The sequence below is a fragment of the Microcoleus sp. Pol11C3 genome, from assembly GCF_036701485.1.
In the GTDB taxonomy this organism is placed as follows: Bacteria; Cyanobacteriota; Cyanobacteriia; order Cyanobacteriales; family Microcoleaceae; genus Microcoleus.
Genome location: NZ_JAUBQW010000030.1, coordinates 1 through 52,425 on the forward strand (window position 1 = coordinate 1; position 52,425 = coordinate 52,425).

Annotated in this window: 43 protein-coding genes; 20 read left to right on the forward strand and 23 right to left on the reverse strand. The window is 46.7% G+C overall.

All coding sequences use genetic code 11. The annotated features are described in order from the left end of the window. Positions 1-42: 42 nt before the first annotated feature. The 3 genes from QUA40_RS09730 to QUA40_RS09740 form a co-directional block, all read right to left on the reverse strand. Positions 43-408, reverse strand: a complete 366-nt coding sequence (locus QUA40_RS09730; RefSeq protein ID WP_333124589.1) for a hypothetical protein — start codon at positions 406-408, stop codon at positions 43-45. 2 nt (positions 409-410) lie between these two features. Then, the gene (locus tag QUA40_RS09735) at positions 411-806 is read right to left on the reverse strand and encodes a TAXI family TRAP transporter solute-binding subunit (protein ID WP_333124676.1); all 396 of its coding nucleotides are present in this window, start codon (positions 804-806) and stop codon (positions 411-413) included. A gap of 120 nt (positions 807-926) precedes the next feature. Then, positions 927-1,211, reverse strand: a complete 285-nt coding sequence (locus tag QUA40_RS09740; RefSeq protein ID WP_333124678.1) for a TAXI family TRAP transporter solute-binding subunit — start codon at positions 1,209-1,211, stop codon at positions 927-929. A 226-nt stretch (positions 1,212-1,437) separates the two neighbouring features. Here QUA40_RS09740 and recN point away from each other — a divergent pair, with 226 nt between their 5' ends. The 6 genes from recN to QUA40_RS09770 all read left to right on the forward strand — a co-directional run bounded on the left by recN (position 1,438) and on the right by QUA40_RS09770 (position 11,068). Then, complete coding sequence (gene recN, locus QUA40_RS09745; RefSeq protein ID WP_333124681.1) at positions 1,438-3,192, forward strand: DNA repair protein RecN; 1,755 nt, start codon at positions 1,438-1,440, stop codon at positions 3,190-3,192. Between the two features lie 104 nt (positions 3,193-3,296). After that, positions 3,297-3,497, forward strand: coding sequence for a hypothetical protein (locus tag QUA40_RS09750; RefSeq protein WP_333124591.1), 201 nt, complete (start codon positions 3,297-3,299; stop codon positions 3,495-3,497). Positions 3,498-3,997: 500 nt separating this feature from the next. After that, complete coding sequence (locus tag QUA40_RS09755; RefSeq protein ID WP_333124592.1) at positions 3,998-7,171, forward strand: GAF domain-containing protein; 3,174 nt, start codon at positions 3,998-4,000, stop codon at positions 7,169-7,171. Positions 7,172-7,624: 453 nt separating this feature from the next. Further along, positions 7,625-8,173 (forward strand): inorganic pyrophosphatase, encoded by a 549-nt coding sequence (locus QUA40_RS09760; RefSeq protein ID WP_333124594.1) that lies wholly within the window; start codon positions 7,625-7,627, stop codon positions 8,171-8,173. Between the two features lie 160 nt (positions 8,174-8,333). Then, positions 8,334-9,683: a serine/threonine-protein kinase gene (locus QUA40_RS09765; protein WP_333124597.1), complete on the forward strand. Its 1,350-nt coding sequence runs from the start codon at positions 8,334-8,336 to the stop codon at positions 9,681-9,683. A 20-nt stretch (positions 9,684-9,703) separates the two neighbouring features. Next, positions 9,704-11,068 (forward strand): serine/threonine-protein kinase, encoded by a 1,365-nt coding sequence (locus QUA40_RS09770; protein ID WP_333124600.1) that lies wholly within the window; start codon positions 9,704-9,706, stop codon positions 11,066-11,068. 35 nt (positions 11,069-11,103) lie between these two features. Here QUA40_RS09770 and QUA40_RS09775 read toward each other — a convergent pair whose 3' ends face one another. Next, positions 11,104-11,286: a hypothetical protein gene (locus tag QUA40_RS09775; protein WP_333124602.1), complete on the reverse strand. Its 183-nt coding sequence runs from the start codon at positions 11,284-11,286 to the stop codon at positions 11,104-11,106. A 31-nt stretch (positions 11,287-11,317) separates the two neighbouring features. Between QUA40_RS09775 and QUA40_RS09780 the strand changes: the two genes are divergently transcribed. The 3 genes from QUA40_RS09780 to QUA40_RS09790 all read left to right on the forward strand — a co-directional run bounded on the left by QUA40_RS09780 (position 11,318) and on the right by QUA40_RS09790 (position 13,848). Beyond that, positions 11,318-11,830, forward strand: a complete 513-nt coding sequence (locus QUA40_RS09780) for an inorganic diphosphatase (protein ID WP_006634582.1) — start codon at positions 11,318-11,320, stop codon at positions 11,828-11,830. A 522-nt stretch (positions 11,831-12,352) separates the two neighbouring features. Further along, positions 12,353-13,261 carry an MBL fold metallo-hydrolase gene (locus QUA40_RS09785; RefSeq protein ID WP_333124605.1) on the forward strand — a complete coding sequence of 303 codons (909 nt, stop codon included), beginning with the start codon at positions 12,353-12,355 and terminating at the stop codon, positions 13,259-13,261. A 20-nt stretch (positions 13,262-13,281) separates the two neighbouring features. Continuing rightward, positions 13,282-13,848, forward strand: coding sequence for a diheme cytochrome C (locus QUA40_RS09790; RefSeq protein WP_333124607.1), 567 nt, complete (start codon positions 13,282-13,284; stop codon positions 13,846-13,848). 112 nt (positions 13,849-13,960) lie between these two features. On the opposite strand, the gene QUA40_RS09795 is transcribed toward QUA40_RS09790, so the two are convergent. Together QUA40_RS09795 and QUA40_RS09800 are read right to left on the reverse strand one after the other, a co-directional pair. Further along, on the reverse strand, positions 13,961-15,274 hold the full coding sequence (locus tag QUA40_RS09795; protein WP_333124609.1) for a hypothetical protein: 1,314 nt from the start codon (positions 15,272-15,274) through the stop codon (positions 13,961-13,963). Positions 15,275-15,332: 58 nt separating this feature from the next. Further along, positions 15,333-15,485 carry a hypothetical protein gene (locus QUA40_RS09800; RefSeq protein WP_333124612.1) on the reverse strand — a complete coding sequence of 51 codons (153 nt, stop codon included), beginning with the start codon at positions 15,483-15,485 and terminating at the stop codon, positions 15,333-15,335. A 709-nt stretch (positions 15,486-16,194) separates the two neighbouring features. Between QUA40_RS09800 and QUA40_RS09805 the strand changes: the two genes are divergently transcribed. Next, positions 16,195-16,752: an HPP family protein gene (locus tag QUA40_RS09805; protein WP_445301139.1), complete on the forward strand. Its 558-nt coding sequence runs from the start codon at positions 16,195-16,197 to the stop codon at positions 16,750-16,752. Between the two features lie 145 nt (positions 16,753-16,897). On the opposite strand, the gene QUA40_RS09810 is transcribed toward QUA40_RS09805, so the two are convergent. The 3 genes from QUA40_RS09810 to QUA40_RS09820 all read right to left on the reverse strand — a co-directional run bounded on the left by QUA40_RS09810 (position 16,898) and on the right by QUA40_RS09820 (position 21,964). Then, positions 16,898-18,034, reverse strand: a complete 1,137-nt coding sequence (locus tag QUA40_RS09810; protein WP_333124618.1) for a phosphodiester glycosidase family protein — start codon at positions 18,032-18,034, stop codon at positions 16,898-16,900. A 132-nt stretch (positions 18,035-18,166) separates the two neighbouring features. Further along, complete coding sequence (ppc, locus tag QUA40_RS09815; protein WP_333124620.1) at positions 18,167-21,292, reverse strand: phosphoenolpyruvate carboxylase; 3,126 nt, start codon at positions 21,290-21,292, stop codon at positions 18,167-18,169. Between the two features lie 447 nt (positions 21,293-21,739). Beyond that, on the reverse strand, positions 21,740-21,964 hold the full coding sequence (locus tag QUA40_RS09820) for a hypothetical protein (protein ID WP_333124622.1): 225 nt from the start codon (positions 21,962-21,964) through the stop codon (positions 21,740-21,742). A 638-nt stretch (positions 21,965-22,602) separates the two neighbouring features. Between QUA40_RS09820 and QUA40_RS09825 the strand changes: the two genes are divergently transcribed. Together QUA40_RS09825 and QUA40_RS09830 are read left to right on the forward strand one after the other, a co-directional pair. After that, a complete protein-coding gene (locus tag QUA40_RS09825; RefSeq protein ID WP_333124624.1) occupies positions 22,603-26,121 on the forward strand; it encodes a hypothetical protein in 3,519 nt (1,172 codons plus the stop codon). A gap of 106 nt (positions 26,122-26,227) precedes the next feature. Continuing rightward, entirely contained in the window at positions 26,228-29,101 is a 2,874-nt protein-coding gene (locus QUA40_RS09830; protein WP_333124626.1) for a zinc-dependent metalloprotease, read from the forward strand. A 173-nt stretch (positions 29,102-29,274) separates the two neighbouring features. Here the strand turns inward: QUA40_RS09830 and QUA40_RS09835 are convergent, their stop codons facing one another. The 4 genes from QUA40_RS09835 to QUA40_RS09850 form a co-directional block, all read right to left on the reverse strand. Continuing rightward, positions 29,275-29,436 (reverse strand): hypothetical protein, encoded by a 162-nt coding sequence (locus tag QUA40_RS09835; protein ID WP_333124629.1) that lies wholly within the window; start codon positions 29,434-29,436, stop codon positions 29,275-29,277. Between the two features lie 138 nt (positions 29,437-29,574). After that, on the reverse strand, positions 29,575-31,920 hold the full coding sequence (locus tag QUA40_RS09840; RefSeq protein ID WP_333124632.1) for an NACHT domain-containing NTPase: 2,346 nt from the start codon (positions 31,918-31,920) through the stop codon (positions 29,575-29,577). Positions 31,921-32,145: 225 nt separating this feature from the next. Then, positions 32,146-32,451 (reverse strand): hypothetical protein, encoded by a 306-nt coding sequence (locus QUA40_RS09845; protein ID WP_333124635.1) that lies wholly within the window; start codon positions 32,449-32,451, stop codon positions 32,146-32,148. Positions 32,452-32,771: 320 nt separating this feature from the next. Further along, positions 32,772-32,993, reverse strand: a complete 222-nt coding sequence (locus QUA40_RS09850; protein WP_333124637.1) for a hypothetical protein — start codon at positions 32,991-32,993, stop codon at positions 32,772-32,774. 125 nt (positions 32,994-33,118) lie between these two features. Between QUA40_RS09850 and QUA40_RS09855 the strand changes: the two genes are divergently transcribed. After that, a complete protein-coding gene (locus QUA40_RS09855; protein ID WP_333124640.1) occupies positions 33,119-33,958 on the forward strand; it encodes an ATP-grasp domain-containing protein in 840 nt (279 codons plus the stop codon). Between the two features lie 123 nt (positions 33,959-34,081). Here the strand turns inward: QUA40_RS09855 and QUA40_RS09860 are convergent, their stop codons facing one another. From QUA40_RS09860 to QUA40_RS09870, 3 genes are all read right to left on the reverse strand, one after another. After that, positions 34,082-34,321, reverse strand: a complete 240-nt coding sequence (locus QUA40_RS09860; protein ID WP_333124643.1) for a DUF4926 domain-containing protein — start codon at positions 34,319-34,321, stop codon at positions 34,082-34,084. Between the two features lie 162 nt (positions 34,322-34,483). Then, positions 34,484-35,461, reverse strand: coding sequence for a heme o synthase (locus QUA40_RS09865; protein WP_333124684.1), 978 nt, complete (start codon positions 35,459-35,461; stop codon positions 34,484-34,486). 133 nt (positions 35,462-35,594) lie between these two features. Beyond that, the gene (locus QUA40_RS09870) at positions 35,595-36,509 is read right to left on the reverse strand and encodes a heme A synthase (RefSeq protein ID WP_333124646.1); all 915 of its coding nucleotides are present in this window, start codon (positions 36,507-36,509) and stop codon (positions 35,595-35,597) included. A 529-nt stretch (positions 36,510-37,038) separates the two neighbouring features. Between QUA40_RS09870 and QUA40_RS09875 the strand changes: the two genes are divergently transcribed. Continuing rightward, positions 37,039-37,548 (forward strand): hypothetical protein, encoded by a 510-nt coding sequence (locus QUA40_RS09875; RefSeq protein WP_333124648.1) that lies wholly within the window; start codon positions 37,039-37,041, stop codon positions 37,546-37,548. A gap of 221 nt (positions 37,549-37,769) precedes the next feature. Further along, positions 37,770-39,197, forward strand: a complete 1,428-nt coding sequence (locus tag QUA40_RS09880; protein WP_333124651.1) for an ABC transporter substrate-binding protein — start codon at positions 37,770-37,772, stop codon at positions 39,195-39,197. Between the two features lie 124 nt (positions 39,198-39,321). Here the strand turns inward: QUA40_RS09880 and QUA40_RS09885 are convergent, their stop codons facing one another. From QUA40_RS09885 to grxC, 6 genes are all read right to left on the reverse strand, one after another. Next, positions 39,322-41,823: a glycosyltransferase family 2 protein gene (locus tag QUA40_RS09885; protein ID WP_333124654.1), complete on the reverse strand. Its 2,502-nt coding sequence runs from the start codon at positions 41,821-41,823 to the stop codon at positions 39,322-39,324. Positions 41,824-42,431: 608 nt separating this feature from the next. Then, entirely contained in the window at positions 42,432-43,013 is a 582-nt protein-coding gene (locus QUA40_RS09890) for a hypothetical protein (RefSeq protein ID WP_333124655.1), read from the reverse strand. Between the two features lie 162 nt (positions 43,014-43,175). Next, a complete protein-coding gene (locus tag QUA40_RS09895; RefSeq protein ID WP_333124657.1) occupies positions 43,176-45,011 on the reverse strand; it encodes a CHAT domain-containing protein in 1,836 nt (611 codons plus the stop codon). A gap of 108 nt (positions 45,012-45,119) precedes the next feature. After that, positions 45,120-46,259 (reverse strand): Gfo/Idh/MocA family oxidoreductase, encoded by a 1,140-nt coding sequence (locus QUA40_RS09900; RefSeq protein ID WP_333124659.1) that lies wholly within the window; start codon positions 46,257-46,259, stop codon positions 45,120-45,122. Between the two features lie 191 nt (positions 46,260-46,450). Further along, positions 46,451-47,437 carry a glutathione synthase gene (gene gshB, locus QUA40_RS09905; protein WP_333124662.1) on the reverse strand — a complete coding sequence of 329 codons (987 nt, stop codon included), beginning with the start codon at positions 47,435-47,437 and terminating at the stop codon, positions 46,451-46,453. A gap of 67 nt (positions 47,438-47,504) precedes the next feature. Continuing rightward, complete coding sequence (gene grxC / locus QUA40_RS09910; RefSeq protein ID WP_333124664.1) at positions 47,505-47,768, reverse strand: glutaredoxin 3; 264 nt, start codon at positions 47,766-47,768, stop codon at positions 47,505-47,507. 482 nt (positions 47,769-48,250) lie between these two features. Between grxC and QUA40_RS09915 the strand changes: the two genes are divergently transcribed. Then, positions 48,251-48,457: a hypothetical protein gene (locus QUA40_RS09915; protein WP_333124666.1), complete on the forward strand. Its 207-nt coding sequence runs from the start codon at positions 48,251-48,253 to the stop codon at positions 48,455-48,457. A 583-nt stretch (positions 48,458-49,040) separates the two neighbouring features. Here QUA40_RS09915 and hflX read toward each other — a convergent pair. Beyond that, positions 49,041-50,645, reverse strand: coding sequence for a GTPase HflX (gene hflX / locus QUA40_RS09920; protein WP_333124669.1), 1,605 nt, complete (start codon positions 50,643-50,645; stop codon positions 49,041-49,043). A gap of 43 nt (positions 50,646-50,688) precedes the next feature. Between hflX and QUA40_RS09925 the strand changes: the two genes are divergently transcribed. From QUA40_RS09925 to QUA40_RS09940, 4 genes are all read left to right on the forward strand, one after another. Further along, the gene (locus tag QUA40_RS09925) at positions 50,689-50,814 is read left to right on the forward strand and encodes a hypothetical protein (RefSeq protein ID WP_263053573.1); all 126 of its coding nucleotides are present in this window, start codon (positions 50,689-50,691) and stop codon (positions 50,812-50,814) included. A 144-nt stretch (positions 50,815-50,958) separates the two neighbouring features. Beyond that, positions 50,959-51,144: a hypothetical protein gene (locus QUA40_RS09930; RefSeq protein ID WP_333124670.1), complete on the forward strand. Its 186-nt coding sequence runs from the start codon at positions 50,959-50,961 to the stop codon at positions 51,142-51,144. 75 nt (positions 51,145-51,219) lie between these two features. Further along, a complete protein-coding gene (locus QUA40_RS09935; RefSeq protein WP_333041855.1) occupies positions 51,220-51,432 on the forward strand; it encodes a chlorophyll a/b-binding protein in 213 nt (70 codons plus the stop codon). A gap of 298 nt (positions 51,433-51,730) precedes the next feature. Then, entirely contained in the window at positions 51,731-52,009 is a 279-nt protein-coding gene (locus tag QUA40_RS09940; protein ID WP_333124673.1) for a Photosystem I reaction center subunit PsaK, read from the forward strand. Positions 52,010-52,425: the final 416 nt, after the last annotated feature.

Below are 52,425 nucleotides of genomic sequence, written 5' to 3' on the forward strand. Positions count from 1 at the left end.
CAGATTTAACCACTCAAAAACATTAAACATTTTAGCACTTGATTAGATAAAGTTATCACCACAAGTTCTGAAGAGCCAACTAAAAGATTGAAAAGAATCAGAATCAATCCGATATTCATCTAAATCGACAATTACTTGCTTAAAATTTTCAAATAACTCTTCTTGCAACAAATCGATTTCCTCCATTTTTTTGTGTTGGCGAACTTTTTGAATCAAATTTAAAATCGCCAACTTAAACTGATGGGCTTGATTTTTTTGTTTCTGTAAAAAGCGCGATAGCAACTGCCAAAGCCAAGACGCCAAAAGCGTTTCGCTCGACAAATATAAAGCCATAAGATCGGAAGTGGCCGCCCAAAAATCTGGTTTTTCGCGATCGTAATAAGCCTGAGCGCCCTCATGCAGAGGCAAAGCTAAACCCCCGCTCCCTCCCGGCTGACTAATAATTGCCGCGAATTAGCAGCCACCAAATTGCGACAGTGCTCGAACAAAATCCGCGTAATTTCCCGCACGATTTCCGGATCGACATCCTCCCGTACTAACAGAGTAGCCTGGACTCCGACGGCTAAATCTGCATCGGGAACAGCCGGATCTGCCTTGTAAGTACCTTTAGGAATCACATCAGCTTCCAAATAAGGCCACTTTATTTTCCTGGCAGGGCCTTGGTCGATCTGCACTAGCTTTCGCTGCGTATTTTGCAGCAAATCTCTAACCAAATTGCTGCCGGGAGGCAGTACCATAAAAATAGCATCAACCTCTCCATTACTAAATAATTTATTAGCCTCTGTCCCCGAAGTAGGAGTAGATATAAAAGCGGTTTATTTTAACAAAAATGTTTTCTAATAAACAAAAAAAACTGTAATAATCGCTGCATTTAGCCATTTGTGCAATATGTTTTTTTTTAAATTTGCTACACTTTGAATGCGAGATTATTCGGAAACAATTAAGTGAAGAACATCTTTAAAAAACGAAGCAAGTCCCCGATCAGAAGGTACAGCAGCCGTATTGTTTGGTACGATCGCTAACTGCACCTCATTTGCCTGAAGCAGGCGCATATTTTTCTCAGCACCTTGACTCTCAATAACTCGAATTCGCAGACGCGGATTTTGTTGTGTAACTACCTCAGCAATTGCCTGCTCGAAAGGATAATAATTCCCGCTTTTCGTTCCAGTCGCCAGGGTTAATTCATGGACTCGCTGCTTGTCTGGGTGCAGATTCTAGCCAAAAGCTCCAATCAAGACAACACTTAATAGAGCAATGGGAAACAGAAATTTATTGGGCATTAAGGTTGAGACTCCATCAATAATGGCAAAATCAAAAGTATTCTAGTTAAAAATGAAAATTGGAGTCGGGAAATTCGACGCGCCCGATAGTGGAGGAGCCTATGCCCAATTCCCAATTCCCAATTCCCAATTCCCAATTCCCAATTCCCAATCCCCCATGTTAATATCCCTCAGAATAGAAAATTTTGCCTTAATTGATTGCCTGGATCTAGAATTTGGCCCCAGTTTGAACGTATTTACAGGGGAAACCGGCGCAGGCAAATCGATTATCCTAGATGCGATCGATGCAGTGTTGGGCGGCAAGGTTGATCGCCGATCAATTCGCACCGGAGCAGCGCGGGCAATATTGGAAGCTACCTTTGAATTGGACAAAGCCGCGGCTTTGTGGCTGGGCGAGCAAGAAATCGAACCCATAGACGGAAATTTAGCCGTTTGCAGCCGGGAAATTAACACATCAAGCGGTGCTCTACGCACCAGATCGCGCTTGAACGGAATTCTCGTCAACCGCCAGTTAATGGATCAACTGCGCGATCGGCTCGTCGAAATTACCGCCCAAGGCCAAACCGTCCACCTCGGACAAGAAACCCTCCAGCGAGAATGGCTCGATTTATACGGCGGCAAAAAGCTCACTGAAGCGCGATCGATCATCGCCTCCGCGTGGCTGGGAGCCAACAACGCCAAAACAGCCCTCAAACGCAGGCGTCAGTCGGAACAGCAGCGACTGCAAAGACTTGATTGGTTAGAATACCAAGTCCGAGAACTCGGCGAAGCCCATATCGAAGACGCCGACGAACTCGAACAGCTAGAACACGAATCAATCCGCCTCGGCCACGTCGTCGAATTGCAGCAGCAGAGTTACCAAGTCCACCAAGCCCTTTACCAAAACGACGGCGACAGCGCATCAGCCGCCGACTTGTTGAGCAAAGCCGAAGTAATTTTAAGCGACATGGCAGTTTACGATGTGCAGTTGCAACCAATCCTAGAAATGGTCAGCGATGCTTTAGCTCAAGCCACAGAAGCCAGCAGGCAAATTAGCAGCTACGGCGAACAATTAGAAGCAGATCCCGAAAGACTCGAAGAAGTAGAAGATCGGATTCGGGAACTCAAACAAATTTGCCGCAAATACGGGCCGCTAAAAGAAGCGATCGCCTACTACCAAAGCATTCAAAATGAACTAAACGAACTTTTAGAAGGAGGCGACTCAATGGAAGCCTTAGAACTCGCATATCAGACCGCTTTAGACCAATTAAAAGACGCTTGCAGCCACCTCACTACGCTGCGACGCGAAGCAGCCCTCAAACTAGAAACGCACCTGGTAGGAGAACTTAAGCCGTTAGCAATGGAAAAAGTGCAATTTCAAGTTGAGATCTCGCCTTCTACCCCAACCGCTACAGGTGCCGACCAAATCGCCTTTTGTTTCAGTCCTAACCCGGGCGAACCTTTGCAACCCCTGGGCGCGATCGCCTCCGGGGGAGAAATGAGCCGCTTTCTACTCGCCATCAAAGCCTGTTTTTCCCAAATAGAAAGTGCCGGTACGTTGATTTTTGACGAAATAGACGCCGGAGTCTCCGGGAGAGTCGCTGGGGCGATCGCCAAAAAACTCTACCAACTCTCTGACAAACACCAAGTTCTCTGCGTCACCCACCAGCCGCTGATCGCTGCGATGGCTGATTTTCATTTTCGCGTCAACAAACAGACGATCGAAGCAGAACCAAGTATCGGCGAACCCGCAGCCGACTCCGAACCAGTCGAACGTACAGTAGTCAGAGTTGCCGCTCTCAACAGTGAGCAGCGGCGGGAAGAACTGGCCCAACTCGCCAGTGGCCGCTCAGCAACAGAAGCCATCGCCTTCGCCGAATCCCTGCTTGTCGAAGCCGCCGGATTGCGCCAAACTCAGTCCGCCCAACCCTGAAGACACAACAATTGTTGGCGCACCGCCAGTCGAAAATAGTCCACTGGGCCTTCGGAGTCTTAAAAACCGATTGTCTTAAATCTTTATTGAGGGGTGAAAAAAGTATGGGAGTAAAAAAACCCGGTTTATACGTCGAAGACGGCAAAAAAAGCTGCAACGGAAACCGACGATCGAACGGCGTCAAACTCAGTCGCTCAAACCCTTACACTGCCCTGCAGCCGATCGGGGGGTTAAAAGGCGGAGTTTTTTCCGAGTCGGACGTTACACTAAAAATATCAACCGCAAATTTTACAAAAAAAAGCTGAAAACCCCGTGAATTTAGTGGGATGGAAGCTAAGAGCAGCAAAATAGAGAGAAATTCTAGTTAAAAACCACAATTGTGTAGAGAAGGGCACACATCACTAGCAACTGGTAGTGTCACAATTGCGGCTAGTCCCACAAGGCCACCCCTCTTTCAGCAGTCCTCCCGCCAGTACGCATTCATGTTCCTGCGGGCGATCGGCCGGGAGACCTGCCGAACCTACTTAAACCAGGCACGCACAATGTCAAAATCAGTTAATAAACCATTTAAACAAGATTCGCGATCTCTAAAAAGATTGCAGCACTCCCACCGCCTCGTTACTCTCCCACCCTCCGTTCACCAGCAATCCCAACTGAATAGGCTTTGCCCTGTGGCCGGAGTTCTGTAAACTGGGAAATACTTTCACACATACTGGAGTTTTGTGCGACAGGTCACTCATTAATTAACTTGCTCGCTCTCCTATCTTAGAGACTAACCCTTACGCTTAAGATTCTGTAAAGGTCTATGAAATCTGCATCTCCCAATCTGTCAGCTATGGAAAACGTGATAGATGTCACTCCTATAAGTGAAAATCATCAGGAACAGCATTCTCATTATCCCTCTAGCAATAATCAAATCGTCAAAAGCCAAGGAAACTTCTCTAGTTTCCTCGCACCCCTAAACAAGGATAGTTTTCAAGGAGTCGCCAGGGAAGTAGAGGAAAAACTGAGGGTTGTCAATCAAACGCTGGGAATGCTCGACAATCTCCTTGATAGCCAGGGATTTGACGCCATCCTTAACGAAATGTTGCAGTCGATTACCCTCAAAACAGGGGAATTGCTAAATGCCGCTCGCAGCACGATATTTTTATTAGACGACGAAAAAAATGAACTCTGGGCGAGAGTTGCTAAAGACGAAAATGGCAACAATCTAGAGATCAGAGTACCCGCCCATGTAGGCATTGCTGGAGAAGTAGCCACGGAGAAAAAAGTGGTGAATATTCCTTATGATTTTTATAACGACCCCCGCTCCACTAACGCCAAAAAAACTGACGAAATAACAGGATATCGCACTTATACAATGCTGGCGATGCCCCTGATCAACGAAGAAACAGGAGAGTTAGTAGCAGTCGTTCAACTGATTAATAAACTCAAGCCCAACCACGAACATTATGGTACTTTAGAATCACAGATTGATAAGGTAGGTTTTACTCAAGAAGACGAACAAGTTTTTAGAGAATTTGCCCCGTCGATTCGCCTAATTCTAGAGTCTTCTAAATCTTTCTACGCAGCAACTCAAAGACAACGGGCCGCGACAGCGCTGATGAACGCCGTCAACGCTCTTTCTCAGAGCAGTTTAGACTTAGAAGATACCCTAAAAAGAGTGATGGATCAGGCGCAAGAACTCATGAACGCCGATCGCAGCACGCTGTGGCTGATCGATGAAGATAAAGACGAACTCTGGACTAAAATCCTGATCGCCGACAGCCTGAAAGAACTTCGCATACCCAGAACAGCAGGTTTTGCAGGCATCGTCGCCGAATCCGGCGAACCGCTGCTGCTGCCCTTTGACGTATACAATGACCCCCGCGCCGAAACTTCCAAAAGAACCGACCAACAAACGGGCTACCGTACTTGCAGTATGCTCTGTATGCCAGTTTTTAATGCAGACCAGAAATTGATTGGAGTTACTCAACTAATCAACAAAAAAAAACAAGGAGAATTCCCCCCCTACAACCCGGAAGATTGGCCTCACGCCCCCGAACAGTGGAAAGCGAGTTTCAATCGCAACGACCTGGAATTTATGAAGGCGTTTAACATCCAAGCAGGGGTCGCCCTGCAAAACGCCAAACTGTTTGCAGAAGTCAAACAGCAAGAACAAAGACAAAAAGATATGCTGCACGCCCTGACTAACGGGGTAATTTCTACAGATAAAAAAGGCAATATAGTAGCGACCAATCCCAGTGCCCAAAAATTACTGGGTGTCAGCGATGCAGAATTAGCCGAAGGTCAATCTTTGCGGGAGTTAATTAAGTTAGAAAAAGGCGATTTTGCCAAATGGTTTGATGCGTCTTTGTCTCCCGAAGACGATAAGGATCGCCAGCAGTATTACCCGGATCAAGTTTTGCTGTCTAGTGAAGCAAAATCGCAGAGTATCAATCTCTCGATTAATTCAATGACTGACGCTACCGACACCAGCAAGGTCAACGGCGCGTTAGTCGTCATGGAAGATATTAGCAACGCCAAGCAAATCAAAAACTTGATGTACCGTTACATGACGCCAGAAGTAGCCGAAGCGCTGTTAGCTTCAGGGGATACTGGATTGGGCGGTAAGCGCAAAAAGGTTTCGGTGCTGTTCTCAGACATTCGCAGCTACACCACACTTACGGAAAAATTGCAAGCCGAAGAAGTGGTAGTGATGCTGAACAAATATTTTGAAGTGATGGTAGATGTCGTATTCGAGTACGGAGGGACTCTCGACAAATACATCGGCGACGCTCTGATGGCAGTTTTTGGCTCTCCAGCACCCCTAGAGGATCATGCTTGGTGCGCCATGCAAACGGCGGTGAAAATGCGGGAAAAACTGGCTGAGTTTAATCGAGAGCGTATGGCACATGGGGAATTGCCGATCGGCATTGGTATGGGCGTGCATTCCGATGAAGTTGTCAGCGGCAACATCGGTAGTAGCAAACGCATGGAATTGACTTCGATCGGAGACGGCGTAAACCTCGCCTCTCGCTTAGAAGGCGCCAGCAAACAGTACGGCACCGACTTGATCATCAGTGACAATACTTACAGAGATTATGCCGATCGGCTGTACGTGCGAGAACTCGACTTTATTACTGTCAAAGGCAAAAGCGAACCGGTAATCGTTTACGAACTCGTCGGCATTCGCGAGGGATACTCGCCAGTGGGTAAGTCACTAACCGAAACACAGCAACAAATTATAGAACATTACACCAAGGGGCGCGAACATTACAAAACTCCAGTTAGCCAAAGACTCTCAGAAAGTGAGGTGAAAAACATCTTAAAGGATGTCGCCGGAATGCCAGAGGCAGAGATTAAGAAACTGTCCTACGATCTAGAGCAACAGTTGGAACACGAACTAAGGCAGCTCTTATATCAACTGAAAAAGCTGTCAGAGTACGACCCAAAAAACCTGTCCGAAGCAGACAAACTCATCGTACTGTTGCAGCCTGAAATCCAACTGCTGAAATTGGAAGGCATCAAAAACCTCTCGGAAGACGAAACCAAAATGCTGCTGCAAGCAAAAATCAAGCCCCTATCAGCAGACGATATTAAATACTTGCAAGAAGGCGAAGTCAAAAAGCTCTTGGAAGCAGACATCTTAGAACCATCAAATCCCCAAATCAAGAGGCTGAAACCTGCAGAAATCAGGCAGCTATTGCAGGCGAAAATTAAAAGTCGGGCCTGCGAGACAGTTGCAGAAATGTTAGATGAGGAATTTGAAAACCTGGGACTCGATCGGGTGAAAAAACTGCTGAGCGAGTTTAAGAAAGCCTTAGAACCAAAAGCCAAGCAAGCCTTTAAAGACGCTGAACGCGAATTTAAGGCCGTTCTGGAAGTTGACTCTAAAAACAAGGCAGCTAAATTGCACGTCGATCGCTGTATGTTATTTCAGCATGGGTTTTCAGATGTACTCAACTGGGATGGTGTGTGGAATCTCACAGAAAAATAGCAGTGGCCCACAGCAAATCCTCATGGTGGCGCCAGGGTTCCGAGTGGGGGCGATCGCGATCGGGGGTGCGCCTCCCATCCCACCACCAATTAACCTTAATATCCTATTGAGGTAATTGTAAATAAGCTCCAACAGGTAGTATGGTTATATAACCGGATTTGAACTTGCAAGCGAGATGCCGGGGTTTCGCCTTACGTGTTTCGTTCGCACTACCTACCGCAACAAACTTAGCACTTCTACTATTTGAAGCGCTTAAAAATAGTTAGGACTTCCGGCAGCGTTAGCCGGTTTCTGAGAAACATCTTGGAAAAAGGCGACGAAACATCCGCTCAAAAACCGGGTTTCTCACCCCGCCCGCGTAAGTCTTAATAGCGTTAGGGGTTCCTAAAAAGAGCTTGCTTCGCAGATAGTCAATGTTCGAGTCTTAGATATAGAAAACCACTAGCGTCAGTTATGAATAATTGGAATTCGCAATCGGGAGATGTTGAGTGGGTAGATCAGGTTTACCAACTATTGCTGGAGATTGCTCGGAGCTCCCTGTCAGATATCCCCAGAATCCCGGAAAACATCACTGTTAAGGCTATCCCTCTGATCCAGAAGGTACAAAGCATTCAACAAAGGCCTGACGGGCAAGTGTTCAAATCAGGTTCGTTTTCTGTAAACGATCACGAATGGGTCGATCGAGTCTGTCAACTATTGGTAGAACTAACCAGCGCGTCTTTGTCGGAACAGCCCAAAATGCCGGAAAACCTTGCAGGCAGATCTTTAGCCCTCGCTGATCGAGCACAAAAAATTAAAGAAGATATCGAAGAAAATGCAGCCCAAACCCCAGCAGATGAAGAGGACAATTCCTTACAGTCTCCAGACGCGCTGCTTTCCCTCTTGCACCACAGTTTGAAAGCTCAGCGCGCCAAAAGCTACAACTCCGATGCCCCCGAATGGCAGCAAGTCTTGAGCCTGCTCGACGTAGTGCAGTCAATTTACAAGCAAATCCAAAATTAAATTCCAGCTTTATTCAGGGGCGTCTTTATTGTGCCAGATCGCTGGCTCTTAAAGGCAGTTGCTCTTTGACATAAAAAATTTTTTGCCGTAGCCCGAACATTTCCGATTATTGCCTTATTGTCAACTACACTAGGTTTAATCGGTTCTAGGGCAAGAGAACATGAGCGGACAAAACATCGGCGATTTGTCAAAAGAAATATTAGCCGATCGCTATCAGTGCGATCGGCGGCTCGGCAAGCAAGCAGGAAGGCAAACTTTACTCGCCCGCGACTTAAAAACCCAACAGCAAGTAGTAGTCAAACTACTCTCATTCAGCAGCGACTTTAACTGGGAAGACTTAAAACTGTTCGAGCGAGAAGTCGAAACCTTAAAATCCCTATCCCATCCCGCAATTCCCCGATATCTAGACTCCTTTGAAATCGACACACCCAGCCGCAAAGGATTCGCCCTAGTTCAGAGTTACATCGAAGCCAAATCCCTACAAGAATATCTCTCAGACGGCCGCACCTTCAGCGAAAGCGAAGTCAAACAATTAGCCACAGCATTATTAGACATCCTCGCATACCTGCATCAGCGACAGCCTCCGGTGATTCACCGCGACATTAAACCCAGCAATATTTTACTCAAAAATCGATCGGGTAACAGCGTCGGGGAAGTCTACCTAGTCGATTTCGGTGCAGTTCAAACCCTCGCCACGCAACAGGGAAAAACAGTCACCGTTGTCGGAACCTACGGCTATATGCCGCCAGAACAATTTGGTGGGAGGGCGGTTCCTGCTTCCGACTTGTACGGCTTGGGAGCAACATTAATCGCCTTAATTACCAAGCAGCATCCTGCCGATTTACCGCAGAAAGATTTGCAGATTGAATTCGAGCAATTCAGCCAACTGAGTCCCGGTTTTACCAATTGGCTGAAGTGGATGACACATCCCAGTTTAGATCGCCGTCCCGCCTCAGTTCAGATGGCAAAAGAAGTTCTCGAAAAACCACAGACAATAAATAAATATTCCCTACCATTGAAACAGGGAAAAACCGTGAACACCTTTAGCTTGTTCGAGAATGCTATTTGGTACAGCACTAGGACAGGATCTCTAGCTGTAGGAATTTGTGCAGCATTTTACGCTACCTTTCTGTTGCCGATTGCGGGGACAATTGCGGGAGGAATCCTCGGCCTTTTTCTCGGCGCGCTGCTGGGTTTGGAGAACGGAATTATTATCTCACTTGTGACGGTCGCGTGTTTTTTTCCCCTAACTAATCCCCAGCTTCACCGACAGGTTTTAACTGCGATCGGTATGGCAATCTGTACTTTTACAAGCATCCTCTTTATGAAGACGCTCGATTTGGAGTCTCTTTTTTTTGGTTCTTTTGGGGACGACGTTACGTTTAGTTATGTACCCTCATTGACTGATTATATTTTTGTAGTTGTGGCACCATCGCTCATTGCAGGGCTGTCAATGGGGATAGGTAGCAAGTCTTTTGCCCGCTGGTATCAAAAAGAAAGTGGACTTTAATTTAAATTAAGGGAAAAAACATGACTGGCAAAATATTAGCAGAACGCTACGAAATGCAGCGGCAACTGGGAAAAAAAATCGGTCGCGAAACACTGCTAGCTCGCGATTTGGAAACTCAAGAATTAGTTGTCATCAAACAGCTATTCCTCGGCAGCGATTTTGAATGGCAAGACATCAAGCTATTTGAACGGGAAGCGGAAACTTTAAAAACGCTTTCTCACCCAGCAATTCCCCGCTACCTGGATTATCTGGAAATTGACGAACCAGACAGTAAAGGATTTGCCTTGGTACAGAGTTATGTAGGGGGAAAAACTTTAGAAGAGCATTTGCGTTCTGGGCGTAATTTTAGCGAAAGCGAGGTAAAAGAATTAGCTAAATCGTTGTTAGAAATTTTGATTTATTTGCACGAGCGCAATCCCCCTGTTATCCACCGCGATCTTAAACCCAGCAATATTTTACTGCACAACAGATCCGGTCACACTGTCGGACAAGTTTATTTAGTTGATTTCGGTTCGGTGCAGAACCAAGCTGCAAAATTTGGCGGCACGATTACAGTAGTGGGAACCTACGGATATATGGCGCCGGAACAATTTGGCGGGCGATCCGTTCCGGCTTCGGATTTGTACGGTTTGGGTGCGACTTTAATTTATCTGGTAACGGGTTTGCATCCCACCGAACTGTTGCAGCAGGATTTAAAAATTCTATTTGCCCATCGGGTAACGCAACTAAATCCTAATTTAATAGATTGGCTGGAGTGGATGACCGAACCGAGTTTGGAAAAACGGTTATCTTCGGCTGGAGAAGCATCGAACTCCCTCGCAAATCCCCGCGAGATACCCAAAAGTATTATGCCCGTGCAGCCGCGAGGCAGCGATATTAAATTAACAAAAAATTCGGAGTTGATAGAGATTGTAATTCCACCGCATGGATTCGCTTTTGATTGGGTTTCCATACTTTCGGGTGCGGTTGCTGCGAGTATCGCATTGTGGACTAATTATTACCAAAGTCCGATAAATCCAGTGGTTTTGAGGATGATATCAGGAAGTTTTTTAGTAGCGGCTGGAGTAATGTCGATATTTGCACTATTTCGGGAATTGCATCTGGTAATCAATCGCAAACAAATATCCTTTAGCAGCCATCTGCTGGGGCTGAGATGGAATCATTCCCAGCCAGCTCCCAGGCAGGATATTAGGCAGTTAGAAATTGAAAAAATTGGAGACAATGTTTCTGAGGTGATTATTCAAGCAGACAAAAAATATCTACTGGGAGTGAAGCAGAGACTAAGTGAATCAGAAATCGAGTGGTTAGCAACAGAACTAAGCGAGTGGTTGGGATTGAAAATTCAAAGAACTGTGAGAGACGGTAAAAAGAAGATATCGATGTGAAATTATCTCCCTCGCCCTCTCAAACCATAGCCCCCTCAAACTGTGGGATGGGCGTCCCGCCCTCCGGTGTATTTTCCCAGCAGGCGGGACACTTCACAAGCATCATCCTCAAATTGTGCAACCCCGATCGCACTCCCCCGTTTTCTCTCAATCTCATGCAGCATCGAGCCCGATCGCCCGTAAAATGCTATCAAAGGGATTTGGCAAGTAGCACTCATCCCAATCATCTGTTAACTTGGAGATATTGTTGTGGACTTATCGCTAATTCCGGCACAGCCGAAACCAGGACTGCTCAACGTCCTCATCGAAATTACCGCCGGTAGCAAAAACAAGTACGAATTTGATAAAGACTTGCAAGCCTTTGCTCTCGATCGGGTGCTTTCTTCCTCAGTCCAATATCCGTGCGACTACGGCTTCATACCCAATACCTTAGCCGATGATGGCGACCCCCTCGACGGCATGGTGATGATGGATGAGCCCACATTTCCAGGGTGCATAATCGCAGCCCGTCCGATCGGAATGCTGGAAATGATCGACGGAGGCGACAGAGACGAGAAACTTTTGTGCGTTCCCGACAAAGACCCCCGCTACGCTCACTATAAGTCCCTCAAAGACGTAGCCCCCCACCGCTTGGACGAAATAGCCGAATTTTTTAGAACCTACAAAAATTTGGAGAAAAAAGTCACGGAAATTCTGGGTTGGCAAGATGTTGATCAAGTCATGCCCTTAGTGGAAAAGTGCATCGCAGCCGATCGCAAATAAGCCCCTAGCCCGCACTCCTCGACTACAACCCGACTAAAAACTCCGGAGGCCGAACTTAAGGCGATCGCTGCACGTCAGGCGATGCAGTCGAGGAACGGGTAGCTAGAAGGTCAAATCACTCGTCAATGCCGAGTCACCGGAACGGCATTCCTCCAAACCCCGCCCCGACCCCAATCTTGAAAAAAATACTACTCCTAGAGTTAAGATGAAGCCCAAATTCTACCCCTGGGGAATGCGTTCTACGTTTGAGGAAATTTTACCCTAACACTTAGATAGATCGGCGCTATCTTAATCTCAGAACACAGAACGCGCTAAACAGCCCGCATGATGCAAAAAATAATCTCTCAAGCGTGACATCTCCTACACCAACCCGTAAGGTTGAGAATTCTAACAGCCCAAGTCTTCGGCACTCGGATGGTTTCCTGATGAAGCGCTTTATAGTACAGATTGCTAAAAACTAAAAACTAAAAACTAAAAACTAAGATTTCAACTCCCAAGTTCCTGCCGCCAAAACAAAAAAAAATGCCAGATTCCGCACCCTCTCTACCCAATCCACAGCCTTCCGATCACAAAGCCACTATGGAAAATAGTCCTTTGACCGAGTTTGTCGTTCAGTTTTGGGGCGTGCGGGGCAGCATCGCCACCCCCGGCACCAAAACACTGCGCTACGGAGGGAACACCTCCTGTGTAGAAATGCGCTTGGGTAAAAAACGCCTAATTTTTGACGGTGGCACCGGCCTGCGAGTTCTCGGCCTAAACTTGCTGCGGCAAATGCCTGTCGAAGCCCATATGTTTTTTAGTCATACTCACTGGGATCATATTCAAGGGTTTCCGTTCTTTACTCCCGCCTTTATCCCGGGGAACTGCTTTCACATTTACGGTGCGATCGCCCCCAACGGCACTACCATAAAACACCGTCTTGCCGACCAAATGCTACACCCCAATTTTCCCGTCCCCATCCAAGTCATGCAGTCCGACCTCAAATTCAACGATTTGACCCCTGGGGATATTCTCGAACTCGACGATGTGAAAATAGAAACGGCACTGCTCAACCATCCTAATACGGCGATCGGATATCGAGTCACCTGGGAGGGACACACGGCCGTCTACTGCACCGATACAGAACATTTTCCCGATCGCCTGGACGACAACGTGGTACACCTAGCTCGCAACGCTGATGTGCTGATTTACGACGCCAACTACACCAACGAAGAGTATTACAACTTCAAAACCCCGAAAGTCGGCTGGGGACACTCGACTTGGCAAGCAGGAGTAGAAGTAGCGAAAGCTGCTGGAGTCAAAAAAATCGTGATGTTTCACCATGATCCGGGTCACGACGACAATTTTCTCGATGGAGTCGAAGCAGAGGTGCAGGCAGCGTTCGCCAATGCCTGCTTAGCCCGCGAAGGCATGAGCATACCAGTGATTTAACCAAAAATAAATTCAGAATTATGAAACAGGAAAAACCCCGCAAACGTCGCAGAGTAGGCTTGCGGGGGCTTTACTCAACTTTGCTACTATTGATAATTATCTGCTGTACCTGTGGCGGATGGGTTGCAGCTCAGACTGCCTACTCTCGCACTCCGGCGCGACTTGCTCAAGTTTCTGCAATTGAAGATACTGGAACTGTCGATCGTATCCCCGAACGCTACCAACTCGGACAGCAACTGTACCTAGAAAACTGCGCCACCTGTCACATCGCTTTACCGCCGCAAGTATTACCAACAGAAACTTGGCGCCGCTTGCTGCAAGATCCCCAACACTACGGACAAACCATCAAACTGCTAGTAGACCCGCCCCGCCTGCTAGTGTGGAACTACCTGCAAACTTTTTCCCGTCCCCAAGCAAAAGACGAAGAAGTTGCCTACCGAGTCGCCAGTTCTCGCTATTTCAAAGCACTGCACCCTAAAGTAAAACTGCCACAACCCGCAAATATCAGCAGTTGCGTTACTTGTCACCCCGGCGCATCTAAATACAATTTCCGCAAGCTTACCGCCGAGTGGGAAAACTCTCCGTAGCGAACACAGGACTTACCCACAAACTCTTGAGTAGGGGCGTTATGCGGGCTCATTGAGTCGTGGGTGTATTCCTCGAAAGCGGATGAGGAGATTTTTTGATTAGTTAGCTGACTTAGCATTCATCTTCCATCACCCTTCTCTTGAAATTTTCGTAAGGGTTCAAGTCGAATTCCGGTCCGTGTAATTGAAAAAGCTTTTTCTTGATTTCTTTGTATTCTTCTTTTGCTATTTGGCGCCTATATACCTGATCATTTTGTTCAATTCGCTGAATCAAAAACACTATTGCCTTTTTATCAAAGACTTCAAGGTAAGGAGATATGGCTTCCTGAAATCGAGAGTCTGCCTGATTAAAACTTCTGCTAGCACCGTAATAACTAGATAGTATGCGACAAAATAAATGTTGCCACTCTTCTGTATCAGCTATCTCAAGCAAAAAATTTAATTGTCCCTTCCTAAAATTGAAGTTAATATCGTTTTCTATCAAAGATAAGATGTCTTCATAGTGTACCTCTAAATTCTCCTTCACAAACCATCCATACATTTTGCTTGTGTTAGTAGTTTTAACATTATGCTGTATTTGAAGTTTCGCATCTTCATTAAGAAGATCATAAATCTTAGGATTTTTTGACAAATAAAATACTAAATAATCCAAAGTGAGCGGAATCGATGAAACATTACTATAATAGTCTTTCTCTCCTTTTATTTGGTTGAGAATACTTCCAACATTCCGATTTCCGATTACCTCAAGTGTTTGCAAAATGATATCTCTGTTTTTTGTGCAATCTTCGTTGTCCAGCTTAAATACCAACTTCCAGAAACTTCTATAAATAGAAAGCTCAACTTCAGGTTTAAGTCTACTTAAATATCGATGTTCTACATATCTTTTTAATTTTTCTCTAGTATTAAGTGCTGGCGCTGCTTCCGCAATATTCTCTAAAAGTTCGTCAATTATTTTTTTCGTGTAGAAAGGTGGCTTTATAAGCAAATCCTCCAGAGTATTTCTAATCAGCGCCCTCACAGTTTCTTTGTTAGGTGTATGTAATTGTCTATCTGAGTCTAATGTAGGGTGAGCGCATAGATGGCGTTGCTTTTGAAGATATCGCAGATTTTCATATTCTGAGTTATCCAACAGATTTGTCTTTTTATGGGTATCGTCAATCAGTTTAACTTCCCAAGAGGATGATTTGGAATCATCCTTTTGTGATTTTGTAAGGTCATCAAGAATTGATTTTGCAACTGCGTCTTCATATAAATCAACAAGATATCGAAGTTTATACACTATGTCACAAACAGCGACAGACCAAAGCATTACCACTGCGGAACGATAGTTGCCATTGTGGTACGAAGATAGAACTTCTTGAAAATAATCTTTTGTCTTGCCGTAATGTATTTTTTCGGAAAGATTTTCTAAATAAAATTCTGACATTACAAATAATTTCCTCAATTATAGCTTTCTGGTGAAACAGCTAAGAGCATTTCACATTTTATTCTTTCGCTTCTTCTTGTTCTACTAATAAGCTGATTAATTTCTGAGCAGCATCACCATAATTATCAGGCGACCAAACACGATAATCCGCCCCTGTCTCCAATGGTTTTAACATTTCTTCTTTCACCAACTCAGCCCTTAATAACTGCATTATTTGAAACTTCTCAGCAGGGGATCACTGCCCAAGTCTGTCTAATAATTCAAGATTTGAAATAAAAGACCATTGAATTCATTTCTCCATTTTACCACGACCTTGAGATTTAAACCACTCCCAAACATCTTGGTCTTAACTCTTTATCTGCGTCCATCTGCTTTTATCGGCTCCATCTGCGGTTAAAGCTCAAACACAAACTAAACAGGCAAAAACAGTTCTGAAAAACTAATTTTAATCTCAGGAAAAGCTAGCATTCTAATCGCAGCATTATCTGCAAAGACTATCTTAGATTGATAGCCTCCTGCAGGATTCCGGTAAATATATGCCTCCCGTGCCTTGCAGATTTCGGAACTCTAGCTGCAACAGTAAGTCAACGCGAAATACCCGCAGGTGGAGAAAAAAGTGCCAGTGCGCCCAAAGCCGAAACACCGTCTGACGATGCACATGGATGAGCTATGGTCAAGGGTTCACCACTTCCGGCAACAAGCAGTGGGTGTGGCTAGCCGATGCCCAAACCCGCTCTCCCAGTCCACAAATAACCTCTCGCTTTACCCTCATCAATAACTCTGACGGCTAACGGTGAAGTGGCATAGAAGTAAAAAATCTGTGCCTTTAACTACTTTTTGAGCAATTGTTATGATATCTTAACTTTAGCGGAGGCTGGTTCAGACAATTTAAGAAGCCTGGTTATCAACTAACCTGATTTATGATTGACACTAAAAAAATTCGACTGAAATGGGAAAGTTATTGGTTTAAAACCTTTGGGAGATGGCGATCGTGTTCATTGACCTGCCCAATAGACAGACCTCATCCTCGGCATATTTTTTGGAGTTGGATTGGCAGTTTTTTGGCAATCACTGCAACGTCCTATCTTGCTGTAAAAACTAATTCTCCTTTACTAATGGCTCCGTTTGGCGCCACAAGCGTTCTCATCTTTGGTGTCCCTGACAGCCCTTTGGCTCAACCCCGGAATGTCATTGGGGGCAATTTCTTAGCGGCTCTCACCAGTTTAGTGATTCTGCATTTTCTCGGTTCTTCTCCCTGGGCGATGGGAATGGCTGTTTCTAGTGCGATCGGAATTATGCAGATTACCAGAACTCTACATCCGCCTTCGGGAGCAGTTGCCTTAGTCGTAATGATGACCAAACCAGACTGGAAATTTTTGCTAACACCTGCTTTTGAGGGATCAATAATCTTGGTCTTGTGCGCCGTCATCTTTAATAATTTAGCGGCAGAAAGGACGTATCCCAAGCACTGGTTATAGCATTATCTCTCATTCTCTCCTCCTTCCCTCGGGAGCACTACCCAAAATCGGGATGCTCCCTCGATTCCGACTTCCATCTGACTTCTTTCTTCCATCCGTTACATCCCGATCGCCTGCAACGGAAGCCGAACTTCCTTCTGCTAGATCAATCAAAAAAAACTGACGGATCGGGGGAAGGTCGAGCTCCCTTTTGAAAGCGTTCCCAGGACTGCTTTAACTGAGCCGGGGCTGGATATTCGCGATCGTACACCACCAGCACATTCGTCAAATTCCGTCCAGGCGGCAATAAAATCTGCCCTTGATGAGCCAAACCCACCGAAGCGCCCCCGTCCAAATTCATCGCTTCAAAACAGCCGATCGCCTGCATAACTTTAGCTTCTGCTTCCAAAGACAAACTATCAAGAAAAGTCACCAAAAATAACTTATCTCTCGAAGCCGGAAAGCCGATCGCCGTTCTCGAACCCACCCCCAAAACATGAGAATCTTTAAAACCTTCCGACAAAGGAGACAGCCAAACTTTCCCCCCTTTAACCAATCTCGGCCCGCAAGTTAGAGAAAACCAATGTTGACTCCAATCCGGCTTACCATCGATTCTAGCCGTCACCATTTCCAATTGATTTCCCGCTTTAATTCCCAAAGTCGTGCCGTAATTTTCCCATCGGCTGTACTTCAGAAACTTACCCGCCGCCACCATATTTCCCAGCACAGATTTCTGCTGATCTTTACCAAAAAAAGTCCCGTTAGCAACAACAGCAGCCCGGTAACGCGCGACCATATTTTCAAAAGGTTCATCGCCCCGCGTTACTTTAGAAGTATTTGCAAAATCTGCATTATTAGCTAACCCAATTGTGATATAAATTTCGGGGTCTGCGAGGTCAATAGTTGTGAGATAAAAACTGGCGCCAGCTACATTTTGGCGGCTGACTTGTAGGGGTTTTGCTTGCTTAGCCGAACGTCTGATAATTTGAGGTTGAGACGGCGGCGCAGCAGGAGAATTTTTTGAGGATTTTACAATAGGATTACTCGGCAGAGGTTGATTGGTTTTTCCCGATTTTACAATGGGATTGTTAGGGAGATGTGGACGAGTTTGATTTGATTGTATACTGGATAAAAAAGCGAGTGACTTTTGCCACACTTGACTTGCGAGAGTCCAGAAACTCTCTCGGTTTTGGGCGATCGCAAAATAGTCAGTCACAACCCGCGCCAAAGCTAAGCCCGTTAAAAATAAAAAAGTGCGCCGCAGCATCGGGCGACAACCTTCAGACTGTTTGCGTTTAGACATAAAAAATCTCAGCTAGGATAGCGAACAGTTTCCTATGGCTGTGACTACAATGGGCGATCGCCTGAATTCTGAAACTACCAGTAGCAAGGTGCAGGGCACCTCACCACTAATTCAAAAATCAAAACTATTTCCCTAGCCGGTATTCCGCATCCCCGCAGCAATACCATTAATCGTCAACAGAGCTCCCCGCAACAATTCACCTTTGCTGTAACGCGAGTGAATCACCCCCGGAACCCCGCCACTACCGTGCTGCCGCAAACGTTTCAGCAGTGAAACCTGCAACAAACCCAAAGGCACAATCGTCGCATTTCGCAACTGCACCGATCGCTGCAATGCCGGATCTTCGTCCAACAAACGTTGGTGTCCGGTAATCGTTAAAACTAAACCCCGAATCAAGTGAAATTCCGCAGCAATTTGCTCGAATAAAGTCTGAAAACGCTCCTTATCAGCCGGCAAAGCTAACTCCTGCACATAGTGTTCTGCAATCTGCAAATCCACCTTAGATAAAGTCATTTCTACCTTAGAAATTACCATTCTAAAAAACGGCCATTTTAAGTAGAAATACTGCAAAAGTTTCATGTGCTCTTCCGGTTCCTCCAGCAAAAACTCTTGCAAAGCTGTGCCGACACCGTACCAAGAAGGCAGCAAAAAGCGGCTTTGAGTCCAGCTAAACACCCACGGAATTGCTCGCAAACCGCTGATGTCTTTTTTGCCACCGCGACGCGCGGGGCGAGAACTAATTTGCAACTGGCTGATTTCTTGAATCGGGGTAACTTGGTGGAAGAAATCGACTAAATCCGGCTGTTCGTAGATTAAATGGCGGTAGTGCGATCGCGATCTCGCCGACAACTCTTCCATAATCTCATTCCAAGGGTCGATGCCATCAAAACCAGTGTGCAGCAAACTAGCTTGAATTACCGCCGCCGCCACAGTTTCCAAATTGTAAAGCGCCAACTCCGGCAAAGAATATTTAGAAGCCAAAACCTCGCCTTGTTCGGTAATCTTAATTCGCCCGCTAATACTCTTTCCGGGCTGAGCCAAAATTGCCTTGTAAGCAGGCCCGCCGCCGCGCCCTACAGAACCGCCTCGGCCGTGAAAAATCCGCAACTCTACATTGTATTTTTCTGCAACCATTTGCAAAGCCTTTTGAGCTTTGTGGATTTCCCAATTGCTGCTGAGGAAACCCGAATCTTTATTGCTGTCCGAATAGCCCAGCATTACCTCTTGCAATTTGAGAGTGTCGATTGGACATTGGATATTTTCTTCGCTGTTTTCCGCTACTTCCTGTGCGTATCCTCCTGTTAGCAAAGCCCGATAAAGCGGCAGTTCAAAGATTTGCTGCATTACTTCTGGCGCTTTTTTCAAGTCTTCCACTGTTTCAAACAGAGGTACTACTTGAATGCTGCTAATTCCTGTTGCTGGATCGTAAAGTCCGGCTTCTTTTGCTAACAGCAAAACCGCCAGCAAATCGCTGACATGGTGGGTCATACTGATCACGTAAGTTTCGCAAATTTCCGGACCGAATTCCTGGTGCATTTGCCGCAATATGCGGAAGGTATTAATCGTCTCGCAAGTTTTGGGAGAAAAGGGCAATTCTGCTGGAATTAAAGGGCGGCGAGTTTGCAGTTCAGTTGCGAGCCAGATAATTCGATCGCCTTCCGACATTTGATTGTAAGACTTGGGCAAAATTTGCAAGTATTCCGCAATTTCGCTCAAAGCGTCGGAGTGTACTGTTGACTCTTGGCGGATATCTAGGTAAGCCAAATTAAACCCGTAAATTTCTACTTGGCAGAGCAGATTTTCCAAGTCCCGACAGCTCAAACCTGTTTCGACTAAATTGTGCTCGATGAGCTGCAGCTCGGTTAAAAACTCAGCGCCCGATCGATAAAGGCCGGTCATTCCGGGATGTTCCGACAAAGCTTCGCGCTCCCGCTGCAACTCGTCTCCTTTGTAGAGCCGCCAATTGCGATCGCGCGTATTTTCCAGTCGCTGCTGCACGTAGGCCAGCTTCAACCGATAAGGTTCTTGGCGATAGCGGATCGCCCACTGCTCGTAAACCTCTGGAAATTCCGATCTGTCGCGATCGAGAGATTCCAGCAATTCCGGCAGCACGTCGCTCCAGTGCAGCGACAAACTCAAAAGTTCGTTCAGCCGCTTCACCGCGGCGATGTACTTCTCTAGCACCAAGTGGCGCTGATAGCAAGCTGTTTGCCAAGTAACTTTCGGAGTCACAGAAGGATTGCCGTCCCTGTCCGATCCCACCCAAGAACCGAACTTGCAAAAATTGTAACTCGGCGGTTTCAGATAAGGATAAGAAGCGTGCAGAGCTTGCTTTAAGCGGTGGTAGAGTTCGGGAATCGCATCAAACAGCACTTCATCGAAGTAGTGGAGAGTGTATTCCACCTCGTCAAGCACAGTCGGCTTGAATTGGTGCAGTTCGTCCGTGCGCCACCAGAGGCGAATTTCCTCCATCAGTTGCTCTTGGAGAGCCGCCGCTGCCCAACAAGACACTGGGTAGGGGCTTTGAGGGTCGGCCCCGAGCACCTGAAATTTCTCGTCAACTTGGTCTAGCTGTTGGAGAATCTTCGCCATTCGTCGCTGTTTGGTGCGGATCGTGTGGCGGACAATTTCTGTCGGGTGAGCGGTGAATACCAAGCGGATGTCTAACTGATCGATCAAGCGCTGAATTTGCTGGCTGGGCACGTTCAAGCGCAGCAGCATCGGGAACAGTTGGTGAAAAGTGCCGGCATCTCGGGCGATCGTCTCGCTGCTGTCTGCATTGCTCAGAACCGTTTGGACGGGGCCTGGGCCTTCCCTGTGCCGCGGGCGATCGGGGGCATCCGTTGCTTGTCCGGGCAGCTTAGAAAACATCCGCCCACCAGCATCGTTGCTGCTAGCGTAAGCTAGCTGTTGGTCTCGCTGTTCGTAGTGCTGTTCGACAATGTTGATTAACTGGAAATACAGTGCAAAAGCCCTAGCTGCGCGGATGGCGGCGTTAAGGTCGAGCTTTTCGATTAGCTGTACGACATTCGACTCGCGAAAGTGAGTGGCTTGTCCCTCGGCGGAATTGACCGAGCGCATTTGTTGGAGCAAATCCACTAATTCCTGCCCGCACTCCTGTCGCAGCACCGATTCCCACAAGTCCTCTACTACTTTGAGGCGATTTCGCAGAAACAGGTCTGATTTGGAGTAAGCGGGAGAATGGGAAATAGATGTTGCATCAATAGCCTGTTCTGAAGACTGGAGGACTGAACTCATCGGGCTGTTCCTCAATAGCTGCGGGTGTCAAGAAAATTGTATGGTTTAGTTTCGCCTAAAACACTTTTGTTTGCAGTCAAATTTGAGACAACTTATTACAAGGTAGAAAGTAAAAGGCACTTATTTACAAGGTATAAGGAAAGACCTATTCTTGCAGCACGGAGTGTACCCATTGTCAAGTTTTCAGGTCAGTTAACTTGCAGTTTGAGATTTTAGACGATCGGCGACTCGACGTTCGGCGAGCGCGAGCGTCGAGTCGCGCTAAGTCGAACAATTTGAGATTTACTCCCAAGATGAATCTGGGAAGTTGAACTAGGGGGTTGCCCTGAGCTTGTCGAAGGGTCGAAAATTTTTTTCTCTCCCCGACAGAAGTACGTGGCACAGTATCCGTTTTTGGGCGGGGTCAAAAAATTTAACTTCTAGCTGCTGCATCATTCATTGGGCTTTCTAATCCTGTGATTGAGGAAAGTTGAGCACGGGGAGGCGCGAGCCCCGAAAAACTTCTTCGCTTTCAACGCCGATCGACGCAACAAACTCAGCAGCAGCTTTAGCCACCACCAACCCGCCCAGCATGGGTAAGGCGACCAAGCTCAATAAAATATCTGAAGGAATTGGCAACTTTGGACTGTTAGGTGTTTCAGTTTTGAGCAAGTCTTGGTTTTCCGACGGCATAAATTCCTCCTGTGTCAATCCGTAATCCTCAGTTTACAAGGCAAATAATCATCTTGACCGCTGCTTTGTGACTAATGACTTCTGAGATCAAATCATGTGACATCCGACGAAAGATATCCTGCAAGCGATCGTCCCCGCATAGCCAAGTCTATAAATATCTTCTCGCAAGAGATTAAGCTCGCACTCGGAAAAAACGCTTTGTATAAAATCGGGATACTCCCCGAATGCTATCGATCGTGCGACTGTCTCCGGGGAGCATGACGAAACCACAGCACTACAGTCGGAAAATAATAGACATTTCCAGAAAAGCCAGTCTTGAACAGGCATCCTGCCTGTTCCACAAGAATTCTGAGAGAGGTCTAATTATTATTCGGATGCAAACGGAAACGATATGACTAATGACGAATAACTTATTGCTTGGCTTAATTTGGACTTATCTGTGCCAAAATGTCGAGGTATTATCAAAAAAATATTCCCCAACGGCTCCAAGCCGAGGGGATACAAGGCAAGACACTAAGTCCAGCCTGGCTTAAACCAGACAAAACGGTTAGGCTCGGCAAATCAAATAATTGTCTGTAAAATCTGTAACTGTGCTATTTCTAGAAAACAAAACCAGCTTTGGCAAAATTTAGAGTTTCATGTTGAATGCGAACGGGAGCATATTGGCAGACAATCGATCGAGCGCGTCGCAGTGGGCCGGGGAAGCTTTAGGGCTTCCCGAAGTTCAAGTACAAGCGCGTTTGCGGGGAAATCACCTGCACATTTTGTGCGAAGCAGCGCAGTGTCCGTCTCAAGAATTGGTGACGGCGAGATTTACCAACGCCCTCGAACACACTGATATAACGCGACTGCTGCCCGATCGACCTAAAATTTACCAGTTGTTTCTGTGCGGCCGCAAAATCGGTTCCAGACAAAATGACTGGACAGTCCGGCTCGATTGCAGCAGTCCCAAGCGACAGCAACAGCCACAGCAACCGGAACCAAAAGTTGCCGAAGTGCCGCCGCCAGCGAGTTCCCCCCACGAAACGCCAGCCAGCCCTAAAAGAGGCGGATTTTTCGGCAAATTTAAGAATGACAACCAGAAACTCAAACAGACACCAAAACCGGTAGAAAGATCGGCCCACGCGCCGCAAGTACGGGAAGAACTGGATTTTGACGCCGAAAGTCTGCCCATCGCCTCCCGGATTCCATACCCAGAAGTTTTTGAAACTTCCGCCGTGACGATCGACACTTCGGCGGCTGCGACGCGGGAAGCTTTTAGTTCCGGCCCTCCCCCGCAGCAGAAAGCGAACCGTGGCGCGGTGGCTTTGATTCAATCCCCCGAAGCCGACTCAGGCGAGGGCGATCGCGATGGAACATTGACGGTTTCGCCGGAAACGTTGGCGCGCCGGGGCTATCCAGATGCGATCGCCAGCTATCTCAGCGAAATCCTCGGGCCGATGGGAGTTTCGGTGAAAGTCAGCATTCGCGAAAAAGAACTCAAAAGCAGCCGAGAAACCTTACCGGTCAATGGGCAGGCAAATATCAAGCCCAAAGAACGTCGACTGCTAGTGCTGTGCGAGTCAGCTTACAGCCCCGACCCCTCATTGCTGGCAGAACCCATCGCCGGCAGGCTACGGAAACTGCAACTAGAGGATTTCCGGGAAGCGGTGATCGCCAGCCAAGTCAGCGGCGAAGCGAAGCCGGACTGGCTGCTGCGGGTGGATTTGACTTCGCCGGACAAAATTCTCAAGGAATGGGCCAGGTGGGGAGACGTACAGTCGATCGCCAAACTGCTAAATCAACACTTGGCTGCATCGAGAGTCGAAGTGCGGGCCACCCTCAAAGAAGCAACCCTCCACCTGTTTTGCAGCAAAACTGCCAAAAAAGGACAAAAGCCTAAACGGCAAGAATACCCGGACAAGCAGCAAACCACCGATACGATCGCCCCTTTGTTAGCCTCCTTTGCGCCCCAAGGCATCCGCGCAGCTACTATCTACGGCGTAGAACCAGCCAAGGACTCTCAGGTGGCGCCAGAGTCCCCCGTGTGGATAGACTGGGTGGACTTGCCTGCCGCTCACCACCCCGACTTGGCTGCAAGCGCCAGAATGCTGGCAGCCGAGGGCGACCAATTGGCTCTGACTTTTTTATTGAACAGGTTGCTCAACCCCAATCTCAGGCGCAAGCTGGAAACAGGAGGGATTCGGGCTGTCGTGCTGCAAAAAGCCAACGTGCTGCACGTCATGACAGAAGCTCTGACTTGCCCTTCTCAGTCGAAGGTAGGCCCCCCGGTGGCGAAATTTTTGCGGCATTTACAAATTCCGGGAGTGGCAGTGGTGCGAGTCTACGGACGCCGCGCCGGCCAGAAACTGCCCCTGTGGCGCTACGCAATCGACCTCAGAACGGCTGTTGACGAGGCATCAGCGACGGCACCCGCACCCGTTCCCTCCCAAGTGGCTGTGTTGGAAAAGGAACCGGTGCCGGAGTTTGCGCCGGCGGAGGATGGGAGTTTTTCGGGTTTGGGCGACAATTTGGTGTTCGATGCTCCGGTGCCCAACTCCTGGCGGCCGCGTTTCAAAATCAGACTCCCCGGATACAATCTGGGCGAACAGTTAGTTCAAGCTGCGGTGCAACCGCTTGTAGCTTCGGGTTTGTTTGTTCCCAACGATGGTTTATCAACGAATGCTGCTGCGCCGGGGGGCGTGAGAGCCGATCGCGCCGCCGGCATGGCTTTGATTTGGGCGATCGCCGGCTGTCTGGTGGCTTTCAATACCGATTGGCTCCTGGGTCTATTTCTGCAATCTGCGACGGTCAGTCAAGCTCCTAGCGCTTCCGAAGTTTGCAGCGGCCCAAATTGTCAAAATTCATCCCCCAAGGCTGTGGCAGACGTTACAGCCCCACTTCCGAAGGAAACTCCCAACCCCGTTCCCCCTGCTGAGGAGGTGAATTTGCCTCAAACTCCGTTGCAGCCGTCGCCGTCAGCGAACCGGGAAGAAGCCTTTAATGGCTCTGGGTTTACGAAACCGGGAAATACTAGCGTTCCTGTAGTTGATGTTTCTGCTCCTGCGGTGTTCCCAACTTTGAGGAGCCAGCAGCTTGACGAGCAGATAGCGCGCTATCAAGAGTACATCCACCTGCACAAAAAACCGCCGGATATTTTAATTGTCGGTAGTTCGAGGGCGCTGCGGGGTATCGACCCGGCGGTTTTGGAAACCGCTTTGGCAGCTTCGGGCTACCCGGGGCTGAGGGCTTACAATTTTGGGGTTAATGGAGCTACTCTCCAGGTTGTAGATTCGATCGTCCGCCGGATTTTGCCCCCGCAACAACTGCCGAAATTGCTGGTGTTGGCGGACGGGGCGAGGGCTCTCAACAGCGGGCGGCCGGATTTGACTTTTAGTGCGATCGCTTCTTCTGAAGGTTACAGGCAATTGAGCCGGGGTAGTTTTCTGATCCACACCAATCCATTAGAATCCGAAACATCGAAGGAAAGCGCCAACAACCCGGTGGCGACTGCCACGGAATTGCTGCACAATTTGGGACAAACTCAAGCTAACGTTCAGCAATTGGTGAGTCAAAAGTTGATTGAGGGTTCTGCAATTTACAAAAAGCGCGATCGACTCAAAGGGTTTTTGCGATCGATCGTTAATCCCTCAGCCCCTGTTGCAACCGACAGCCCCCAAACCGCAGCCCTGGGTGAACAAACAACGGAAAATGTCCCGCCACCTGCTGTTAGTAAACCAGTCAGCGAGTATCAACCAAATGGCTTTTTGCCGATCGATATACGCTTCAATCCTGATACTTACTTTCAGAGCCACCCGAAAGTATCTGGTTATTACGACTCCGACTATCAAAATTTTAAATTGATAGGCGAACAAGCTCTAGCACTCAAAAATTTGATCGAATTTACCAAGGTTCGCAACATCAATCTCGTGTTTGTGAATATGCCTCTGACTGAAGATTATTTAGACCCGGTGCGGACAGGTTACGAACAAGAATTCCGGCAATATATGCAAGAATTAGCCGCTCAAAGCGGACTAATTTTCCTAGATAATAGTTTATTGTGGCCCCAGGCGCGGGAATCTTTTTCCGATCCCAGCCACCTCAACCGTTACGGTGCTGTTGCAGTTTCTAAGCGGTTGGCTCAAGATCCCATGATTCCCTGGCCGGCGAAACAGTAGTTTTGACTTTTTAGTTTTGAGCTATTTTAGAAGTTAGAGGCTCCCAGCGTTGCGAGTTCGGCGCGACCATCTCAAAACTATTCTTTCCTGCGGCTAAATACTAACAATGAAAAGATTGATATTTCCTGAAAATAGCAAAAATCAACAGATAAAAATTCCGAAAAAAAATCTGCCTTTGATATTTTTTATATTATCTTTAGCATTTTTCTGTTTCAGTTTGTATAAAGGTTTCTTTTTACCTTTAGCTTTATCATCTGGGCCGCCCAGCAACGAACAAAGTAGCGAACAGCAAACTCTGGCACCCTTTGAACAGGTTGTCCAAGACGCACAAAAGTTAGAGGGACTATTTACCCTTTACCGCAATCAAGCAACTGATAAAGTATATCTGGAAATTAAACCGCAACAACTCGACAAAAAGTTCCTGTGCTTTGTGACATTGGCATCGGGTTTGGGGGAAGCGGGCATTTTGAGCGGAATGCCGATCGGCGATTTCTTGTTTCAACTGCGGCGCGTCCAAAATAACGTGCAGTTTGTGATACCAAATATAAATTTTCGCACAAGTCCGGGCGACCCGCAAGCAGGTTCGGTAGAACGGGGATTTAGCGAATCGATTCTCTATTCTTTGCCGCTCAAAAGCATTCATTCGCAAAGACAAACTCTGCTGATCGATTTAGGCGATTTGCTGATGAGCAAAAAGCGGGATTTACCAGGGGTAAAAGCGATTTTGCCGATGATTTTGGGCGCTTCTTACTCGATCGATGAAGACAAGTCTTATTTTAAAGATGTTAAAGCGTTTCCGCTGAATGTGGAAATTGCTTCTATTTACGGTTTTTCTAGCGATAATGACAGTGAACTTAACTATTTACCTTCGGTTCCTGACAGTCGGGCTTTTAACCTCCGCATTCACTACAGTTTCTCGGAAGTGCCGCTAAATAACGGCTACCGCCCCAGACTTGCGGACGAGCGAGTGGGCTATTTTCTTACAGCATATAAGGACTTTTCTGACAAGAGCAGCCGGGAGCCTTTTGTGCGCTATATCAATCGCTGGCATTTGCAAAAGCAAATCCCGACGGCGCCGATGTCGCCGCCGGTACAGCCGATCGTCTTTTGGATTGAAAATAATGTGCCTCCCGAATACCGAAACGCAATTCGCGAGGGCGTTTTGGAGTGGAACAAAGCTTTTGAAAAGGCAGGTTTTACTGAGGCAGTTCAGGTCAAACAAATGCCGGACAATGCTAAATGGGACCCGGCTGACGTTCGCTACAATACTATTCGCTGGTCTAGTTCTTTTGAGCCTCAGTTTGCCGGCATCGGGCCGTCTCGCACTAACCCGCTGACGGGGGAAATTTTGGATGCTGACATTCTGTTGGATGCTAATGTGGTCCGGGAAATCAAACAGGGTTATCGGTCTTTGGTGGAACAAAATAGATCGCTATCTAAGAGTTTTCAAGGGCGAAACGGTTCTAATACCAATCCCTGTCAGTTTGGGATGTATTCTCGCTATTTGAATGTGCTAGAAAATGGGGATTTAGGAAAAAGCAGCGGGGAAAATGCTCAAGGTGGAATTGCTGATGATTTGCCGACTTTGGTAGAAAGATACCAAGAGCAAAAGCGATCACCTTTATCGCGGTTGGTTTCGAGTTCGGATATGTGTTTTGGGTTGGAATCGAGCCGACAGTTTGCGATGGGGGCAATGTCAATGGATCTGTTGGACAATGCAGCGCCTAGCAGTCCGACAATTGACAATTATGTGAATGAATATATCAGATATTTGACGGCGCACGAAGTCGGTCACACTCTTGGTTTGAGGCACAATTTTCACGGGAGTACGATGCTGCAACCGGAGGATTTGAACAATACTCAGGTAACTCGCACGCAAGGTATGGTAGCGTCGGTGATGGATTATGTGCCGATTAATTTGGCACCACAGGGAACTGTACAGGGCGACTATTTTCCCAGGATTGTAGGGCCTTATGACGATTGGGCGATCGAGTATGGTTACAAGGTGATTGGCGGCGCAAACCCCAACAGCGACTTACCAGCGCTGCAACAACTTGCCAGCCGCGCTGCGGAACAGCAATTAGCTTACGCGCCGGATGAGGATTCTGTTGATATTCTCGATCCCGCTGCAAATACTTTCGATCTCAGCGCTAATATGCTGAGGTATTCGCAATGGCAATTGGATAATGCTAGGGCGATGTGGAAGCGTTTAGAAAAGCGAACTCCGGTTGGGGAAGACGGTTATAACGAACTGCGGGTGATGTTTGATTCGGTGTTCGGGTATTATGTCAACCAGGTGATGAATGCTACTTTGTACGTCGGCGGGCAGTCGTTTAACCGGATTCGCCCTGGAGATACTAATGCGAAGTTGCCGTTTGTGCCGATCGAACTTTCTCAGCAGCGAGAAGCTTTAGCAACATTAGAGAAGTACGTTTTTGCCCCGGATGCGTTTAGTTTTGCGCCGGAATTGCTCAACAAATTGGCGCCTTCGCGCTGGGAGCACTGGGGAAGTCCGGCTTTGGTGTTTCCTCTAGATTACCCGATCGGCGATCGAATTACTTTTTTGCAGCGGTTTGTATTGCGGGTTTTGCTATCTCCGACGCGCTTGGCGAGACTGCGGGATGCCGAGTTAAAATCGTCGCCGGAAACTGCTTTGAGGTTGCCGGAAGTGTTGGATACTGTGCAAAAGGATATTTGGCAAGAGGTTTTGCAGCCGGAAAAGAAGATGCAAATTTCAACTTTTCGGCGTTCTTTGCAGCGGGAACATTTAGCAATTTTGATCGGAATGGTGCTGCGAAAAACCAGTGTTCCAGAGGATGCGCGGAGTTTGGCTTGGTACGAGTTGCGGCAGTTGCGGGAGGGTTTGAGTAAGAGTATTCGGAATTTGGATCGGAATGCTGATGCTTATACGCGCGCTCATTTGGAGGAAACGCGCGATCGAATTTCTAAAGTTTTGAATTCGCAAATTCAGTCGAATTAATTTTATAGTTAGGTTCTCGTCGCAGTAATTCTGTGAGGAGTTACTAATTCAAGTCAGTATCAGCTTGGTAGCGCACATTCACGATCGCCAATGCGCTTTCGTCGCTTATCGCTTAGCTAGTTGTTGCTTCAAATCTCGGATCGCAGCGCTGGTGTTGCGTTGCTGAGCAATTTCTACACAGCGGGCCGCACTTCTCGGTTGCGATACTTCCGACGCGGAATTGAGCCGTCTCCAGGGCGATCGTACAAACTCTGATAATGTTGCCCGGTTTCAGGTAAGCGTATTACAGAAGCCGCAGGCAATTGAAATTTTTCGGGTGAGACGAGGGAAAGCATGGTCTAAGCTGACTTTTGCAGCCATTGATTTTAATGATAACAAGAGTGGTGCGGGGGCTCAGATTTGAGCCTTGGCGGTTGCTCTATTTTCTGAGGATAGGGAAAGAGGGCGATCGTTGCAAAGCCTTGGCACATAACCTACTTTTTTGCTGATTTACGTCCTATCTGTTTCTCTATTTCTTCAATGGGTAAAAGCAATGTATCCTTAATCTCTTGTCTGACTGCTAGGCTTACATAGCAGTCACTATTCAGACAACTTACGAGTAGATTGTTTGCATCATAATACTGCCTCAAAAGCTTTTTTTGGTAATTATTGAATGGTTCATGATATACACTTTGTCCCTCACTATCTATAGACCTTAACTTTTCAACTAAGCTTCGTCCCTCTTTGTTCCACCATTCATCTTTCATTTCTTGAGACTGAACTGAATGGTTTAATTCTTTAGGGAATTCTTGCAACAACTGCTTAACATCAGGATTAGAAGTTTCAAACAATCCAGTCTCACAAGCAGATAATACAACCAACTTAGTTTCTAAAGTAGAGTCTAAAACTTGATTGGCATGGATGCTCTTTTTTTCGTCCATATTCATGCTTGAAGATAACGAATTGTCTAAAAAAAGCTCATGCCCTGAGAAGTGAAGCACTTCCGGCAAATCAACTTTAGTAGCAACAGCAATCGGAGCTGGGAGTTCTTTGTTTATAGCTAAGCTTCCCGGCAGATCACAAGGGATATCGAGAAAACGAGATAAAACAAAAGCTCGAATTAAAACAGGCTCAATTTCAATATTAATTGAGACTGACTTTTTCATAACTTGGATGAGGAACTGTTGCAACGTATTATCAAGAGCCAGAGTTTTATCTATAGCTTGTTTCATTAGCAGCAATAAGTTATCGGCACTAGCTAGCATACTTACTGCTAGGATAAAGACTTCTCGCCAACATGGTTCTGAAGCATGATTGACGAATGCTTTCAGAGCTTCATGATCGGATTTATGGGAAATGATACTAGAGACAATACTCTTGGCAGTAAAGTATTCATGAAAAGCTAAGTGCGAGAATGAATAGATGTCACGTACCCTTTCTATAAGTAAATTGTGTTGTGCTTCAATAGACCTAAGCACCGCTCTACTGTCTAAGTCTAGAGTGTTTTCATGGCTTTCTGAATCAGCTAAATTAGATAAGTATTCTGTGATATATTGCTCAACATCTCGTCGTTTAAAGAAATATTCTCCGCGCTCAAAAGTTTTCCAGGCAATATAACTAAGTAAATTTTCTTTGCGCTTGACCGATAACTTTCTCGAAATTTGATGTCGTTCAATATTTCGTTGAGCATCCCATTTTTCAAGGCAAATATCTATTACTTCTTGATATAATTCAGATTTGTTTATGGGAAAGTCACCGCTCTCTTCAAAGATTACACACAAAAGATTTAACAGTAAAGGATTAGATGCTAATGCCTTGAGATGATAATTATCATTAAGTTTCCGGATCAAAGACTTGGCTTTGGAAGCATCTTTTTGACCAAACCACTTATTAACAAAGGTATTGACTCGTTCGGGGTCAAAATCTGCAATCTCGACCTCTACAAAGTGTTCAAACACATAATTTATTGCTGCAGTTCGACAGGTGATTATAAACTGATTGTCTGCGAAAGACATAGACAGTTGGCGAACTTGATTTACAACCATCGCAGCATCTTGCTGACGAATCTCATCTAATCCATCCAATAGGATCAATGCTTTGCCATATTGAATAATGCTCTTTAGCTCTTCACCATATTGGTTAGTGATAAATTCTATAAGATCCTGTTTATGCGAAACTTCTGCCAAATCCCTCAAAGTAATAAACACAGGGACCCGATCTGCCTGAAATTCTCCATCCAAGCATTTCATCGCCAAGTATTTTAGGAAAGTCGTTTTCCCTGCTCCAGGCTTACCTAGTATCACTAACTTGCTATAACGGTTAGCTGCATCTAGTCCAGGTATCCGTGCTTCAGCAATTTGAGATAATCCAAAGCGATCAAACTTGTTTGCATCAACTTTTTGTAATAGTTCCGTAAGCCCTAATCGCCTGCGTCCTGAAATCTTTTCCAGAATATTGACATGAGTATAAATACCTTGACTACCAAGCAACTCCACGGGGTGAGTCATATCCAACACCCTCATGGAGCTGCAATGCTTATCAATAACTGGCTTTACCCTCTTACGATTTTCTTGAACCAAGGCATCGAGATTACTCTCAGTGGCAACCTTGTTTGCACTGTCTGAAACATCTAACACCTCATCCCAACTAAGGTCTAGAGCTGTACAGATTGCAATAAAGGTATTACGGTCTACGGGGTGACCTGCAAAGAAGTTAGCAACTGAGGCACGAGACAGTTTAACTTGCCCCGCTAGCTGCGCTTTGGTCAGTTTTTTGAAGGCTACAGCTTCCTTTGCCCGTTTACCGCCTTCGGGAGATAGGCGCAATGAACGACTTGCCATAGTTACACCACAGTATTCAGACGACTTTACATAATTATAGTTATACATTCTCAGACAAAGGTTGACAATCTTAGCCATATTAGTTATTCTCAGACAAAGACAGTCATTCTAAGATGTTCTAAGCGCCAAACTTGGACATACGCAAACATACTTATTGTAGGAGCAAGCGATCATATGCCCAATCAGTCCCCTGATCCATTGTCACAGCGTTCTTTTTACGAGTTTTTAAGAAAACTTCTTGATCAGAACCGTAACGGTGCCGATAGCGCTGGACTCGTAGCGTATGTCGCTACTCTCGGTTTTCTTGCCTTTATCTTTATCTCTTTTGTAACCTGGACCGTCGTGAGAACTGTTAATACGGTTCCTACGACCGGCAACGCTACCACAATCACAAATACGCAAGGAGGCTCGCCTCAATCCAAGTGACTGTTTGGCATTGGGCGATCGTTGTGTTTCCTCTCGCGAAGCGATCGCCCAACCTTGTATCGAGTCTCTACCAGTCAACACGGATTTCTGTAAATATACGGACAATTCCCATCTATCTCTCTGGTGAAAAAACAACTTTTCCGTATAACACCTTAATCCCTAGTTATACGGAAATTTTCCCTCTATCTCGTTTTCGTTATAATTGTCTGAAACCTTTGTCTCTAACTGACTTCATTTATCACCCCAAACTCACACCGCGATATAATTCCTAGATCGCGACTTCAAGCTCAATACTCTGAAACAGCGTCACCCAAAGCCTGCCTCAATCCACACAACTACTTGCTTCCGGCAATAACTAAGGTAGGGGGCGTTGACGAATTTGATCGCGCTCCACCACCGTAAACCGTTCCTCAAATTGCAATCCTTCAGTCTGTAATAAATTTAACAATATTGATGCTGGTTCTTCCGGCGTGTGAGGACGAAACCGCAAATAAATGACACCTCTTGGCGATCGCAGCCGCCAACGATATCGGATATTCAATTTCCGCAGCACGCGCGATCGGAGCCGCTTGAATTCGTTCTAACAGGCGTCTCAAAATGACTTCGGCATCAGCAGGAGAAAGTTGTTCTTGAAGTTTGGCTTGCATGGCATTCACCTTTCATTAATAGGCGAAATAGAGGCGTCTCCTCGGCGATCACTCCTGGTTTTTAGTCGAAATTTGCGCTACAATAATAAATTCATCGGCCATATGACTTGGGCGAGGGTAGCTAGATGGTTAGCTGGATTCTAGAAGATGGTGTATTTGGCTGCTCTATGGCTCCACTTGCAACGGAGATTCGCAAGCAAGGACACAATGTTAAGATTGTTGACTATACCAGAGGCATAACAGACTATCAACGCTTCTTTCCCCAAACAGAGTGTGTCATCTTCTATGGGTCACTCTATATAGCTGAACAGATTCTCAGTTGGGATTTGTCTTGGACACCAGGAATTATCGGGACTATTGAACATTATCATTGCACAGCCTATTATCCTCATCTTAAACCTTGGCTGTTGAATGCAGGGGGTTATATTTTGCCACTATCAGAGTTGTCTTCCTCTGTGGTTGAAAAGCCTAAATTACTTTTCAATCTTGAGGAGAGCCAACGTTTGTTTATCCGTCCCAACAGTCCACTTAAACCTTTTGCAGGTAGTCTGTATTCTCCTAGAGAAGTGACGGACTTAGACAGTTTTATGAAACGCCATTACCTCGAAGACCCGAACATTTTGGTGGTGGTTGCACCGGAACAGTCCATTGAAGCAGAATGGCGAGTGATTATTGCCCAAGGACAAATCTTGTGTGCTTCTCAATATCGGCAGATTGAGAAACCTTACTATCAATCCGGAATGCCTGAGATTGTGCGACAAGTAGCCGAAGCGGTGGCGCAACAACAATGGCAGCCTGACCCAATTTGGGTTCTAGATCTCTGTTGTTCGGGTAATTTGGCTTACGTTATAGAGATTAATTTTCTATCGTGTTCAGCCTTGTATCAGTGTGATTTGAGCTTAGTTGTGAGAGAAGCATCAGAGGCGGCCTGGAAGCGGTGGGTCCAGAAGCAGCAAGGGATATAATATTTTGCACCTTGCGATCGAACGTCAAAATTACCCGTTGCTCAATCGATCGAAACTCACACCGCGATATAATTCCTCGACCGCAATTTCCAGCTCAATACTCTGTAAAGTATTATTTGTGCGTTAAGCGTAGGCAGGAAGTGGCTCATAAACGAGTTGCATGAGTTTTCCTGAAGGAACGGTTTCCATTGCATAGGTATTACCTTGAGCATCGGCAAAATCTACTAGATAAGCGCGATCGTCAAAGCTCATGAGAATAGTGCCAACTTGTCCTGGCCGGAGCAAAATTGGCTCAGAGGTGTCTTTATGGATTGCCTGAATTTCTGCGGTCAAGGCAACAACATCATACTCGTGTAACGTCATCACAATATCCTCAGTTATTGACAGGAGAGGTATTCGCTCTTTTTTAGCCGCTGATTAACGCTGATTAACGCAGATAGGAGAATGGGGCTCGCTATTTTACCATAAATAAACAAAACCCGCTAGATGCGGGTTTCATTTTAATAATTGCTATTTAACTAATTACTACATCACAACTGCACTAATCAAAGTTTGCACATTTTGTACAAAAGCAGTAGTGAAATTATGAGTCACAGGCAAACTGTCAACCACTATTCCAGCGCACAATAGCATCAGGTACAGAATAGAGTATTTAAAGAGCGATCGCGCAACGGCCTTATCCTCGGGAGTCTGCAACAGCAACCAAGCTTTTTGGGCAAAAATAGCACCGAGGAAAATAGCTGTTCCCGCATACACCGCGCCCGCTAAATGCAGGGGATAAACTAACAGCAAAGTTGCAGGAATCATCAATAGCGTGTAAATCCAAATTTGGCGGGCTGTCTCTTCGTCGCCCTCAATTACAGGTAACATCGGGACGCCTACTTCCTTGTATTCATCGCGAATCATCATTGCTAATGCCCAAAAATGCGGCGGTGTCCACAGGAATATAATCCCAAACAGCAGCCACGCACCCCAACTCAAATCTCCCGTCACCGCAGCCCACCCAACTAGCGGGGGAATCGCCCCTGCTGCACCGCCGATGACGATGTTTTGCACGCTGTGACGCTTCAGCCAGTGGGTATAAATTAGGACATAGAAAACGATGCCTGACATTGCTAGCAATGCGGCTAATAAGTTGGCAACAACTGTCAGCAATGTAAAGGATATTGTAGCTAGGGCGATCGCAAATATCAAAGCATCCCGCTTCTTGACACGCCCGGAAGGAATCGGCCGCCACCGGGTGCGCTCCATAATATAATCGATGTCGCTGTCGTAGACACAATTAATGGTATTCGCCGACGCGGAAGCTAAAGCACCTCCAGTAATAGTTGATACCAGCAATAGCGGGTCTACTTCTCCTTTGGCGGCCATCCACATTCCTGCTGATGTGGTGATTAACAGCAGTAAAATAATTCTGGGTTTCGTTAGTTGATAGTAACTTTTCACGACTTGCGAAAAGTTTTCGTGGAGGCGAGGGCTGTCGTTGGTAAGGATTTCTTGCATCGGTTGTAAGCTGTTAGTAATTATTTGCGAATTCGTCATTAGTCATTAGGTTGGAGTGGCGGGTTTTACGAGAAAAATTTGGTGTAGCTACAAGGATTAATAAACCCGCCACCTCTTACTTTAGTCTTATCTCTCAAGCTGATAAAACTCGATCGCGCCAGGCTAAAACACTAAAAGCTATCAGGGTTCCCAGCAAAGCAGCACCGACTGCTTGGTGGGCGACTGTCAGCGGTTCTACCTGAAGGTGCAGCCGGAAAGTTGCCAATCCCAAAACTAATTGAGCAATTAGGCAAACACTCGCCCAATTAGCCAGTTTTCGCAAATTGGGACTCAGTGCAGGCTGCCGCCAAGCCATGACTGCTACGGCTAAAGTCGCTGCTGTAGCTGGTACGATACCGGCGATGTGGCTGTTCATTACCGAGCACAATTCTGAGGAGCTCAAACATTGGTGCAGTGCCCATCTAGAGCCTACTAATGCTCCTAGCAAACTTTGCAGGTAAACTAACAATGCTGCGATCGAACTTACCCAAGCCAATTTGCCGACATTTCCTGTAGCTTCGTAGGGAGTCAGCATGAAACCGATGACTAGCAGGGCGCCAAAAAATAGTAAAGCTGTTCCCAAGTGAGCGGTAACGATGTCAAATCTCAGCAGTTGTGTTACTGTCAAGCCGCCCAATACGCCCTGAAAAACGATTAAAAATACTGCTCCGGCGCTCGCCCAAGGCAGCCATTTTGGCAGGCGACTGCGGTAAAACAAAGATAGTCCTAAAAGTGCGATCGCGCTTAAGCCAATTGCCGCAGCGTCCAATCGGTGAAACCACTCCAGAAATACTTGCAAATTCATTTGCGCTGCGGGTATTAATTGACCGTAGCACAGCGGCCAGTCGGGGCAAGCGAGCCCCGCATTCATAACTCGCGTAGCGCTGCCTACTGCCATTAACAGCCAGGTTGCGATCGCAATTTTCCACACTAGGCCGCGGATAATATCTTTTGGCTGCCACTGCACTCCTGCTGCTGCGTTTGGCTGATTTAAAACTGAGTTTGCCATGGAATTTACCTTAGCCGTTGTTATCGATCGAACTTAATTAAATATCGAGGTTTTGCTTTGACTGAGCTTAGCCTAGCTTAACACTCTTTTTCTCTGACCAACCGTCATTTTTACTACCTTAGCGACACTTTTATCCAATTAGTTTGTCTTTATAATTTTTTTAACTTTATTCTTTATATTACAAAAGATGTCCTTTATTTTGTCAAACTTAAAAAAACTTTAATCTTTCCCCGCTCCTGGATAATTAAAAACTCCCCCACTGTCTAGGTTAGGCCGAAAAAATAAAGATATAATTAAGAAAAAGAATTTATTAAATAATTGTGATATGCACGGCTCAAAAATGTTTACAAAAAGCTAAACAACATAAAAAAACCTATAAAGTAGGATTCGCAACAAACTATATTTAGCTGATTGTTCTAGCTTAGTAGGAAGTATGACCGCAAATAAAACCGCAGTCAACAAGTTAAGCAAGCTATAAGCCAGCGACTCTTTACTCCAGGCTTCGTAGCCGCGACCAAGCTGTTCAAGGATGGAAAAAGAAACAGGAAAAATACCGGGTTCGCTGGTGGCCCTAGATGACGGCATAGCTCGCAGCAATCAGCTTGTGGTACGGTCAAAACAACCACCTGATGCCACAGCAAGCCTCAGAATAAGCACCGATGGTAGAGGCTTTTATAACGTGACGATCGCGCTCGCCACAGCTCTATTTATGGCATTGCATAATAGCGGGAGGATTTGGATTGTTTTGTGGGATGGGCTCTCTTCGCCCGAAGGCGTGTATTTTTACAGCAGGTGGGACGCTAACCCCTATTCCCCACAAGAATCATTCTCAAATTGTACAACACCCCGATCGCACCCCCACCGATCGCAGACTCAGGATACGCGCTGCGTGAAACAGCAGCAGAAATCACACCAGAAATGCCTCCCACCCCCAGCAGCGCCAAATACGACAACAAGCCAAACCCTCAGAGACGGGATAATCCGCAGGTATCACACTCAACCTCACTGGCATCTAAGCTGCTACGCAGCTAGATTGTAGAATATCAAGTAGAAATAAATTACCAAGCGCTAAAATATATGTATATGTCAGCCAAAAATCATCTATCTCCAGTAGAACAATTAGAATAATTGCTACATAAATTATTGAATGAAGGAAAACTTGTTATTAAATGCGCTACCTCCCGTACATTGCTCGTTGCCGAACTTCCTTCCTTCCTTCCTTCTTTGAATCTAAAACCTAAAATCTAAAATTCTGCAGCCATGTCCCAAAAAAATGAAACCGCTGTTCTGGTATTATCGCTCCTAATTACGATCGGGCTAGCCGGTGCAGGTATTTGGTGGCTGACAAGCCGCGGTGGCATCAATGCCGGAGGTTCATCACCCCAAAATCAGACATTTTCCAAGTCCCCGACGGGAAATTCCCCGCAGTCAGAGCAGGCAATTGGGCAGCGTCTGAGTGCCGGACAAAAACTGTTAATTCCCGAGCAAGCAACAACAACCAAACAAGCAGCAGTACAGGCGATCGCATCTGGCAACTATAACGCAGCTATTTCCGACTTACAAGCTTCGCTGAACACCAATCGCAACGATCCCGAAGCACTAATTTACCTCAACAACGCCCGCATCGGCAACCAAAAATCCTACACAATTGCCGTCGCAGTTCCCATTGGCAGCGATATCAATGGTGCTCAAGAAATGCTGCGGGGCGTCGCTCAAGCTCAAAATGAAATTAACCAAAGTGGCGGGATTAACGGTACTCGATTAAAAGTGCTAATTGCTAACGACGACGACAACCCACAGACGGCCTCGCAAATTGCCAGTGCTTTAGCAAATAATTCAGAAATTTTAGGAGTGATAGGGCATTTTAGTTCTGACGCAACGCTAGCAGCCAGCAAGATTTACCAGCAAAATCAATTAGTAGCAATTTCTCCGATCAGTACGTCTGTGCAACTGTCAGGAATTGGCAGCAACATATTTAGGACAGTGCCGAGCGATCGATTTGCTGCGAATTCTCTTTCCCGCTATATGCTGACAAAATTGCAAAAGAAAAAAGCTGCTGTATTTTTTAATTCTGCTAGCAATTATAGCAAATCTTTAAAAAGTGAATTCACGACGGCTCTTTACGGAGATGGCGGACAAGTAGTATCGGAATTTGACTTTGCTAAGGGCAATTTTAATGCTACCGAGAGCTTTAAAATTGCGATCGCCCAGGGAGCAGAAGTGATTATGTTAGCAGCCAATACCGCCACGCTAGACCAAGCTTTACAAGTAGTGCAAGTCAACGCTAAACGCCTGCCGTTACTCGCAGGAGACGATGTTTATACTGCTAAAACACTGCAAATCGGTGGCGCAGGAGCAACAGATATGGTGCTGGCTGTTCCTTGGCACATTCTCGCAGATCCGCAGTCAAACTTTCCCCAAACATCCAAACAACTTTGGAATGCTGAAGTCAGTTGGCGCACAGCTTTAGCCTACGACGCGGCGACAGCGTTAATTGCCGGTTTAGGGCGCAATCCGACTCGTACAGGCATTCAACAAGCTTTATCGGCGTCAGATTTTTCGGCAAAAGGAGCATCCGGCCCGATTCGGTTTTTACCTTCGGGCGATCGTAATCGCGCAGTTCAGTTAGTAACTGTTAAACCCGGAAATCGCACCAGTTACGGTTACGAGTTTGTGCCGATTAATTAAAAAACAAGTTCTGGTCATTTGTGTATGTAAAATCTACCATTGTTCCTTGGCGGGGGCAGCTTGATGGGATTGTTTGTTGGCGCGATAAAGGTTTGGTGAAACCCGCCCCGGAGGGAAATTATATCTAAAATTGCGAAACTCCGATCGGTCTAACTGACCTATTCCTCTCAAAAACAGCCCTCGGTTTCAAAGCAATTCTCAACAACAGCCACAACGATCGCCATTCTCCGGGAGTTTCCTGCCGCTGCCACTGGCCCGGCCTACAGTACAGCATTTCAATCAAACAGCGGTGCTGGCTAATGTTCAGGCGATCGAACGCAATTCGCACAGTGGGAAATTCCACAAAACTGCACTCTTTTCCATCCCGAAAACTAGACCCCAAGTGAGATTTATCGCTCACCAACTCAATCTTAGCCACAGGAATAAAACAGTTCTCTTCCATAATTTTCAGAGTCGCCGAATCGCAATCAATCAAACCTTTAGCCAAACGACTCTCCGTGCCCAACTCAACAACAGAGGGCGCTAGCGATCTTCTTGCCTTGACTGCCGCACTGCGAGGGAGCGCTTTTATTTTACCCTGGGATAAACTTGTCTCAAAGGCATATTTTGGCAAAATCTCTGCTGCTGTCAAACTTTCTTTACTGCCTTTATTTTTCACCGCAAAACTTGGCCACTGCGTCAAAGCAACTTCAGCGCCACTTTCCGAAATAACAGTGGTTACACCCCAAAAACTTTGACCGCCAATATTCAATTGTACAACCCTGCGTAAATTGAACCATTCGTAAATGTCCGGCTTAGGAATATCCACCAAAATCAGTAATGCAATCCCCAGCATCAGCAGGTTGTAAGCGCTCCAAATCCATCCCAAACTCATTCCTTTTGACAAATGTGCACTTTCTGATATTGACTGTACGGTGTCCACATTTTTTACTAAATTAATGTTTAAGTTGTGCCACAAACTGAATGCTGTAGCTGCAAACAAAACAATCAAAGGCCATCCCAATTTCCAGTTAAAACGAAAGCGATCGCTCGCAATTCCTTTTGGCGTCACCTGAAACCCCTTCCCAAAGGGATTCAGCATGGAACTCACTACCGTCACCGCTAAAGGAATACACTGGACGAACGAATAAATATCCGAAAGCAAAGCCGATCCCGATCGGCGGTTCAGCCAAGAAAACACAGTAAGTTGCACCAAATAGTAAGGCAGGAAAAAGTACAGCAATTCCCGCGCACTTGCTCGCAAAGGAATGATGTCGAAAAATGAATAAGCTAAAGGTATCAACAGATATAAAACCTTGGTTAAACTGGTAAACCAGTGCAGCAATCCTTCCAAATGAGACAGCCTTTGTACGAATGTGAGACCGCGAATTGTTAAAGGATTGGAATCAATAAAAAATGCCTGAAGCGTGCCTCGCGCCCAGCGTAGCCTTTGATTTAGGTGAGCCTCTATATTTTCAGCCGCCAAACCAGCACTCAATTTTTCATCTAAATAAACTAAGCGATATCCGGTTGCTGACAGCCGAATTCCGGTAAAATAATCTTCGCAGATTGAATCTGTGACCAAGCCTCCCGCTGCTTCTAAAGCGCTCCGCCTCACTACAAAAGATGTACCGCAACAAACCACGCTGTCGGCGCTGTCTTTGATGATTTCAATTTGCCTGTAAAATATTTCTTCTTCCGGCGCGAGTACATTTTCTAAACCTAAATTACGGGAGATGGGGTCGTGGTTGTAAAAGCTTTGCGGTGTTTGAACGAGGGCGATTTCGGGATTTTGAAAAAATCCAACTGTTCGACTTAAAAAGTTTTTAGTGGGAATAAAATCTGCATCGAAAACTACAATTAGTTCTCCATTAGTTAGGGCTGTGGCATGGTTAATGTTTCCAGCTTTGGCGTGAATATTATCGGGTCTGGTTATATACTCGCATCCCAGTTCTTTTGCCAGCAACTTGATTTCATGCCGCTTAGTATCGTCGAGCAAATATACTTTTTTGTTGGCATAATCTAAAGCTTGACAGCCGATTACAGTGCGCCGTAAAATAAAAGCCGGTTCGTTGTAAGTTGGGATAAAAATATCTACGGCCGGGGTGAAGTTTCCAGCTTCAACTGCAACTGCCATGCGATCGGCTTCTCGACGCCGGTCTTTCATTCTCAGCATTAAATACAGTTGAATACTGGTGTTGAAAACCAGTAGCATTTCTAGGAAAAACAGCCCCAAGCTAAATATACCGTTGAGGGGATCGGTTAAATTTAGAGTAGCGAGCGATCGCCATAAAACGTAGCGAATGGTTAAAGCCAGAACTATTGCAACTACTACAGCGCGCGACCATTTCTGCGGTTGAGGCGAAATTTTAATTGCAGCTAAAGCCACGGAGACAAGTGCGATCGTCGGCACTAACAAATACATCTTGCTCGTAGCAGGCACTTGCAGCCACACAGGCGGGTTTTGTTGCCAAGTGTTGATTGTGGCAAAAATACCGCTGACAGTACCTTCACGGGCAAACCAGGCTCCAGCGATCGCACCTGCGAAAGCAACCGCCCCCAACACGATTAGCGTTGCCGCCGGCACCCGCGAAATCCGCCCAAAGCGGCGTTTCAAGTCTTGAAGATCAAATCTTGAAGTTGTCATAAAATAATTTTAAAGTCCCGATCGTGCATGCAACGTAAGGGTTTCCTGCTGTCCACTTTTTAATTCAGTTGAAAATTCCGACACACCCCCATTACTATATTTACATTTTTTAACATTCTGACCATTGCATGATAATTCATCTTGCTTGCTGTTGCCAAACTGCTAAGCGAGTCCAAACCTGGCAAAATATAGCAGAAGGAAGAAGGAAAAAGGCTTTAGTTATCTAGGAGAGAAGTCAGAAGCAATCTTCGGCAAGGATTTCAGCAATTAAGAACGTCCTAACTTATATCTTGCAGCAATGTCACCAACAGGCTTTCGGGCCGGTTCCACAATAAAAAATATTTCTTGTGGGCCGTTTCTGCGACGCCACCCATAAAAAGCTTATTGAAAATGCTGCCACATCTCAGTCCTAACCGTCTGGCGCGCTTGCTATAGTTCAAAAAAAAATTATCTTGTCTACAAATTAAATAGGATTGCTATATCAAACTATAGCAATCCATATGATTTAACAATTAGACGAATTAGACATCTAACTAAAGGTAGATTAATTTTATATTAATTTAAAAAAATTACCGCGATCGCAGCACAAAAACCCAGCCATCACAGAACTAATCAACAATTTCTAATTGCGAGATTGCATAGCGGGCGACAGCCAAACTAACTCTGGCTTGTTCTATTTCCGACAATTGGGCCCAAGGTCTTTTAGTCGCCATGACTAATTCCCCCCCTTCCGAATCAACATCTCGCATGGCATAAGCCAAAGGACGTGCCAACACCTGCAAATCTTCCTCAGCCCACTGAGGCAAAATATCTAGCACGCACTCTACCATTTGGTCAGCTAAAGATTGATACTTAACAGTTGCGTTTTGCACGCTTTGAGCGATGCTGGCCAGAAAATCTTGAGGAACGCGAGCAAATTTCTCGCGCAAAGACTTTTGCAGAGCAGTCGTCAGCCAAACTTGTTCTAATTGCGAGAATAAAACTTGCGACTTCAGGGCAATATCGCTGTCGCTCAAGGAATCAGACAGCGCAAATTCCTGCTCTAGGGCGGCCAAATAAGATTCTGATTCAAGCTGTGCAGGATTCCAGGGGTAAGCAACATCAGTCTGAACAATTGTGGCGAGAAGTTCCATCTGGGCCTGAGTTTGAGAGTCGCGAAAATATTCAGAATCAGGAGATTGGGTAGCCATGATGTAATACCTAAGTGGGAAAAGGAAAAGACAGAAGGGGGACTGTGCCAAGAGCTAGTTGCGAGCTATCACTGGTAAGTAACTCTTTTAAATTCAGACTGGAGACTCAACAGAACTTTGCTGTGTCGCTCGCTCCTTGCCTTCATTAGCTACACCTGCACCTTAATTCGTTCCGCAATCAGTCTCACTGTAGCCCGAAGTTTTAGGAACCTCAATAGTGAACTCAAAAATCTGACCTTGAGAACTGCCAAATTTTAGCTGAGTCCCGCTGCGTAGCAGCAATTCTTGGTGGTGAACTCTCTGCCATCCCTCAGATCCCAAAACTAGAGTCCCGTAGCGAGAAAAATCGCGCAAGAAGTAGCTAGGTTCTTCCCGGCTATCTCCGATAGTGTTTCTGCAGAAAATCTCGGCGTGTTTTTGAGAAACCCACTGTTCTCGAATCACTACGTCGTTTTCTTCCCAGCGCCCGACTCGAACCATACCTGCGCGAATCGGCCAAACCTGATTGGTCGAGTCGGTGGATTTGGCATTTGGTCGATCGCGCCCCCGCAAATAAGCACAAGACGGTAAGCGTCCCAGCCAAGTAGAAGAATTTAAAGGCAAGTCTGTTTTGAGGTCATCTACCGGCTCAGTTAGTTGACCGTCAAACTCCGGGTGCATATACAGCACAGGCAGCGTCCAAGCCGGTTGATTGAACTTGTAAAGCGTCAGTAGCTGCTGTCTGGCGACGGCGACTGCCCGATCGACCGACATCCGCCCGGCCAAAGCTTGAGCAAAACTTTGGATAAAACTCAGGGCCTCGCGATCTGCGATCGAGTCTCGCATCCCCAACACCGCAGGCACCCCGTGATGGATCAGTACCTCAGCCAAACTGCTTCGGGCGATCGCCTGTTGCTGGCCCTTAGTTGAGTACAACCTCTCCACCGCCGGCTGAGCTCCCCAGCAGGCATTAAACACCGCCAGAGTCACGCGGCACCGAACTAAAACCTGAGCCAGTTCAGTGCCATTAATCGCGGTGTCCGGCCCCAAAAACAGCAAGCCGCCGTCTGGGCCCGGTATCCCGTGGCCGGCGTAAAACAGAATGTTGTAAGCTTGCGTTTCCAACCGAGAAATTAGTTCCGCCGCAGTAGGTTCGATTAGAGTATCGACGCGAGTCGGAACGCTGATGTCAGAATATTTGCCGCTGTCGTCGGTTTGAAAAGCGCTTTCGAGAACGCCAGCTAAGGCGAGTGCTTCTTCTCCCAACTGCAAATGACCGTTATTGTTTCTGGAAAATTGAGAATTAGCACCGCGGCCGGGTTCTGCTTGTCCCAAAACTAGCAAAATGTTGAGCGACTCCGCAGGACGCAGGGGTGGCAAAGGCTCAACATTGCTGGTAGTGCGGCTGAAAAGCAGTTGCTGCGACAGAGAAATTGCCGGTTGACCGGCTTGAGGCTGCATAATTTCCCAAGGCAAAGCAATTAAATAGGGTTCGCGCAAGTCTACGCGTACTCGCAGGGGTAGATTTTGCCCGATCGCGATACCTTTACTTTCCTGGAGACTACCCTGAATCGGCCCTTCAAACAGCCACTGCCAAAGATTAATCCCCAAATGCTGCATCAGGCGGCTGCTGTAGCTGGCGGGTGGCTGAGGCGGATGCTGATCCCCCTTGTGGCCCCACCCCTGTTGACCGAGGTGGAGCGGCACAGAGGGGGTCGCTGGAGCGAGGTCTAGCGACTGAGGGCTTCGTTGTTCAGTTTCTGCCAGTATATTCTTGTTGTTTTCCGGCACGAAACTGCCATCAGGATTTAGGGGCAATTCGTGAATTGTCCCGGAGGGCGAAAACATTTCCTGCCAAGCTTTCCAAGATTGGGATAGGGTATCGGGCCACATACAGTCGTGGTGAACGTACCCGCTGGGATAAGGAGCTTGTAGAACCCAAGTGGCAAAATGGTTTGCCCCAGCGGTTCTCAGGCGAGCGATCGCTATACTGAGGCAAGGACTTTCAGGGCGCGCCATTCACAACTACCGACTCTGGATATAGGGTTGGATCGAGTTTATCTATTCGTAGTTTATCGGGTTTGGGGTGCGATCGAGTGCGTGAGATTGCTTTGGGAGTTTTTACTTTTACTTAGTGCCCAAAAATTTATCTATCTTCGGTAAATCTACCCAAGTTCCCGTAGCATTCGACTCCTGAGTCAAATCCATCAACAACTGCGAGTAAACCCCTTCTCTGAGGGACGGTATCAAGGATTTACCGGCATCTATTGCTTCTACCCACCTATCTATTACTCGAATAAACGGTGCAATCCTCCCGTCTGGATAAACTTGAGGAAACTCCAATCTTTGAGGAATTTTGATTTCAGCTAAAGGTTCTCCGCCATGGGAACCCCACAAGCGAAATCCGTGGACGTAATCTTGCTGGTTGTCGCTTCCTAACACCAATGTACCCTTACTCCCGTATATTTCCACCCAGTGTCCTCGCCCTTGATAAGTAACAGAACTCAAACACACTTGACAAGGAGTTCCCCCGGCTAATTCCAACATCAACGTACACGAATCATCTGCATCAACTAATTTTAAATTTCCTGAATCATTCGGATATGGTCGCGCCGAAATTCCTGTAATCAATTGCCCCGAAAGCCGCTGGGGCGGGCCGAACAGCCAGCTAATATAATCAAAAACGTGAGAACCTGTCGCACCCAAAACTCCGCCGCCTCGCTCTTTTTGCGCGTACCAATTCCAGGGGCGACTCGCATCAGCGCGGCTCGACACCAGCCAATCAATCTTAATTAAACGCTTTTCTCCCACATATTCTGCTACCAATAATTCTGCTAGCATTTGCCATGCGGGGATGAAGCGAAACTCAAAGTCCATTGTGGCAATTGCTCTCGAACCACCCTTTTTAAAATCGGTTTGAGATTCGTGGTTGGCCAATCGGTAAAGTTCCTTGGCTTCATTTGCCGTCAGGGCTGTAGGTTTTTCTAATAATAAATGCTTGCCTGCTTCCAAGACGGTTTTTGCCATTTCAAAATGCAAAAATGGCGGTGTGGAAATGCTGGCACCCGCTACTTCTGGGATGGCTACTATATCGGCGATCGAGTCGCAAGCGTAGGGGATATTGTGGGTAGAGGCGAGATCCTTTGCTTTGTCTAAATTCCGGTGGTAAACAGCCACAACCTCTGTCCGGTGATGGGCCTGGAATCCGGGAAGGTGTACTTTTTGACCGAAACCTGTACCGACTACTGCAACGCCTATTTTTGACATAATTTAATAATTGGGAATTGGGAATTGGGAATTGGGAATTGGGAATTGGGAATTGGGAATTGGGAATTGGGAATTGGTAGCAACTAACAAATAACTAACGACTGTAACATCTGCCTGACGTTCGATAATTAATCCGTGTATCCGTGTCCTCATCTGTGTCGTGCTTGGCTTCTTCCCTCATCCTTCTTCCCTCATCCTTCTTCCTTCTTTCTTCTTCCTTCTTCCTTCTCCACCCATTCAATTACTTGTTTGCCCAAACTAACGCCGTCAAACAAGTCAATTTCTCTGATCCCTGTAGGGCTGGTGACATTAACTTCTGTGAGATAACCGCCAATAATATCAATGCCGACAAAGTACAGTCCGTCCCGTTGCAGCACTGGTTCTAACTGAGCGCAAATTTGCAGTTCGCGATCGGTAATTTCTGTTTTTGCGACTCTGCCGCCGACAGCCATGTTGCCGCGAAATTCATTGCCGGTGGGAATGCGGTTGATAGCACCGATGGGCTTGCCGTCTAATAATATAATCCGTTTATCTCCCTCTTTGGCTTCCGGCAGATAAGTCTGAACCATGACTGGAATTTGCCCTTGTTGAGTGCTAATTTCGACCAGGGAGTTCAGATTGCGATCGTCCGCTTTCAAAAATAAAATCCCTTCGCCAGCTTTGCCACCCAAGGGTTTAAGAACTGCCGCGCTTTTTTTCTCAACAAATTGCCGAATTACCTGCTTGTTTTGAGAAACAATTGTCTCGGGGATCGCTCCCTCAAATTGCAAAGCATACATCTTTTCATTTGCAGCCCGCAATCCTTTGGGACTGTTAACTACCAAAGTTTTAGCGGGATCGATGCCGTCTAGAAGGTAAGTAGCGTAGAGGTAAGGAACGTTGACTGGGGGGTCTGTCCGCATAAATACTGCGTCCATTGCTTCCAGATGCTGCAAAGTAGGATGTTCTACCTGGTACCAAGCCTCAGCAGCCTCCCAGCGTCCGTCTACCAGTTTGACTGGGGTGAGGGCTACCCGACTGAGCATTGCCCAGGTTTTGCCGCCGATGACGCTTAGTTCGTTGGCTTGAGTCGCCCAGACTTCGTGACCCAACTCTTGAGCTGCCTCCATCAGCGCTACGCTGGTATCGTGTCCTGGAATTAGTCGCGCGAGGGGATCGATGATGAATGCAAATTTCATTGTCAATTAAAATTAAGAATTGGTCGCAGGAAAATTTGGGCTAACGGAAAACTCGACAGGGAAGGCCTCATTTTGCTGCTAGCAGCGGGTCTAGCTGGCCTAGAGCATCGAGTTTGTGTATTTCGTCGCAGCCACCTATGTGTTGGTCGTTAATGAATATTTGTGGCAGGGTGCGGCCTCCGTTGGCTCGATCACTCATTTGATCCCGTGCCGCTTCATCTCCATCGATCGCGTACTCTGTAAAATCAATCCCTTTTCGCTTCAGCAGTGCTTTGGCACGAACGCAAAACGGGCAGGTTCTCCAAGTGTAAATTTCTACTTTAGGGGTCATGGGGCGCTCAAACAATAACAATATTTTTTAATTGTAATCTTAACCATAGTGCGGACTGTTTTTAGTTCCTAGGCTGAAACCCTCGATTTTTCGTTGGTAGCAAACTTGCCTTGGAGCCTTGAAACCCTTATTCTACGGTTGGCTATCAAAAACTGTCGGAGGGAGTGATGTTAACCAATCTTATGTTAATTTTTATATTTTAATTTTTATTATATATAGCAACCTTATCTGTTGCACCGGAGGTTATTCATTCCTGAAACCCTTGCCGGGAAGTGGATTTGCCTTCTCCCTTGTTTTTACCCTGACTGAAGTCGCTATAGATTTCTTCCTTCAACATCTAGCTCTATTTGCAGCGCACAAGCTACGTGTCAAGTAATTTTTTATATATTGAGGTAAACAAATATCCACGCTTAAAAAAACGGAGACATTCTGAAGGCAAACAGGTTGGTCATCAGCCTGCCTAGCGCTGCGGACCAACCTGCTTGTTTCGCTTTCTGCACGAACAGATCATTCCTGCACCTGTCAGTAGGACTGCGATCGCAGTACCAGGTTCAGGAATTGAAGTTGAGTCTCTCGAAGGTGTTTTTGTTGTGGTTGTGTATATTTGGGACAAGCTCGGCTGGGTCGCCAATTGCGGGTCGGGTTCGGTTGCTGTTGATGCCGGGCTAGGGGCACAGGCACTAGAATAATTTCCGGGGCCGCAAACATCTACTGCTGCTGAAGCCGGAGGGGCGGCAGCTAGATAGTAAAACGCTGTTGCCATTGTGGCAGAGAGTCCAAGTGCTAGTTTTGCCAGTGGCGTACACATAACTATTTAGTTAAACAGTGGTAAAATCGAAAAATAGAAATAGTCCTAGAGATTAGCGCTGTACGACGGGCAAGGATTTTAGAGTTCTTACAATAAATGGATGTATTCTCTCGCGGACGTCTGTAAAAGATAGTATAGCGCTTGAGGTGAGTGCCCAAACACTTTAATAAAATTATTCTCTTTTACCTTGATATCCCGTACCGTGGTTGGGCCAGAGTTAAGCAACATATTTTTTCAACCTCTGAACCAACAGCCCTTACAGCCATTAACAAAGAGTCTTTTTACCTTGACCGCCGCCTCCGGAAATTAATTATTTAACCGATCGCAAAATAGAGATGCTGTATTGTACTTTGCAATGCACAATCTGACTACTCTTTTATAATCTCATAGTTCGACTAGATCTGTCCTCAGTATATGTACGTATATTCCCCCATGTCAACTACTCAAAAGAAATATTTAAGTATTTACCGAGGGTAGAGGGCGTATTGAATGAGCTGAGCTAGTCTGTCGCGGAGAGTTTCCATGCCCAAACCTTTGGCCGCCGAAATAAATACGGCTTGAGGAAACTCTTCTCGGGCGAGGGCGAGAGTATCTTCATCTACGGCATCGATTTTGTTAAAAACGACAAGGGCTGGCCCGGGAGTTACGGGCATATCTGTCAAAATATTCATCACCGATCGAATTTGGCTCTGCCACGCGGGATGGGAGAGATCGACCAGATGCAGCAAAGCATCGGCGTCTGTGACTTCTTCGAGGGTAGCCCGGAAAGCGTCGATCAAGGCGGGGGGCAGTTCGCGAATAAAGCCCACTGTATCGGTGAGGACGAGCGACAGGGGTTCCCCGGTGACAGTGCCGGGAATGGTCAACCGTCGGGTTGTGGGGTCGAGGGTGGCAAATAACTGGTCGGCGGCATAAACCTCGGAATTCGTGAGCAGGTTGAGCAGAGTCGATTTACCGGCGTTGGTGTAGCCCACGATCGCCACTGAGGGTACGTCGTGATGATGCCGGTTCTGCCGCAGCCGGAAGCGGTGCGCCAGCAGTTGATTTACTTCTTGCTGCAATCGAGAAATGCGTTTGGCGATCGTCCGCCGTTCAGTTTCGAGTTTGGTTTCCCCTGGGCCTCTGGTACCGATGCCGCCACCCTGTCTCGACATTGCCTGACCGCGACCTCTGAGCCGGGGCAGGGCGTACTCTAGCTGAGCGAGTTCGACTTGTAATTTACCCTCGCTCGATCGAGCTCTTTGGGCAAAAATGTCTAGAATTACCTCTGTTCGATCGACTACCCGGATACCTATCTGAGTTTCCAAGTTCCGTATTTGTGCGGGGGCCAGGTCGCGATCGAATACCACGAGGTTAGCGCTAATCGTCTGAGCGGTGAGGGAAATTTCCTGAACTTTGCCTTCGCCGACGACTGTTTGTGGATGGGGGCGAGATCGTTTTTGGCGCACTGTTTGCAGCACCTGACCTCCGGCGCTTTCAACCAGCCGCGTGATTTCTGCGAGCCCGTCCTCAAACTCCAACTGAGTCATGTGCTGAGTCATTACACCTACCAACAGCACTTTGTCTTGGTCTGCATCGACCTGCTTAGCGACAAACTCTGCTTCAAACTCTGCTTCGAGTCCTTCCACCAAATCCAGAAAGTCTTGGTCTGCCAGTTCGTCCAAATTCAGCGGTTCTGATATTTTCCAGGGAAAGTGTGGAGTTTGAATTAGTGACTTTGGAATAATTGAAGGCTCTTCTATTTCATCATTTGCATCTGGTTCTAACTGAGCGCTCAAAACAGAGAACTCAAAATTTGGCTGGTCTCCCTGGGGTATCAGGTGAGCGAGATAAGTTTCTTGGATGTAACCCGTCGCACCGCCGCCGCGACGCTGAAATCCTCCGCCGGTTAGTGTCAGCCAAACGAGGGCGTCGAGGCGCTGAATTGCCATTGCTGTGAGAGCTGCTTCGCTTGGGGTTTCTGGCTTAAGGTGCGTGGCGATGCAGCGAATGCCACTGAGGCGACCTCCCCCGTAGCGCGGCAGTTCTAAGGGCGCAATCTGCGTTTGCCGGGGTGAGCCTACGCCCACGCGAATTACTTGTCCGCGGCGGTTGATGTAGGTGCAGATTGGTTTGTCTATTTCCGTGCTGATGGCGGCGACGCGCTGGGCGAATTCTGCAGTGGTGATGCGATCGCCCGGTAGTCGCTGGTGGTACAGCTTTTCGAGTTGCTTGAGCTGGCTGGACTTTAAACCTTGAAGATTGCCGTAGATGGTTTCGATAACTGTTTCTCCCGATCGATCTGTTTATCTCTTATTTTAGTAAACTCAAGGGCGATCGTGTTCGGGTTTTAAGTTGAAATTTACTAAATTTTCTTGCTTCTAGCAGAGCGCGGATTCAGTCTTGTCGAGTCACCAGCGCCGTTGTTTGTCGCGAGGCTGCGATCGAGCCTTTCACAGCGGCCATCTCAACTTGCAGTTATATTTAGTATTTATAGATACAGGCGATCGCTTAAAAAATCTCCCTCAACAAAACTTAACACTTTATTTTACGTTTCAAAATCCTCCTTTAGACTTGTGTATATCTTGAGCCTAAAGGCAGATAGCCAAGTAAAAATTAGGTCGCTACGATGATAAGCGAAACATTGTTAAGGAATGTAAAAACATGGAAACTCGTCCTACCAACCTGCCTCCGACGGCTAATGCTTACAACGGCAAAGATCGGAATGCCTTTCTGTTTGGCTTCAACCCGCAAGCAGAACTTTGGAACGGTCGCTTAGCGATGATCGGTTTCTTAGCTTATTTGCTCTGGGATGCTGCTGGATATAGCGTTCTGCGCGACATTCTCCACTTTCTGCCTACCTACATTGCTCAGTAATGAGTAGCTGTCTTTCCTGTCTGGCAGTGTGAGTAAATGCCGCCACTGCCAGACAGGCTAAAAGTTACAAATGGCAGGGAGTATGGTTTTGTCCCTTTGTATCTTTCGTTACTTTTGAATGGCATTAAAAGACTTCTTGCTGTGATTCGATGATTACGGGTGGGGGCGATGTCGCTGGCGCGGTGAATATTGACAGCAACAGATATTTATGGCGTAAAGGCGATCGCCCCTGCTGTATTTTTGGCAAGAAATCTCATCCAGCATTTGTGATAGTTTATGAAAAATAGGAGCGTCAACGATGATTAACTCAAATTTATTGGCAGTAGTAGCATCGACTGTGACTGACACAGCATCAGGAAATTGGCAAAAGCCTCTGGTGATGTTTGTGTGCAATATCTTAGCGTTGCTAGTTATCAGTCGCCGAATTTGGTATCCCCACGTCGGGCCGAAAATGCCTTTGCCCTTTCCGTCTCTGTTCAACAATGTTAGCGTACCGGCATTTCTGGCTTGCATGAGCGCCGGTCATTTGCTGGGAGTATTCACGATTTTGACCCTCCACATCGACAAGTATTTTTAGGAGCAATTGCGTCGCTTCTGTGTCGGCTTATTGCTACAATCGGTAGGTTAAAAGGCAGACAAAAAATGGCAGGGGTAAGTGAAAAGCACTCACCCCTTATTTTAATTTTCTCTAGAAGTGGATGAATAACTGCATCTAAACGAGCAATCGAGAAGCTGGTAAAATAAGCAATCTCACTCACAGATTCTCCTTGCTGAATCAGGATTTCTAGTCCTCGGAGATAAGCATCCCCTACTTGCTCGTAGGTTGTCTGAGAAAACACGAACGTTGCATTGATGTTAATACGATCGCAAATTAGTTGTGCAATCACCGACAGCATGATTTGAGTGGCTGGGATTCGGGAGCATCCCGGTTTTGCGCTTTTGAGCATCAAACGGATATTGATCCGTTAAGGTAGGCGCACCGAAGCTTAAGCA

What these genes read in the sequence shown, in the direction of transcription:
- QUA40_RS09765 (WP_333124597.1), top strand. Translation starts at nt 8,334, where the DNA reads ATGAGCGGACAAAACATCGGCGATTTGTCAAAAGAAATATTAGCCGAT.
- QUA40_RS09900 (WP_333124659.1), bottom strand. Translation starts at nt 46,259, where the DNA reads ATGTCAAAAATAGGCGTTGCAGTAGTCGGTACAGGTTTCGGTCAAAAA.
- QUA40_RS09770 (WP_333124600.1), top strand. Translation starts at nt 9,704, where the DNA reads ATGACTGGCAAAATATTAGCAGAACGCTACGAAATGCAGCGGCAACTG.
- recN (WP_333124681.1), top strand. Translation starts at nt 1,438, where the DNA reads ATGTTAATATCCCTCAGAATAGAAAATTTTGCCTTAATTGATTGCCTG.
- QUA40_RS09895 (WP_333124657.1), bottom strand. Translation starts at nt 45,011, where the DNA reads ATGGCGCGCCCTGAAAGTCCTTGCCTCAGTATAGCGATCGCTCGCCTG.
- QUA40_RS09835 (WP_333124629.1), bottom strand. Translation starts at nt 29,436, where the DNA reads ATGCTTTCCCTCGTCTCACCCGAAAAATTTCAATTGCCTGCGGCTTCT.
- QUA40_RS09810 (WP_333124618.1), bottom strand. Translation starts at nt 18,034, where the DNA reads ATGTCTAAACGCAAACAGTCTGAAGGTTGTCGCCCGATGCTGCGGCGC.
- QUA40_RS09875 (WP_333124648.1), top strand. Translation starts at nt 37,039, where the DNA reads ATGGAAAAAGAAACAGGAAAAATACCGGGTTCGCTGGTGGCCCTAGAT.
- QUA40_RS09785 (WP_333124605.1), top strand. Translation starts at nt 12,353, where the DNA reads ATGCCAGATTCCGCACCCTCTCTACCCAATCCACAGCCTTCCGATCAC.
- QUA40_RS09795 (WP_333124609.1), bottom strand. Translation starts at nt 15,274, where the DNA reads ATGTCAGAATTTTATTTAGAAAATCTTTCCGAAAAAATACATTACGGC.
- QUA40_RS09850 (WP_333124637.1), bottom strand. Translation starts at nt 32,993, where the DNA reads ATGCAAGCCAAACTTCAAGAACAACTTTCTCCTGCTGATGCCGAAGTC.
- gshB (WP_333124662.1), bottom strand. Translation starts at nt 47,437, where the DNA reads ATGAAATTTGCATTCATCATCGATCCCCTCGCGCGACTAATTCCAGGA.
- QUA40_RS09890 (WP_333124655.1), bottom strand. Translation starts at nt 43,013, where the DNA reads ATGGCTACCCAATCTCCTGATTCTGAATATTTTCGCGACTCTCAAACT.
- QUA40_RS09820 (WP_333124622.1), bottom strand. Translation starts at nt 21,964, where the DNA reads ATGCCGTCGGAAAACCAAGACTTGCTCAAAACTGAAACACCTAACAGT.
- QUA40_RS09840 (WP_333124632.1), bottom strand. Translation starts at nt 31,920, where the DNA reads ATGGCAAGTCGTTCATTGCGCCTATCTCCCGAAGGCGGTAAACGGGCA.
- QUA40_RS09790 (WP_333124607.1), top strand. Translation starts at nt 13,282, where the DNA reads ATGAAACAGGAAAAACCCCGCAAACGTCGCAGAGTAGGCTTGCGGGGG.
- QUA40_RS09755 (WP_333124592.1), top strand. Translation starts at nt 3,998, where the DNA reads ATGAAATCTGCATCTCCCAATCTGTCAGCTATGGAAAACGTGATAGAT.
- QUA40_RS09865 (WP_333124684.1), bottom strand. Translation starts at nt 35,461, where the DNA reads ATGCAAGAAATCCTTACCAACGACAGCCCTCGCCTCCACGAAAACTTT.
- QUA40_RS09825 (WP_333124624.1), top strand. Translation starts at nt 22,603, where the DNA reads ATGTTGAATGCGAACGGGAGCATATTGGCAGACAATCGATCGAGCGCG.
- QUA40_RS09935 (WP_333041855.1), top strand. Translation starts at nt 51,220, where the DNA reads ATGGAAACTCGTCCTACCAACCTGCCTCCGACGGCTAATGCTTACAAC.
- QUA40_RS09860 (WP_333124643.1), bottom strand. Translation starts at nt 34,321, where the DNA reads ATGACGTTACACGAGTATGATGTTGTTGCCTTGACCGCAGAAATTCAG.
- QUA40_RS09855 (WP_333124640.1), top strand. Translation starts at nt 33,119, where the DNA reads ATGGTTAGCTGGATTCTAGAAGATGGTGTATTTGGCTGCTCTATGGCT.
- QUA40_RS09885 (WP_333124654.1), bottom strand. Translation starts at nt 41,823, where the DNA reads ATGACAACTTCAAGATTTGATCTTCAAGACTTGAAACGCCGCTTTGGG.
- QUA40_RS09750 (WP_333124591.1), top strand. Translation starts at nt 3,297, where the DNA reads ATGGGAGTAAAAAAACCCGGTTTATACGTCGAAGACGGCAAAAAAAGC.
- QUA40_RS09805 (WP_445301139.1), top strand. Translation starts at nt 16,195, where the DNA reads ATGATTGACACTAAAAAAATTCGACTGAAATGGGAAAGTTATTGGTTT.
- QUA40_RS09870 (WP_333124646.1), bottom strand. Translation starts at nt 36,509, where the DNA reads ATGGCAAACTCAGTTTTAAATCAGCCAAACGCAGCAGCAGGAGTGCAG.
- QUA40_RS09940 (WP_333124673.1), top strand. Translation starts at nt 51,731, where the DNA reads ATGATTAACTCAAATTTATTGGCAGTAGTAGCATCGACTGTGACTGAC.
- QUA40_RS09760 (WP_333124594.1), top strand. Translation starts at nt 7,625, where the DNA reads ATGAATAATTGGAATTCGCAATCGGGAGATGTTGAGTGGGTAGATCAG.
- ppc (WP_333124620.1), bottom strand. Translation starts at nt 21,292, where the DNA reads ATGAGTTCAGTCCTCCAGTCTTCAGAACAGGCTATTGATGCAACATCT.
- QUA40_RS09800 (WP_333124612.1), bottom strand. Translation starts at nt 15,485, where the DNA reads ATGCAGTTATTAAGGGCTGAGTTGGTGAAAGAAGAAATGTTAAAACCA.
- QUA40_RS09830 (WP_333124626.1), top strand. Translation starts at nt 26,228, where the DNA reads ATGAAAAGATTGATATTTCCTGAAAATAGCAAAAATCAACAGATAAAA.
- QUA40_RS09880 (WP_333124651.1), top strand. Translation starts at nt 37,770, where the DNA reads ATGTCCCAAAAAAATGAAACCGCTGTTCTGGTATTATCGCTCCTAATT.
- QUA40_RS09775 (WP_333124602.1), bottom strand. Translation starts at nt 11,286, where the DNA reads ATGAGTGCTACTTGCCAAATCCCTTTGATAGCATTTTACGGGCGATCG.
- grxC (WP_333124664.1), bottom strand. Translation starts at nt 47,768, where the DNA reads ATGACCCCTAAAGTAGAAATTTACACTTGGAGAACCTGCCCGTTTTGC.